Source organism: Curtobacterium sp. MMLR14_010 (genome assembly GCF_001865015.1).
In the GTDB taxonomy this organism is placed as follows: Bacteria; Actinomycetota; Actinomycetes; order Actinomycetales; family Microbacteriaceae; genus Curtobacterium.
In genome coordinates, this window is record NZ_MJGV01000046.1 from 637,160 (window position 1) to 679,056 (window position 41,897).

35 protein-coding genes and 1 pseudogene are annotated in these 41,897 nt (G+C 71.4%); 6 read left to right on the plus strand and 30 right to left on the minus strand.

The annotated features are described in order from the left end of the window. Window positions 1-175 precede the first annotated feature (175 nt). From leuA to hrcA, 13 genes are all read right to left on the minus strand, one after another. On the minus strand, window positions 176-1,951 hold the full coding sequence (gene leuA, locus BIU98_RS11600) for a 2-isopropylmalate synthase (protein ID WP_071276007.1): 1,776 nt from the start codon (window positions 1,949-1,951) through the stop codon (window positions 176-178). Between the two features lie 249 nt (window positions 1,952-2,200). Further along, complete coding sequence (locus BIU98_RS11605; RefSeq protein WP_071276009.1) at window positions 2,201-3,598, minus strand: ABC transporter permease; 1,398 nt, start codon at window positions 3,596-3,598, stop codon at window positions 2,201-2,203. Then, window positions 3,595-4,347 carry an ABC transporter ATP-binding protein gene (locus BIU98_RS11610; RefSeq protein ID WP_071276011.1) on the minus strand — a complete coding sequence of 251 codons (753 nt, stop codon included), beginning with the start codon at window positions 4,345-4,347 and terminating at the stop codon, window positions 3,595-3,597. The genes BIU98_RS11605 and BIU98_RS11610 overlap by 4 nt, the downstream gene beginning before the upstream one ends. Window positions 4,348-4,478: 131 nt before the next feature. After that, window positions 4,479-5,150 (minus strand): response regulator transcription factor, encoded by a 672-nt coding sequence (locus BIU98_RS11615; RefSeq protein ID WP_071276013.1) that lies wholly within the window; start codon window positions 5,148-5,150, stop codon window positions 4,479-4,481. Continuing rightward, a complete protein-coding gene (locus BIU98_RS11620) occupies window positions 5,147-6,376 on the minus strand; it encodes a sensor histidine kinase (protein WP_071276015.1) in 1,230 nt (409 codons plus the stop codon). Before BIU98_RS11620 ends, BIU98_RS11615 begins: the two co-directional genes overlap by 4 nt. Before the next feature lie 82 nt (window positions 6,377-6,458). Further along, entirely contained in the window at window positions 6,459-7,397 is a 939-nt protein-coding gene (gene era / locus BIU98_RS11625) for a GTPase Era (RefSeq protein WP_071276017.1), read from the minus strand. Beyond that, window positions 7,394-8,725, minus strand: coding sequence for a hemolysin family protein (locus tag BIU98_RS11630; protein ID WP_071276019.1), 1,332 nt, complete (start codon window positions 8,723-8,725; stop codon window positions 7,394-7,396). Before BIU98_RS11630 ends, era begins: the two co-directional genes overlap by 4 nt. Continuing rightward, complete coding sequence (gene ybeY, locus BIU98_RS11635; protein WP_071276021.1) at window positions 8,722-9,183, minus strand: rRNA maturation RNase YbeY; 462 nt, start codon at window positions 9,181-9,183, stop codon at window positions 8,722-8,724. Before ybeY ends, BIU98_RS11630 begins: the two co-directional genes overlap by 4 nt. Then, complete coding sequence (locus tag BIU98_RS11640) at window positions 9,180-10,157, minus strand: PhoH family protein (RefSeq protein WP_083393221.1); 978 nt, start codon at window positions 10,155-10,157, stop codon at window positions 9,180-9,182. Before BIU98_RS11640 ends, ybeY begins: the two co-directional genes overlap by 4 nt. A 58-nt stretch (window positions 10,158-10,215) precedes the next feature. Then, window positions 10,216-10,557 carry a histidine triad nucleotide-binding protein gene (locus BIU98_RS11645; RefSeq protein ID WP_071276513.1) on the minus strand — a complete coding sequence of 114 codons (342 nt, stop codon included), beginning with the start codon at window positions 10,555-10,557 and terminating at the stop codon, window positions 10,216-10,218. 65 nt (window positions 10,558-10,622) lie between these two features. Further along, window positions 10,623-11,360 (minus strand): 16S rRNA (uracil(1498)-N(3))-methyltransferase, encoded by a 738-nt coding sequence (locus BIU98_RS11650; protein WP_071276025.1) that lies wholly within the window; start codon window positions 11,358-11,360, stop codon window positions 10,623-10,625. Next, window positions 11,360-12,472: a molecular chaperone DnaJ gene (gene dnaJ / locus BIU98_RS11655; RefSeq protein ID WP_071276027.1), complete on the minus strand. Its 1,113-nt coding sequence runs from the start codon at window positions 12,470-12,472 to the stop codon at window positions 11,360-11,362. Before dnaJ ends, BIU98_RS11650 begins: the two co-directional genes overlap by 1 nt. 45 nt (window positions 12,473-12,517) lie before the next feature. Beyond that, the gene (gene hrcA, locus BIU98_RS11660) at window positions 12,518-13,540 is read right to left on the minus strand and encodes a heat-inducible transcriptional repressor HrcA (protein ID WP_071276029.1); all 1,023 of its coding nucleotides are present in this window, start codon (window positions 13,538-13,540) and stop codon (window positions 12,518-12,520) included. Between the two features lie 108 nt (window positions 13,541-13,648). Between hrcA and BIU98_RS18535 the strand changes: the two genes are divergently transcribed. Further along, window positions 13,649-14,107, plus strand: coding sequence for a DUF4870 domain-containing protein (locus tag BIU98_RS18535; RefSeq protein WP_083393185.1), 459 nt, complete (start codon window positions 13,649-13,651; stop codon window positions 14,105-14,107). Here BIU98_RS18535 and hemW read toward each other — a convergent pair. Continuing rightward, window positions 14,104-15,336: a radical SAM family heme chaperone HemW gene (gene hemW / locus BIU98_RS11670; protein ID WP_071276517.1), complete on the minus strand. Its 1,233-nt coding sequence runs from the start codon at window positions 15,334-15,336 to the stop codon at window positions 14,104-14,106. The genes BIU98_RS18535 and hemW overlap by 4 nt on opposite strands. Before the next feature lie 28 nt (window positions 15,337-15,364). Between hemW and BIU98_RS11675 the strand changes: the two genes are divergently transcribed. Then, complete coding sequence (locus BIU98_RS11675; protein ID WP_071276031.1) at window positions 15,365-16,063, plus strand: HAD family hydrolase; 699 nt, start codon at window positions 15,365-15,367, stop codon at window positions 16,061-16,063. A 40-nt stretch (window positions 16,064-16,103) separates the two neighbouring features. On the opposite strand, the gene BIU98_RS11680 is transcribed toward BIU98_RS11675, so the two are convergent. Next, window positions 16,104-16,751: a DUF1990 family protein gene (locus tag BIU98_RS11680; protein WP_071276033.1), complete on the minus strand. Its 648-nt coding sequence runs from the start codon at window positions 16,749-16,751 to the stop codon at window positions 16,104-16,106. A 132-nt stretch (window positions 16,752-16,883) separates the two neighbouring features. Between BIU98_RS11680 and BIU98_RS11685 the strand changes: the two genes are divergently transcribed. Further along, window positions 16,884-17,369: a hypothetical protein gene (locus BIU98_RS11685; RefSeq protein ID WP_071276035.1), complete on the plus strand. Its 486-nt coding sequence runs from the start codon at window positions 16,884-16,886 to the stop codon at window positions 17,367-17,369. Between the two features lie 3 nt (window positions 17,370-17,372). Here the strand turns inward: BIU98_RS11685 and lepA are convergent, their stop codons facing one another. Continuing rightward, a complete protein-coding gene (lepA, locus tag BIU98_RS11690) occupies window positions 17,373-19,220 on the minus strand; it encodes a translation elongation factor 4 (RefSeq protein WP_071276037.1) in 1,848 nt (615 codons plus the stop codon). A 298-nt stretch (window positions 19,221-19,518) separates the two neighbouring features. Then, a complete protein-coding gene (locus BIU98_RS11695; RefSeq protein WP_071276039.1) occupies window positions 19,519-20,685 on the minus strand; it encodes a pyridoxal phosphate-dependent aminotransferase in 1,167 nt (388 codons plus the stop codon). Between the two features lie 250 nt (window positions 20,686-20,935). Between BIU98_RS11695 and rpsT the strand changes: the two genes are divergently transcribed. Then, on the plus strand, window positions 20,936-21,196 hold the full coding sequence (rpsT, locus tag BIU98_RS11700) for a 30S ribosomal protein S20 (protein ID WP_071276041.1): 261 nt from the start codon (window positions 20,936-20,938) through the stop codon (window positions 21,194-21,196). Window positions 21,197-21,494: 298 nt separating this feature from the next. Here the strand turns inward: rpsT and holA are convergent, their stop codons facing one another. The 13 genes and pseudogenes from holA to BIU98_RS11765 form a co-directional block, all read right to left on the minus strand. Next, window positions 21,495-22,514, minus strand: a complete 1,020-nt coding sequence (gene holA, locus BIU98_RS11705) for a DNA polymerase III subunit delta (RefSeq protein ID WP_071276043.1) — start codon at window positions 22,512-22,514, stop codon at window positions 21,495-21,497. A gap of 640 nt (window positions 22,515-23,154) precedes the next feature. Continuing rightward, window positions 23,155-25,044, minus strand: a pseudogene (locus tag BIU98_RS20060) (ComEC/Rec2 family competence protein); the annotation flags it as partial. Beyond that, window positions 24,939-25,694: a helix-hairpin-helix domain-containing protein gene (locus tag BIU98_RS11715; RefSeq protein ID WP_071276047.1), complete on the minus strand. Its 756-nt coding sequence runs from the start codon at window positions 25,692-25,694 to the stop codon at window positions 24,939-24,941. The pseudogene BIU98_RS20060 and the gene BIU98_RS11715, both read right to left, overlap by 106 nt. A gap of 93 nt (window positions 25,695-25,787) precedes the next feature. Further along, window positions 25,788-28,343, minus strand: a complete 2,556-nt coding sequence (gene leuS / locus BIU98_RS11720; RefSeq protein WP_139200680.1) for a leucine--tRNA ligase — start codon at window positions 28,341-28,343, stop codon at window positions 25,788-25,790. A 97-nt stretch (window positions 28,344-28,440) separates the two neighbouring features. After that, complete coding sequence (cydC, locus tag BIU98_RS11725) at window positions 28,441-30,138, minus strand: thiol reductant ABC exporter subunit CydC (RefSeq protein ID WP_071276049.1); 1,698 nt, start codon at window positions 30,136-30,138, stop codon at window positions 28,441-28,443. Next, window positions 30,135-31,802, minus strand: coding sequence for a thiol reductant ABC exporter subunit CydD (gene cydD / locus BIU98_RS11730; protein WP_071276051.1), 1,668 nt, complete (start codon window positions 31,800-31,802; stop codon window positions 30,135-30,137). Before cydD ends, cydC begins: the two co-directional genes overlap by 4 nt. Window positions 31,803-31,813: 11 nt before the next feature. Further along, complete coding sequence (gene cydB, locus BIU98_RS11735) at window positions 31,814-32,818, minus strand: cytochrome d ubiquinol oxidase subunit II (protein WP_071276053.1); 1,005 nt, start codon at window positions 32,816-32,818, stop codon at window positions 31,814-31,816. A gap of 1 nt (window position 32,819) precedes the next feature. Further along, window positions 32,820-34,232 (minus strand): cytochrome ubiquinol oxidase subunit I, encoded by a 1,413-nt coding sequence (locus BIU98_RS11740; RefSeq protein ID WP_071276055.1) that lies wholly within the window; start codon window positions 34,230-34,232, stop codon window positions 32,820-32,822. Between the two features lie 267 nt (window positions 34,233-34,499). Continuing rightward, window positions 34,500-35,423 (minus strand): ABC transporter substrate-binding protein, encoded by a 924-nt coding sequence (locus BIU98_RS11745; protein WP_071276057.1) that lies wholly within the window; start codon window positions 35,421-35,423, stop codon window positions 34,500-34,502. After that, window positions 35,420-36,148 (minus strand): ABC transporter permease, encoded by a 729-nt coding sequence (locus BIU98_RS11750; protein ID WP_071276059.1) that lies wholly within the window; start codon window positions 36,146-36,148, stop codon window positions 35,420-35,422. The genes BIU98_RS11745 and BIU98_RS11750 overlap by 4 nt, the downstream gene beginning before the upstream one ends. After that, window positions 36,145-36,861: an ABC transporter permease gene (locus BIU98_RS11755; RefSeq protein WP_071276061.1), complete on the minus strand. Its 717-nt coding sequence runs from the start codon at window positions 36,859-36,861 to the stop codon at window positions 36,145-36,147. Before BIU98_RS11755 ends, BIU98_RS11750 begins: the two co-directional genes overlap by 4 nt. Continuing rightward, the gene (locus BIU98_RS11760; RefSeq protein ID WP_071276063.1) at window positions 36,858-37,784 is read right to left on the minus strand and encodes an ABC transporter ATP-binding protein; all 927 of its coding nucleotides are present in this window, start codon (window positions 37,782-37,784) and stop codon (window positions 36,858-36,860) included. Before BIU98_RS11760 ends, BIU98_RS11755 begins: the two co-directional genes overlap by 4 nt. Window positions 37,785-38,021: 237 nt before the next feature. Further along, entirely contained in the window at window positions 38,022-38,669 is a 648-nt protein-coding gene (locus tag BIU98_RS11765; protein WP_071276065.1) for a TetR/AcrR family transcriptional regulator, read from the minus strand. 144 nt (window positions 38,670-38,813) lie between these two features. Here BIU98_RS11765 and BIU98_RS11770 point away from each other — a divergent pair, with 144 nt between their 5' ends. Together BIU98_RS11770 and BIU98_RS11775 are read left to right on the plus strand one after the other, a co-directional pair. After that, window positions 38,814-39,863 carry an App1 family protein gene (locus tag BIU98_RS11770; RefSeq protein ID WP_071276067.1) on the plus strand — a complete coding sequence of 350 codons (1,050 nt, stop codon included), beginning with the start codon at window positions 38,814-38,816 and terminating at the stop codon, window positions 39,861-39,863. Window positions 39,864-39,874: 11 nt separating this feature from the next. Continuing rightward, the gene (locus BIU98_RS11775) at window positions 39,875-41,788 is read left to right on the plus strand and encodes a glycoside hydrolase family 15 protein (protein WP_302847967.1); all 1,914 of its coding nucleotides are present in this window, start codon (window positions 39,875-39,877) and stop codon (window positions 41,786-41,788) included. The last annotated feature ends 109 nt before the right edge of the window (window positions 41,789-41,897 follow it).

A 41,897-nucleotide genomic window follows, 5' to 3' on the forward strand; every position in this document is an offset into this window, starting at 1 on the left:
GCCGGGAGGCGCGGTGCGGGTCGGACCCGCACCGCGCCTCCCGGCCGTGGTCGCGTCAACTGGCGCCCCGGACCGCTGAGATCGCACTTCGTGTCGGGTCCTCGCGTCGCGAGGCGACACGAAGTGCGATCTCACCGCGGACCCAAGTTCCCTCGGACCGCGCAGCGGTGCGGTGTTAGGCGGTGACGAGCTCCGGCGACGTCGCGCCGGAGGCCGCGCCCGCGCGGACCGCGCGGTTCACCGCGGAGACGATCGCCTTGAGCGACGCGGTCGCGATGTCGGCGTCGATGCCGACGCCCCACAGCCGGACGCCGTCGACGTCGAGCTCGACGTACGAGGCCGCCTTCGCGTCGCCCGAGGCGCTCATGGTGTGCTCCGAGTAGTCGTACAGCGTGACGGCGACGCCCTGCTCCCGCATCACGGTGAGGAAGGCGTCGATCGGACCGGTGCCGACGGCCTCGGCGGTGACGTTGCCGTCGTCGACGCGCATCGCGACCGACAGGTTCGTGGTGCCGTCGAAGTCGCTCGAGGTCGCCGTCTTCGTGATCTCGTAGCGGCCCCACTTGTCCTCGTCGACGGGTGCCGGCAGGTACTCGTCGCGGAACAGGTCCCAGATCTTGTCCGAGCTGAACTCGCCGCCCTCGGTGTCGGTGCGCTGCTGCACGACGCCGGAGAACTCGATCTGCAGCTTGCGAGGCAGGTCGATCGCGTGGTCGGTCTTGAGCAGGTACGCGACGCCGCCCTTGCCCGACTGGGAGTTCACGCGGATGACGGCCTCGTACGACCGGCCGATGTCCTTCGGATCGACGGGCAGGTAGGGAACGGCCCACTCGACCTCGTCGATGGACTTGCCAGCGACAGCGGCCTTGGCCTTCATCGCGTCGAAGCCCTTGTTGATGGCGTCCTGGTGCGAGCCGCTGAAGGCCGTGTAGACGAGGTCACCGGCCCACGGCTGGCGCTCCGGCACGGGCAACTGGTTGCAATACTCGACGGTGCGCTTGACCTGGTCGATGTCCGAGAAGGAGATCTCCGGGTCGATGCCCTGCGTGAACAGGTTCATGCCGAGGGCGACCAGGTCGACGTTGCCGGTGCGCTCCCCGTTGCCGAACAGGCAGCCCTCGATGCGGTCCGCTCCGGCCAGGTAGCCGAGCTCGGCGGCGGCGACGGCGGTGCCACGGTCGTTGTGCGGGTGCAGCGAGAGGATGACGTCCTCGCGGTGCGCCAGGCGGCGGGACATCCACTCGATCGAGTCGGCGTACACGTTCGGCGTCGCCATCTCGACCGTCGCGGGCAGGTTGATGATCACCTTGCGGTCCGGGGTGGGCTCGAAGACCTCGAGCACGGCGTTGCAGATCTGCAGCGCGACCTCGAGCTCGGTGCCCGTGTAGGACTCCGGCGAGTACTCGTAGTAGACCGTCGTGTCGTGCTGCAGCGTGGCCTCGGCGGCCTTGCACAGCTTCGCGCCGGCGACGGCGATGTCCACGACGCCCTGGACGTCGGTGCGGAACACGACCTCGCGCTGCACGATCGACGTCGAGTTGTAGAGGTGCACGATGGCCTGCTTGGCGCCGTCGATCGCCTCGTACGTGCGCTGGATGAGGTGCTCGCGCGCCTGGGTCAGCACCTGGATCGTGACGTCGTCGGGGATCGCGCCCTCGTCGATCAGGCTGCGGACGAAGTCGAAGTCCGTCTGCGAGGCGCTCGGGAACCCGACCTCGATCTCCTTGTAGCCCATGCCGACCAGCAGGTCGAACATCGCGCGCTTGCGTTCGGCGTCCATCGGGTCGATGAGTGCCTGGTTGCCGTCTCGCAGGTCGACGGCACACCAGCGGGGGGCCTTCTCGATGCGCTTCGTCGGCCAGGTGCGGTCCGGGAGATCGACGGCGATCTGCTCGTGGAAGGGGACGTACTTGTGGATCGGCATCCCGGAGGGGCGCTGCGTGTTCTGCATCGTTTCGTCGCTTTCGTCGTTGCGCTGGTCATCAGCACTCGCGTGTGTGCGGCCACGACGGACTCCGCGACGAGGTGGGCCGTTGAGTCAGGCCTCGTCGCGGCAGCGAAGGAGGAGGAGCGCCGAGTACATCGCCTTCACCGTAGCACCGCACGTCCCCCGTGTGACAGCGAGGCGCCCGGGGCGGCGGGGCGGCGCTGCACGGACCCGCGGCGCAGCGGGCTGCAGCCGGCCGCGCACCGTCCTGCGTCAGTCGACCGCGAGGGCCTCCGTCGGCGGCACCCGCATCGCGCGGCGGACCGGCGCGACGGTGGCGGCCACCGCGAGGACGAGCGCTCCGACGACCACGATGCCGACCGTCAGCGGCGGCAGCACCGGGGCTCCGGGCGACCCCAGGGAGCCGAGCAGCGTCTGTCCGCCGACCCAGCCGTAGACCGTGCCGAGGACCAGGCCGGTGACGACGGCTGCGACCACCATCTGAACGGCCTCGGTGACGATCATCCTGCGGACCTGGGCGCCGGTGAGGCCGAGCACACGCAGGAGCCCGAGCTCCCGACGCCGCTGCAGCACCCCGAGCGCGAGGGCGTTGACGACCCCGACCGCGGCGATCACGGCCGAGAACCCGACGATGACGCTGACCACGCCGTTGACCTGCACGAAGACGTCCTGCAGCTGCTGGACCTGCTCCTTGCCGCCGCCACCGAACTGCGCGCGGACCTGTTCCTCGAGCAGGTGCTGCATCATGCCGAGGGCGACGGCGAACGTGACGAGCAGCGTGACCCCGATGACGAGGCCGATGGTCGCGCGGGACGCCCGCCCGGGTGCACGGAGCGCGTTCCGCCCAGCGAGGAGCACGACCGGGTCCTTCGCCCCGATCCGCCCGATGAGGGACAGGACCGGCGGCATCACGAGCGTGGCACCGACAGCGACCCCGGCGAACGAGATGAACCCACCGAGCGCCGCGGGGAACACGGCCATCGGCGTGCTGGCGCTCAGGACGAGGCCGAGCAGCATGAGGGCACCGCCGCCGGCCATGAGCAGGATCGCCCAGACCTTGCGGGCGAGACCGGACTTGACGTCGTCGTGACTCGGCTCGACGACGGAGGACAGGGCCTGCAGCGGCGTGACGGTCAGCACGCGACGTGACCCGACGGCGAACGCACCCCAGGTCGCGAGCACCACGGCGACCACCGGGAGCACGAGCTGCCACGGCACGAGGGTGTAGGAGGTGTCCGGCAGGAACCCGTTGCCGCGCAGCACCGCGACGAACAGCGCCGACAGCCCGGTGCCGACGACGGCACCGATCAGCCCCCCGATGAGGCCGACGACCAGGCCGGCGCGGGTGATGCGCGAGCGGAGGGTGGCACCGGTCGCGCCGACGAGCCGCTGCAGCGCGATGACGCGGGTCTGCCCGGCGATGAGCGTCGCGCACGTGTTGGCGGTGACGATCGCGCCGACGTACAGCGCGATGCCGAGGAAGAGCCACCCGACGACGTCGAGGATCGACTTGACCGAGGCCGCGTCGGACAGCCCGACGGCCCCGAGGGCCTCGGTCACGATGCCCGGCGCGATGACGAGTGCCGACCCGAACGTGGTGCCGAGGGCGGCGACGAGGATGGTGGGCGAGAAGTCGCGGACGGTGTTCACGCGGCGGCCTCCATCCCCAGCATCGTGGTGGAGATGTCGGCGGCGCTCATCGCGGGCCGGTCGGCCACGATGCGTCCGTCGGCCAGGAACAGGATGCGGTCCGCGTTGGCCGCGGCAACCGGGTCGTGGGTCACCATGACGACGCTCTGGCCCCACTCGGCCACGGCGCCGCGGAGGATCGCGAGGACGTCACGGCCCGTCCGCGAGTCGAGCGCGCCCGTCGGCTCGTCGGCGACGACCACGGCGGGACGGGACGCGAGTGCGCGGGCGATCGCGACACGCTGCTGCTGCCCACCGGACAGCTGATGCGGACGGTGCGAGAGCCGGTTGCCCAGCCCGAGCTGGTCGACGAGCCGGTCGATCCAGGCGTTCTCCTCGGCCGACGTCTTGTGACCACCGAGCAGGAACGGCAGCCGGATGTTCTCGCTGACGTCGAGCGTCGGCACCAGGTTGAACGACTGGAAGACGAAGCCGAGCCGGCGTCGCCGGAGTTCGGTCAGGTCCTTGTCGCCGAGACCCGTGATGTCGACGCCGTCGATCTGGATGCGGCCGGTCGACACCGCGTCGAGTCCCGCCGCGACGTGCATGAGCGTGGACTTGCCGGAGCCGGACGGGCCCATCACCGCGGTGAACTCCCCCGCACCGATGTCGACGCTGACGTCGTCGAGAGCGGTGACGCGGCGAGCCGCGTCCCCGAAGTGCTTGGAGACGTGGTCGAGTCGGATGATGGGAGCGTGGCTGGTGGTCATGCTCCAACGATGACGCCCAGGAGGCGCGCCCCGCGTCCGCCGGTCGGCTCCTGTGGATGGACCGCTCGGTGCACTTCCCGGTCGAGGACTCATCCTGTGGGATGACGTCCGCGAGCTGGTCGGCGCGAGGGTCAGTCCTTCGCGACGAGCCCGTGTTCGTGGGCGAACACGACCAGGCGAACCCGGTCGCGCAGGCCGAGCTTGCTGAGCACCCGCGAGATGTGGGTCTTCACCGTCGCTTCGCTCACGAACTCGTGCTGTGCGATCTCGCTGTTGCTGAACCCGCGCGCCGCGAGGTCGAAGATCTCCCGTTCGCGCGGCGTGAGGTCGTGGACCGCGGCAGGCACGTTCGCGGCGCGCTCGGCGGTGTCGTCGTAGCGCCGCAGGAGCTCCCGCGTCGCCGAGGCCGCGAAGACCGCCGTGCCCGCGTGCACGGTGCGGATCGCGGCGAGCAGGAACTCGGGGTCGGCGTCCTTCAGCACGAAGCCGCTCGCCCCGGCGCGGATGGCCTTCGCCGCGGCCTCGTCGAAGTCGAACGTCGTGAGCACGAGCACCTTCGCGCCGTCCGTTCCCGAGTTCTCGACGATGTGGGCGGTGGCCGTGATGCCGTCCATCACCGGCATGCGGACGTCCATGAGCACGACGTCGGGACGGCCCTGGCGGACGAGCTCGACGCCCTCCGCGCCGTTGCCGGCCTCCCCGACGAACTGCAGGTCCGCCTGGGAGTCGATGAGCATCCGGATGCCGGTGCGGAAGAGCGCCTGGTCGTCCACGAGGGCGACGCGGATCGGGGTCTCGGTCATGGCGCGGTGCGCTCCTGGTCCGTCGAGGTGAAGAGTCCGCGGGGCATCTGCCCGGTGGCGGGATGTGCTGGCATGCGGACGGCGACCGCGAAGTCCTGCCCGCGCGGGCCCGCGGTCATCGTGCCTCCGGACATGGTGGCACGCTCCCGCATCCCCACCAGCCCGTGGCCGGTGCCCGGCCCGGCGCGGCCGTCGTCGGAACGCCGGTTCACGACGTCGATCTCGACCGTGTCGGGCCGGTAGGTCAGCGAGGCGTGGACCGGGGTGCCGCGTTCGCCGTGCTTGTAGGCGTTCGTCAGGCTCTCCTGGACGATCCGGTAGACCGCGAGCTGCGTGCTCGTCGGCAGGGTGCTCGGGTCACCGCTCCGTTCCACGTCGACCTCGAGGCCGACCTCGCGCATCTCGTCGACGAGCCGCTCGATGTCGTCGACGTCCGGCGTCGGCGTGGTGCCCTGCTCGTGCCGGAGCGCACCGAGGAGCTCCCGCACGTCACCGAGCGCGCGCCTGGCCGTGCTCGAGATCGTGCCGAGCGCCTGGTCCGCGACGGCGGGGTCGGCCTTCGAGGCGTACCTGGCGCCGTCGGCCTGCGCGATCACCACCGCGAGCGAGTGCGCGACGATGTCGTGCATGTCGCGGGCGATGCGGACGCGTTCCTGCTCGACGGCGACGGCGCGGTCGGCCCGCGCGGCGTCCCGCTGCGCGAGGAGCTGGGCCTCGCGACTGAGCTGTGCGACCTGCCGCGAACGGCGCAGCACACCACCGATCCACGGCAGCAGGAGCAGCGCGACCCCGACCAGCACGTAGAGACCGATCCGGGTGGCCAGGTCCTGGGTGGAGTAGACGCCGGCGCCATTGCTGGCGTAGTCGCGGAGGCCGATGTAGAGGCCAGCGGTCACCGACCCGACGAGGGCACTGACGAGACCGGCGATCCGGACACGGCGGCTGCCGTACGCGCCGGTGGCGTAGACCACCGCGCTGATCCCGATGTCCTGGGCACCGGGGTACTGACCTCCGGTCATCTGCACGATCGCGGCGACCCAGGCGATCGTGAGCGCGAGAGCCGGGGACGCACGGCGCAACGCGACGGCGGCCGCGAACAGCACGGTCGCGACGGCGATCTGCCAGAAGTCGGCGTCGTACCGGCTCTGGAGCAGCACGAGCGCCCCGAACACGGCGGCGACGAGGAGGTCGACGACCACCTGGGACCGGAGCATCGGACGGAACATCCGCCCACGGTATTCCGGAGCGCTGGCGCTCGCGTCCGACGCCGGGATGATCCCGGGACGCTGGTGCCCCGAGGTCATGTCGTCAGAAGCCCAGGCGCCCGAGCTGCTTGGGGTCGCGCTGCCACTCCTTGGCGACCTTCACCCGGATGTTGAGGTACACGTGTCGACCGCCGAGCAGCGACTCGATCTCGGCGCGTGCGCGGATGCCGACGTCCTTCAGCCGCTCGCCCTTGTGTCCGATGACGATCGACTTCTGGCTGTCCCGCTCGACGAACAGGTTGGCGAAGATCCGCAGCGGCCCGTTGGGGTCGTCGTCCGGGTCCGGTTCGACCATGTCCTCGATGAGCACGGCGAGCGAGTGCGGGAGCTCGTCGCGGACGCCCTCGAGTGCGGCTTCGCGGATGAGCTCGGAGATGCGCTCCTCGTTCGTCTCCTCGGTGATCGCGTCCGCGCCGTAGAGCGCCGGCGACTCGGGCATCAGCTTGGTGATCTCCATGAGCAGGGCGTCGAGCTGGGTGCCCTCGGTACCGGAGGTCGGCACGATGGCGTCCCACTCGCGGAGCGCCGACACGGCCAGGAGCTGCTGCGCGATCTTCTCCTTGCCGGCTCGGTCGACCTTCGTGACGATCGCGACCTTCTTGGCGCGGGGGAAGTGGTCGAGCGTCTCGTTGATGAAGCGGTCGCCCGGCCCGATCGGTTCGTTCGCGGGCACGCAGAACCCGATGACGTCGACGTCGCCGAGCGTGGACTGCACCAGGTCGTTGAGCCGCTCGCCGAGGAGCGTGCGCGGGCGGTGCACGCCGGGGGTGTCGACGATGATGACCTGCCCGTCGGGACGGTGCACGATGCCGCGGATGGCTCGTCGTGTCGTCTGGGGCTTCGACGACGTGATCGCGACCTTCTCGCCGACGAGCGCGTTGGTCAGCGTGGACTTGCCCACGTTGGGCCGTCCGACGAACGAGACGAAGCCGGCTCGGTAGGTGATGGGGCGCTCGGTGGCGCCGTCGTCGGTGTCGCTCATGCTGAGGGGGTTCCCGTCGTGGTGGATGCGAAGCCGTCGAACGCCTGCTCGACGCGCTCGAGGGCGTCGGTGCGCTCGGCGAGCACGGAGATGAGGTGGCGGCGCTTGCCCTCGACCCGGTCGGCGGTCAGGACGACCCCGGACACGGTCACGGACTCCCCCGCGGTGGCGAGATGACCGAGCTCCTTGGTGAGCAGGCCCCCGGCGGTGTCGACGTCGTCGTCGTCGAGGTCGATGCCGAACAGGTCGCCGAGGTCGTCGATCGGCATCCGGGCGGAGACCCGCCAGACGCCGTCACCGAGGTCGACGCGGTCGACCACCGTGCGGTCGTACTCGTCGGAGATGTCGCCGACGAGCTCCTCGATGAGGTCCTCCATCGTGACGAGCCCGGCGACCCCGCCGTACTCGTCGACGACGAGGACCAGGTGGTTCTTCGCGGCCTGCATGTGGCGGAGCGTGTCGTCGGCGTGCTTCGACTCCGGCACGAACTCGGCCACGCGCAGCAGGGACGTGACGGGGCGGCCACCCGCGTTCTTGCTCTCGTACAGCGCACGAGCGAGGTCACGCAGGTAGACGACACCGAGGACGTCGTCGCTGTCGCGCCCGGTGACCGGCATCCGGGACACCCCGGCGGCGAGGAACTGCTCCATGACCGCGGACAGGGAGTCGGCGGCGTCCGCGGTGACCATGTCGGTCCGGGGCACCATGACCTCGCGCACCAGGGTGTCGCTGAACTCGAAGACCGAGTGGATGAGTTCACGGTCGTCGGCCTCGAGGACGTTGCTCTCGGTGGCCTCGTCGACGAGGGACAGCAGCTGCTCCTCGCTGGAGACGCTCGACGTGCTGCCGTTCCGCCCCGGGGTGACCCGGTCGCCGATGACGACGAGGAGACCGGCGAGCGGCCCGAGCACGATGCGCACGGCGTGGATGAGCCCGCCGGTCAGGCCGACGAGCTGCTCCGGGTGGGCTCGTCCGACGCTGCGGGGGCTCGAGCCGACCAGGACGAACGACACGGCCGTCATGATGGCGGCGGACACGATGAGCGCCAGCCACCAGGTGTCGAGCACGCTGAACAGGGCGATCGTGACCAGCACGGCCGCGGCGGTCTCGGCGAGCACCCGGAAGAAGTTCAGCGCGTTGACGTGCGCTCCGACGTCGTCGGCGATGGCCTCGATCGCCCGGCGGCGCTTGTGGCCCTTGGCGATCTCGTCGAGGTCGGCGCGGGACGACACGGCCAGCGCGGCGTCGGCGGACGCGAGCAGCCCGCCGAGGACCACGAGCACGAACGCCACCGCGAGCAGGGCGGCGACGAGGAGCACTGCCGTCACCGCCCTCGGCGCTGTGCGGCGAACCCGGTGAGGATCTCCCCCTGCAGCCCGAACATCTCGGCCTTCTCGTCGGGCTCCGCGTGGTCGAAGCCCAACAGGTGCAGGATGCCGTGGCACGTCAGCAGCAGGAGCTCGTCGGTGGTGGAGTGCCCGGCGGTCTTCGCCTGGGCCTCGGCCACCTGCGGGCAGAGCACGATGTCGCCGAGGAGCCCGGCCGGGGTGGGCTCGTCCTCGGTGCCCGGACGGAGCTCGTCCATCGGGAAGCTCAGGACGTCGGTGGGTCCCGGCTCGTCCATCCACCGGATGTGCAGCTGCTCCATCGCGCCCTCGTCGACGAGCACCACGGCGAGTTCCGCGTCGGCGTGCACGTGCATGGCGTCCAGCGCGAACGCGGCGAGACGCTGGATGGCGTCGTCGTCCACCGCGACACCGGACTCGTTGTTGAGCTCGATGCTCACCTGGCGCCTCCTCTGGCGTCGTCGTGCGGTCGGGAGCCGGACTGTCGACGCTCGGCCTGCTCGACGAGCCGCTGCTCGTCGTACACGGTGTAGGCGTCGACGATCCGACCGACCAGGGTGTGGCGGACCACGTCCTCGCTGCCGAGCCGGGCGAAGTGGATGTCCTCGACCTCGGACAGGATCTGCGTGACGAGCCGCAGGCCGGAGACGTTGCCCGGCAGGTCGACCTGGGTGATGTCGCCCGTGATGACCATCCGCGACCCGAAGCCGAGCCGGGTGAGGAACATCTTCATCTGCTCGGGTGTGGTGTTCTGGGCCTCGTCGAGCACGACGAACGAGTCGTTCAGCGTCCGACCGCGCATGTACGCGAGCGGGGCGACCTCGACGGTGCCGGCGGCCAGGAGCTTCGGGACCAGCTCGGGGTCCATCATCTCGTTGAGCGCGTCGTACAGCGGGCGGAGGTACGGGTCGATCTTGTCCGTCAGCGTGCCGGGCAGGAACCCGAGCCGCTCGCCGGCCTCCACCGCGGGACGGGTCAGGATGATGCGGGTGACCTCGCGCCGCTGCAGCGCCTGGACGGCCTTGGCCATCGCCAGGTACGTCTTGCCGGTGCCGGCGGGGCCGATGCCGAACGTGATCGTGTTCTCGTCGATGGCGTCGACGTACCGGCGCTGGCCGTCCGTCTTCGGGCGCACGGACTTGCCGCGGCTCGCCACGATCGGCGTGCCGTACACGTCCGCGGGGCTGCGGGCCTCGTCGATGATGCGGGCGGACGTGGGGATGTCCGACTGGCCGATGTCCTGGCCGCGCTTGACCATGTCCACGAGCTCGTCGACGAGCGCGCGGGCACGGGCGACGTCGCGCTCCGGGCCGGTCAGGGTGACCTGGTTGCCGCGGACGAGCACGCGGACGCCGGGGTACTGGCGTTCGACGGTCTTCAGCAGCCGGTCCTGGGGGCCGAGGAGCTGGACCATCGCGATCCCGTCGACGGCGAGTTCCGAGACGGCTTCGGTCTCGGTGGGTGCGGTGTCGTCAGCTGGCAAGGGTGCCTTCCTGCAGGTCGCCTGCGAGTACGTGTGCGTGCACGTGGAACACGGTCTGTCCGACGGTCTCGCCGGTGTTGAAGACGAGCCGGTACTGCCCGTCGGAGCGCTCGTCCGCGATGCGCTGGGCCGTCGCGACGACGTGCGCCAGGAGGTCCGGGTCACCGGCCGCGAGCTCGGTGACGTTGCGGTACTGCTCGGTCTTCGGGACCACGAGGACGTGGACCGGGGCCTTCGGGGCGATGTCCTCGAACGCGATGACGCGGTCGTCCTCGGCCACGATGGTCGCCGGGACGTCGCGCGCGATGATCTTCGAGAAGATGCTGCTCATGGCCCCATCGTAGGACGCCCGACCGACGCCGGGCCGTCCCGGTGCGACGGTGCTGCGCGAGGCGGTCACCACCGGCCGAGACGCGCCTGCAGGACCGCCAGTGCCGCGGGACCAGCGGTGGACGTCCGCAGCACGGTGTCGCCGAGCCGGACCCGCACCGCACCGGCGGCCTCGAGGCGGTCGAGCTCGGAGCCGTCGATGCCGCCCTCGGGCCCGACGACCAGGGCGATCTCGGTGGCGTCGGCCGGGGGCTCCCACGTGGCGAGCCGCTCGGTCGCGGTGGGGTCGAGCAGCACGAGCACGACGCCGTCCGACGACGCTGCCGCGAGCTGCGCGGTCGTCATCGGCAGGTCCACCGCGGGCACGCGCGACCGGATCGCCTGCTTGGCGGCCTCGTGCGCGATGGCGGCCCACCGGGCTCGGCCCTTCTCGACCTTGGCGCCGTCCCACCGGGAGACGCTGCGTGCGGCCGACCACGGGACCACGCGGTCGACGCCGATCTCGGTCGCGGCCTGCACCGCCATCTCGTCACGTCCGCCCTTCGCGAGGGCCTGGACGAGGGTCAGCGACGGGGACGGGGGTTCCTCGACCACCACGGACGCCACGCGCAGCACGAGGGCGTCCCGACCGAGCGACTCGACCGGTCCGAGCACGACGGTGCCCCGACCGTCACTGAGGCGGAGCGTCTCCCCGACCCGCACCCGCGACACCGTGACCGCGTGACGGCCCTCGGCGCCGTCGAGCGCGACGGAGCCCCCGACGGTCACGCCGTCGAGGGACTCCACCAGGTAGAGCGACGCCATCAGAAGTTGAAGAAGCGGTCGCGCAGCTTGCCGAACATGCCCTGCTGGAACCGTGCGAGCTGCGGCGCCGCGGACTTGTGCGACTTCGCGAGCTGCTCGACGAGCTGGCGCTCCTTGTGCGAGAGCTTGGTCGGGGTCACGACCTGCACACCGACCCGGAGGTCGCCGCGCCCGCTGCCACGGAGCTTCGTGATGCCGCGGTCCTTGATGACGAGGACGTCGGCGCTCTGCACGCCGGGCCGGACCTCGAGCTCGACGGGGCCGTCGAGCCCGTCGATCGTCGTCGTGGTGCCGAGGATCGCGTCGGTCATCGGGACCTCGAGGGTGGCGAGCAGGTCGTCGCCGTCGCGGCTGAAGACGTCGTGGTGGTGGACCCGGACCTCGAGGAACAGGTCGCCGGACGGGCCGCCGGCCGGGCCGACCTCGCCCTGACCGGGCATCTGGAGGCGCAGACCGGAGTCAACGCCGGCGGGGATGTCGACCGGGATGGTGCGACGGGCGCGGACGCGACCCTGGCCCTGGCACGTCGGGCAGGGGTTCGGGATGACGGTGCCGTGGCCGCGGCAGGTGCCGCACGGCGCGCTCGTCACGACGTTGCCGAGGAGCGACCGGACCTGGCGCTGGATGGAGCCGGAGCCGCCGCAGATGTCACACGTGCGCGGGCTGGTGCCCGGCGCGCAGCACGAGCCGCCGCAGGTCTCGCAGACCACCGCGGTGTCGACCTCGACGTCCTTGTGCGTGCCGAAGACGACCTCGTCGAGGTCGACGTCGATGCGCAGCAGGGCGTCCTGCCCACGCTCGGCACGGCTGCGGGGACCGCTGCCACGGCCGCCGCCGGCACCACCGCCGAAGAAGGCGTCGAAGATGTCGCTGAAGCCCGCTGCACCACCGCCGCCGAAGGGGCTGTCAGCGGGGCCGGCGTCGTAGCGGCGCCGCTGCTCGGGGTCGCTCAGCACGTCGTACGCGTGCGTGACGTCCTTGAAGCGTTCGGCGGCGTCAGGGCTCGGGTTCACGTCCGGGTGGAGTTCCCGCGCGAGTCGGCGGTACGCCTTCTTGATGTCGGTGTCGGCCGCGTCGCGCGGGACACCGAGGACGTCGTAGTGGTCTGCCACGTATCCCTCAGTTGTGTTCGTCGGTGGGTCGGATGATGGGGGTCGTCAATTCTCGCCGAGGAGCCTGGAGAGGTACCGGGCGACCGCCCGGACCGCTGCCATGTTCGAGCCGTAGTCCATGCGCGTCGGGCCGAGCACGCCCAGCCGGGCGACCTCGCCGCCGGCGGCGACGTACCCGCCGGCCACGATGCTCGTGGCGTCGAGGCCGTACTCCGCGTTCTCGACGCCGATGCGCGCCGTCACGGAGACGTCGTCCAGCTGCATCTCCCCGAACAACCGGAGCAGGGTCACCTGTTCCTCGATGGCCTCCAGCACGGGGAAGAGCCCGCCGGAGAAGTCCTGCTCGCTCTTGGCGAGGTTGGCGGCACCGGCCATCAGCAGGCGGTCCTGCCGGTTGGCGGCGACCTGCTCGATGAGCGTCGCGACGACCACGCCCGCCAGGGTCTGCGAGTCGGGGCGGATCTGCGCGGGGATCGCCCGGAGCGCCGTGGGGACGTCCTGCAGCGGCAGCCCGACGGTCGCGCCGTTGAGGACCGAGCGGAGTTCGACCAGCGCGGACTCGTCGAGGTGGACGTCGGTCTCCACCACGCGCTGCTCGACCCGGGCGGTGTCGGTGATGAGCACGACCATCAGGCGGGTGTCGCCGAGGCGGACCAGTTCGACGTGCTGCAGCCGGGCGCGCACCATCGACGGGTACTGCACCAGGGCGACCTGGTTCGTCAGCTGGCTGAGCAGCCGGACGGTGCGTCTGAGGACGTCGTCGAGGTCGTTCGACGCACCGAGGAAGGTCTCGATGGCGTGCCGCTGGGCGCTCGAGAGCGGTCTTGCGGCGGCGAGGTGGTCGACGAAGACGCGGTAGCCCTTGTCCGTCGGCACCCGGCCGGACGAGGTGTGCGGGGCGATGATGAGCTGCTCGTCCTCGAGCAGGGCCATGTCGTTGCGGATCGTCGCGGCGCTGACCCCGAAGGCGTGGCGGTCGACGATGGACTTCGACCCGACGGGCTCGCGGGACGACACGTAGTCGCGCACGATGGCCTTGAGGACCTCGAGGGAACGTTCACTGACCACCGGGACCCCTTCCACGCGTGCTGGCACTCGGACGTGTCGAGTGCTGATCCTACGCCTGCACACCGACACGCTCGGACTTCTCCGGGGGCCGGTCGCTACGCTGCCGCCATGAGCTACGGACACGAGCAGGACGGCTCCGCAGGCCCCGGACAGCCCCGCCCCGGCGACTACGCCCACCAGCCCCACCCGCAGGGCTTCGGGCAGCAGCCCGGCGGCCCGCAGTACCAGCCGCCGCAGCCGCTCACGCCCGAGGACCAGCGCCTCTGGGCGACGCTCACCCACGTCGGCGGCATCCTGTTCACCGTCGTCGTGCCCCTCGTCGCCTACCTGGTGCTGCGCGACCGCGGCGGCTTCGTCCGCGAGCACACGCGCCAGGCGTTGAACTTCCACATCACCGCCACGATCGCGAGCGCGGTCGCGACGGCGACGACGGTGCTGCTCGTCGGCTTCGTGCTGCTGCCGATCATCGGCGTGCTCGTCGTCGTCTTCGGCATCCTGGCCGCGATCGCCGCCAACCAGGGGCGCTTCTACCGCTACCCGCTGACGATCGAGTTCGTGAAGGCCTAGTCGAGCAGCTCGCGCACCACCGCGTCCGCGAGCAGCCGGCCCTGCAGCGTCAGGTCGAGGCGACCAGGCGTACCGGGACGGGCCAGGGCACTGCGGCCGTCCACGAGACCACGTGCGATGAGCCCGGCGACCCGGCCACGGGCCTCCTGGCGGAGTTCCTGGGTCGTGAGCTCCCCACGGACGCGCGCGGCGAGCAGCACGCGCTCGACGTAGCGGGTCTCGTCGTCGAGCGTCTCGCGTCCGGCGGCCGGGGACACGTCCTGCAGGACGCGGCCCGCGTACGCAGCCGGGTGCTTGACGTTCCACCAGCGGGTGCCGGCGACGCTCGAGTGCGCGCCGGGGCCGACGCCCCACCAGTCGTGGCCCTTCCAGTAGGACAGGTTGTGCCGGCTGACGTGCTCGTCGCCGCGGGCCCAGTTCGAGACCTCGTACCAGCGGTAGCCGGCGTCGCCGAGCACCTGGTCCGCGAGCTCGTACATGTCGGCGGCGAGGTCGTCGTCCGGGGCGGGCAGCTCGCCGCGGGACACCGCGCGGCCCATGGCGGTGCCGTCCTCGACGATGAGCGAGTACGCGGACACGTGGTCGGGCTCGCACGCCAGCGCGGCGTCGAGCGAGGTGCGCCAGTCGGCGAGGGACTCCCCCGGCGTCGAGTAGATGAGGTCGAGCGAGACGTCGAGGCCGAGCTGCTTCGCGAGGTCGACGACGATCGGCACGCGCTCCGGGTCGTGGGTGCGGTCGAGCGTGGCGAGCACGTGCGGCACCGCCGACTGCATGCCGAAGCTCATCCGGTTGAAGCCGCCGGCACGGAGCGTCTCGAGCGAGGACGCGTCGACGGAGTCCGGGTTGGCCTCGGTCGTGACCTCGGCCCCCGGCAGGATGCCCCAGGTGTCGTCGATCGCGCGGAGGATCATCACGAGGTCGCTCGCCGGCAGCATCGTCGGGGTGCCACCGCCGAAGAACACGGTCGACACCGGACGTCGCGGCACGCCCGAGCGGTCGAGGACCGACGCCGCCCACTCGATCTCGCGCTCCGCGTGGCCGGCGTAGTCGTCACGACGGACGCCCCGCAGCTCGGACGCCGTGTACGTGTTGAAGTCGCAGTAGCCGCAGCGCACCCGGCAGAAGGGCACGTGCACGTAGACCCCGAAGGGGACGTCACCCGCGCCGGCCGCCGGCGTGAGCAGCCCGTCGGCGGGAGCCGGGTCAGCGATCGGGAGAGCACTCGGCATGGACTCCATTCTCCGTCATGATGGAGCCATGGAGCACCACCCGGTCCCGACCACAGTGCTGTGGGACATCGACGGCACCCTCGTCCGGAACGCCACCTCGCCCGGCAACCTGTACCACCTGGCGCTCGAGCGCGCGACGGGCCGTGACCTCCCCCTGCTCGTCGGCCACCAGCACGGGCGCACCGACGCCGGCATCATCGCCGAGCACGTCCGCGCCCACGACCTCGGCGTCGACGTCATCCCGACCGTGACGGCGCACCTCCGCGACCTGTCCGAGGAACGGCACCGTGCCGGCGAACACCGCACCGCCGCACCCGGTGCCCTCGCCCTGGTCACGCGCTTCGCGGCGATCGGCTGGCGGAACGGCCTGCTCACCGGCAACTCCGCCTACCGCGCCCGCGTCAAGCTCGCCGGTGCCGGGTTCGCCGTGGACGCCTTCGACTGGGACCACTCGTACTTCGGGGACGAGGAAGTGGAACGCGCCGGGGTCACCGCCCTCGCCGCGGAGGACCTCGCCGGCACGCGCGCGGTCATCGTCGGCGACACCCCGCGGGACGGCGAAGCGGCCGACGCCGTGGGCATCCCGTTCCTCGCGGTCGCGACGGGCGTCTACGACGTCGAGGCACTCCGCCACACGAACGCGGTGGCGATCGCCCGGGACTGCGTCGTCGACGCAGCACTCATCGAGGACGCCATCGCCGCCCTGCCCCCGCTGCGCCACGAGTGACGCGCGCGTCCGACCCGACCTGGCAGCCGACGGCCGAGGGTCAGTCCCCGCGCAGCGCCGCCAGGTACTTCTCGGCCATCACCCGCTGCTGTCGGCGGAGCAGTGGTGCCACGAAGCGCCACTTCGCACTGGCCGGCTGCGAGAACTGGCGGACCTGCAGCCACACCGAGCCGTCCGCGGTGCGCTCCACGACGAAGGACTCCTCGCCCGAGAGCGGGTGGCCTTCGAGCGTGCCGTACGCGAAGCCCTTGCGGTCGGGCTCGTCGATGATCGACACGACCCGCACGGGCGCCTGCACCGACCGACCGAACGCGTGCATCGTCAGCACGGCCGTCGTGCCGGCGGTCACGAGCGGGGTGCCGTCCGGCGCGAAGTGCTCGACCCGCGGCGTCCCGATGGAGGCCGGCGCGATCGGCACGCCCTGCTCGTCGAACGTCACGGGGTTGTAGCGGACGTCGTCGTCGTCGGGCGCGTCGTCCACCCGGACTCCCATGCCGCTGCGCTCCTGGATCTGCCAGGTCAGGGCCTGGGTCACCGCGGTGTCGAACCGCTGGTCGCCGTGCCCGATGCGGGCCCGGGACTCAGCCGGGGTGAAGCCCTCCGGCGGGTAGGTCATGAGGTCCGGCGCCTGTGTCGCACCGACCGCTCCGTAGGTCAGGGCGGTCAGGTACCCTCCGCGGCTGCTCATCCAGCCATCGTACTGGGCCTGGCCGACGGACCGGACCGCGCGGGGTCACGTGGGGAGACCGGCGTGCGGTTCCGGACAGGCACCCCGAACTGGAGGCTGCAAGTCGTTGCGTATGCATCTACCGTTGGGCAGGTGCCCCGCTCCAGTGCCCTCCCCCGTCGATCCGTCGACCGACGCACCCGACTCGTCGCCACGGCGACGCTCGTGTGCTTCGGCGTGGCCGCTGCCGCCCGGGTGCTGGTCGACACGTCGACCGCGGGCTTCGACGCGCCGGCCCGGTACGCCACGGTGCCGCCGAGCGGGTGGACGGCCTTCGACACGGTGAACGTCGTCGCCGTGGCCGGTGCCAGCCTGGCCGGTGCCGCCGTGCTGCTCTTCGGCGCGACGCTCGTGTCCGCCGTGCTCCACCACCGCGGCCGACGCCTGCCGCTCGTCATCGGGGCCGTCACGCTCGCGATGGCGCTCGGGGCCGTGCTCGCGGGGGCGGTCGCGAGCGGCCGGACCGACTTCACCGCCGTGACGGAACTCGAGCTGCTGCGGACCGCACTGGCAGGACTGGCCGTGGCGAGCCTCCCGGCCATCGTCCTGGGCGCGGTCCGCGCGCGCGGCCGCGCCTGAGCCCTACTTCTTCTTCTCTTCGACGTCGCCGGAGAGCGCCGCGATGAAGGCCTCTTGCGGGACCTCGACCCGGCCGATCGTCTTCATGCGCTTCTTGCCCTCCTTCTGCTTCTCGAGGAGCTTGCGCTTGCGGGTGATGTCACCGCCGTAGCACTTCGCGAGGACGTCCTTGCGCATCGCGCGGATGCTCTCGCGGGCGATGATCCGGGCGCCGATGGCGGCCTGGATCGGGACCTCGAACTGCTGCCGTGGGATGAGCTTGCGGAGCCGCTCGGTCATCAGCGTGCCGTACGCGTACGCCTTGTCGCGGTGCACGATCGCGCTGAACGCGTCGACCTGGTCGCCCTGCAGCAGGATGTCGACCTTGACGAGGTCGGCGGCCTGGTCGCCGACGGGCTCGTAGTCGAGGCTGGCGTAGCCCTGCGTCTTGCTCTTCAGCTGGTCGAAGAAGTCGAAGACGATCTCGCCGAGGGGCATCTGGTAGCGGATCTCGACGCGGTCCTCGCCGAGGTACTCCATGCCGAGCAGGGAGCCGCGGCGCTGCTGGCACAGCTCCATGATCGCGCCGACGTAGTCCTTGGGCGCCAGGATCGCGGCGCGGACCATCGGCTCGCGGACCTCGACGATGCGGCCGGTCGGGAACTCGGAGGGGTTCGTGACCTCGGTGACGGTGTTGTCCTCGTTCGTGACCTCGTAGATCACGCTCGGGGCGGTGGTGATGAGGTCGAGGTTGAACTCGCGGGACAGGCGCTCGGTGATGATCTCGAGGTGCAGCAGGCCGAGGAAGCCGCAGCGGAACCCGAAGCCGAGCGCGACGGAGGTCTCCGGCTCGTAGACGAGCGCGGCGTCGGAGAGCTTGAGCTTGTCGAGCGCTTCGCGGAGGTCCGGGTAGTCCGAGCCGTCGATCGGGTACAGGCCCGAGAACACCATCGGCTTCGGGTCCGTGTAGCCGGGCAGGGCCTCGGTCGCCGGACGCTGGGCACTCGTGACGGTGTCGCCGACCTTCGACAGGCGGACGTCCTTGACGCCGGTGATGAGGTAGCCGACCTCGCCGACGGACAGGCCCTTCGTGGGGATCGGCTCCGGGCTCGACACCCCGATCTCGAGGATCTCGTGCGTCGACTTGGTCGACATCATCTGGACCTTCTCGCGCGGAGCGATCGAGCCGTCGATCATGCGGATGTACGTCACGACGCCGCGGTAGCTGTCGTAGACCGAGTCGAAGATCATCGCGCGGGGCGCGGCGTCGACCGTGCCCACGGGAGCGGGGACCGTCCGGACGACGAGGTCGAGGAGCTCGGGCACGCCGACGCCGGTCTTGCCCGAGACGCGGAGGACGTCCTCGGGCTTGCCGCCGATGAGCTGCGCGAGCTCGGCGGCGTACTTGTCGGGGTCGGCGGCGGGCAGGTCGATCTTGTTGAGGACCGGGATGATCTGCAGGTCGTTCTCGAGCGCCAGGTAGAGGTTCGCGAGCGTCTGGGCCTCGATGCCCTGGGCGGCGTCGACGAGCAGGATGGCGCCCTCGCACGCGGCGAGCGAACGGGAGACCTCGTACGAGAAGTCGACGTGCCCGGGCGTGTCGATCATGTTCAGCGCGTAGGTCTCACCGTCGAGCTCCCACGGCATGCGGACGGCCTGTGACTTGATCGTGATGCCGCGCTCGCGCTCGATGTCCATGCGGTCGAGGTACTGCGCGCGCATGGCCCGGTCCTCGACGATGCCGGTGATCGACAGCATGCGGTCGGCCAGCGTGGACTTGCCGTGGTCGATGTGCGCGATGATGCAGAAGTTGCGGATCGCGCCGGCCGGAGTCGCGGCGGGCTCGAGCGGAGCGGATGCTTGTGGGCTCACGGTTCCTCAGGTGGGTCGGACGGTCAGGTGATTGTCCCACGGTTGCGTGCGGGCAGCGCGCGCTGCCGCGCGCGCTGGCGGGTGGTGCTGCCGGGTGGCACTGCCGCGCGGCGCTGCCGCGCGCTGCTGCCGCGCGCTGCCGCGCGGCAGTGCCGCGTGGTGCGAGGTTGACCACGCCGTGCAGCGCTGGACGCCCGCACGGGGCGACCAACCTCGCACCAGCGGGAGGACCGCGCACGGTGCGAGGCGTGGCGGGACCGCACCGAGCCTCCCGGCCGGGTCCGACGGTCAGTCCGACTCAGACGACCGCGTGCGCCGGGGCCGGCAGTGCGCCCAGGCCGCGCCGGAGGTCCTCCGGGGTCGCCGCCAGGCAGACGCGGATCCAGCCCTCGCCGGAGCGGCCGAACGCGCTGCCCGGTGCCACGGCGACGCGCTCCCGCTGCAGGAAGGCCAACGCCCACGCGGCCACGTCCCCCTGCGTGGCGTGCGCGACGTCGATCCACAGGTAGAAGGAGCCGTCGGGGGCGTTGTACCGGATGCCCGCGGCGTCGAGGACGTCGGTCGCGACCTCGAGGTTGGCGCGGTAGTGCTCGCGGGCGTCGCGCACGGCGGAGTGGTCCCCCACGATCGCTGCGAGGGCTGCGTACTGGTCGGGCTCGGCGACGCAGCTGATCATCGACTCCTGCACCGTGCGCATCGTCGGCCCGAGGCCCTTCGGCGTCACGAGGTAGCCGACGCGGACCCCGGTCATCGCGTACGTCTTGCTCAGCGAGAAGGCGGTGAACACGCGGTCGTCCTCGTCGAGCGCGGCCAGGCTGACGTGGCGGGTGCCGTAGGTGAAGTACTCGTAGACCTCGTCGCTGACCACCCAGAGGTCGTGCTCCTTCGCGAACGCCAGGATCCGCCGGAGCGTCGCCTCGCCGAACACCGTGCCGAGCGGGTTCGACGGCGAGTTGACCACGATGGCCCGGGTCCGCTCGGTCACGCTCGCCGCGAGCGCGTCGAGGTCCGGCTCGAACCCGTGCTCCGGCCCGAGCCGGTACGGCACCGGCGTCGCGCCGATGATGTGGGCGTTCATCGTGAACGTCGTGTAACCGGGGTCCGGCACGAGGACCTCGTCGCCGGGGCTGAGCACGAGGGTCATCGCCTGGAACAGCGCCTGCGTCGCGCCGATCGTCATCCAGATCTGCTCGAGGTCGGCCTCGATGCGGTTCTCGCGCCGGAGCTTCTCCTGCACGGCCAGGCGCAGCGGCGTGATGCCGCCGTTCGGGGTGTACCCGGTGCGGTCCTCGGACCAGGCGCGTCGGGCCGCGTCGCCGATGTGCGTGGCCACCGGGACGTCGGGTTCGCCGATGACGAGCATGGTGACGTCCTCGCCGTCGGCCTGCAGCAGCGCGGCCTGCTCGAAGACGCGGCGGATGCCGGAGGCGGGGACGGTGTCGATCCGAGGTGCGAGGGACGGCATGCCCGCCACGGTAACCCCCACGTGTTTCCGGGTGGTGACGCGAGCGTGTCCCCGTGCGGTGACGCCCGCGTGGTTCCGCGCGGTTCCGCGGGTTCGGGGCGTGTCGTGCGCGTTGATCCGCACCCCTGACCCTGGTAATGTGGCTTGCTGGCTTACGCGTTCCGTCGCCCACGGGTGGAACGCGATGCGACCAAGGGCCCCTCTACCCAGCGGTCGCGACCACCCGTCCGAGACGAAGCAGGAGCAACACATGGCGAACATCAAGTCGCAGATGAAGCGCATCAAGACCAACCTCAAGGCCACCGAGCGCAACAAGGCCTACAAGTCCGAGCTGAAGACGTTCATCCGCCACACCAACGAGGCCATCGTCGCCGGCGACAAGGAGAAGGCCACCGCCGCTCTCGCCGTCGCGTCGAAGAAGCTCGACAAGGCCGTGAGCAAGGGCGTCATCCACAAGAACCAGGCCGCGAACCGCAAGTCGGCCATCGCGAAGAAGGTCAGCGCGCTCTGAGCGTCTGATCCTCTCGAAAGGCCCCGTACCGTCCCGGTGCGGGGCCTTCGTCGTTCCCGGGGGCGGGGGCGTGCGGGCGCGCTGACGCGCGGACGGCTGCACGGCTGGTTTCGGATGGCGTCGGCGGCGGCGCGGCTGGTTCCGGCTGGCGTCGCACAACGGAGATCCGCTGACGCCGCCGAAGTCCGCGGTTCGAGCCGACACCGGTTGTGCGGCGTCGGCCTGGAGGCTCGGCTCAGCTCTCCGGGCTCGCCTCGTCGGGCGATGGTGCGCCGCCGGCCGGGAGGCTCGGCTCAGCTCACCGGGGCTCGCCGCGTCGGGCGATGGTGCGGACCATGACCTCGAGCGCGTAGTGGGCGTCGCGCGAGCCGCCCTTCACCGCGGTGTCGGCCTCGGCGATGCTGATGATCGCGTTCGCCAGGCCGGACTCGCTCCACCCGGCGACGTCGCGCTGCGCACGCTGCACCTGCCACGGCGCCATGCCGAGCGCCGACGCGGCCTGCCCGCTCGAGCCCCGGAAGGCACTGACCTTCGCCATGGTCCGGATCTTGCTCGCGAACGCGGCGACGATCGGCACGGGGGCCTCTCCCGTCGCCAGGGCGTGCCGCAGCTCGACGATCGCCGGTGCGGACCGGCCCGCGAGCGCGATGTCCGCGACCTTGAACGCATTGGTCTCGACGCGGCCGCCGTAGTACTTGTCGACGACGCGGTCGGTGATCTCCTGGGCCTCGTCCGCCAGGAGCTGTCGACACGCTGCGGCCAGTTCGGCCAGGTCGTCGGCGAACGCAGCGACCAGCGTGCGCACGGCCGAGGGCGCGATCTTGCGTCGGGCGGCGCGGAACTCGGCGTTCACGAAGTCGATGCGGTCGGTCTCCCGCTTGAGCTCGTCGCACTGGACCTCGATCCCCCCGCCCACGCCGCTGCGGATCGTGTCGAGGAGCTTCTTCCCGCGCACCCCTCCCCCGTGCCGCAGCACGAGGGTGACGTCGTCGGCCGGGTTGCCCAGGTACGAGATCGTCTCCGTGATGAAGGCATCGGTGCACTTCTCGACGTTGGTGACCCGCACGAGCCGCGGCTCGCCGAAGAGCGACGGGCTGGCGAGCGTCGCCAGCAGCCCGGGCGCGTACTGGTCGGCTTCGAGGTCGTGGACCTCGAGCGCGGGGTCCTCGCCGACGAGCAGGTCGCGGAGCATGCCGGTGGCGCGCTCGGCGAGGAAGGTCTCCGGGCCGGTCACGAGGACGACGGGTGCGGGCCGGATGCTCGACCACGGGACCTGGTCGATCTTCGCGGCGGCGCGCGCGGGCTTCTTGGCGGGCATGCGGTCCTTCCGACGGTACGGGGTCGAGTCTACGGGCCGCCCCCGACGCGGACGGGCCGCGTGGTGGTGCAGATGATGGTTCCACCGGAGGTCCCGACGGGCTCCGCGGCAGCTGCCGTTCCGTCCAGACCTCGGGGCCGGAGGCTCCCCCGCTGACCACGATCGTCCCCTGCAGGTCCGTGCGGAACGGCGTCGTGCCCGCTGCGGCGAGCAAGTCGAGGGCGCGCTCGGTCGGGTGTCCGTAGGTGTTGTCCGCGCCCACGCCGATGAGGCCGACCGGCGCCGCGAGCTCCCGGTAGAGCGTGGGGTCCTGGTCCGCTGAACCGTGGTGTGCCACCTTCACGAGGTCGACCGGCCCGAGCGCCGCCGACGTCGGGCCCGGCCCGCGCAGCCGCCGTTGCGCCGTGGTGTCGAGATCGCCGAGGAACACCCCGGTCAGGCACGTCGGGCACTCCGGGGGTCGGTCCGTCCGCAGCACGATGCTCGCGTCGTTGCCGCTCGTCCGGTCCCCCGCCCGTGGCCAGAGCACCCGCCACGGCATGCGCCCGAGGACCCCGTGCACGCCGTCGTCAGCGCGCCGGACATCGACCCCCGCGGCCGTGAGCCGTCGGAGCACCCCGGTGTCGGCCGGCCGCGCTGGCGGTCCGACCAGCGCGAGGTCCACGTCAGCCACGACCTCGTCCACCGCTCCGACGTGGTCCTCGTCGTAGTGCGTCAGCACGAGCAAGTCGATCCGGTCGACGCCGAGCAGGTCGAGGCACCGCCGGAGCCGAGCGGGGTCGTCGCCGACGTCGATGAGCGCCGTGCTCGCGTCGTCTCGCAGGAGGACCGCGTCCCCCTGCCCGACGTCGCACATCGCCACGGACCAGTTCCGCGGCAGCCCGGCGCGGGTCAGGACCGCCGGCACGAGCGTCGTCGCCAGGCCGATGACGGTCACCACCGTGGCGACGAGCACGAGCGGCACCCGGGCGGCCGCGGGCGCGAGCACCGCGGCGATGACGGCCCCGCTGACGACCGCGGCCGCCACCACACCGACGACTCCGGCTGGCCACGGGAGCGATGCCACAGGCAGCCCGGCAGCCAGGTGGGCGATGACCCCGATCACGGCAGCGGGAGCCCAGGCGACCGCCGCCACGACGCTCGCGGCGGCCGGCCACAGCGGCGACAGGACGCACGCCAGCAGCCCGATGACCGTGACCACGGGGGCGAACGGCTCGGCCAGCAGGTTGGCCGGTACCGCGTACGTCGGCAGGGCGGGCGCGAGCGGGATCGTCAGCGGCCAGCACGCCACCTGCGCGGCGACCGGCACAGCCACGGCGGCGGCCACCGGCGTCCAGCAACGCCGAGCGAGCAGCGCCGTCAGCGGCGGCCCGAGCACGACGATGCCAGCGGTCGCGAGCACCGAGAGGCCGAAGGCGAAGGACCGGGCGAACCACGGGTCGACGACGAGCATCCCGACCGCGGCGACGGCGATGAGCGGCACGCCCCGGACCGGACGACCGGCCAGGTGCACGACGAGCACGACGACGGCCATGACGTTCGCGCGGAGGATCGACGGATCCGGGCGGACCAGCACGACGAACCCGACGAGGAGCACCACCGCCAGCGACGCACGAGCACCACGGCCGAGCCCCGCCGCACGCCCGAGCAGCACCACGAGGGCCACGATGACCGCGCAGTTCGACCCCGAGACCGCGGTCAGGTGGGTCAGCGCGCTGGCCTCCATCGCTGCCTCGGTCGCCGGGTCCAGACCGCTGCGGTCACCGATCGCCAGCCCGCGGAGCAACGAGCCACCGGGCTGTGGCAGGTCCGCGGTCACGGCGGCGAAGGCCTGGCGCGCGTGGTCCGTCAGCGCGAGCAGCCCGGTCGGCGGCTCGGTGACGGGCGTCCCGCGGAGGAACACCACGAACGCCGTGGTGGCTCCGGGCTCGTCGGGTTCGAGCGTTGCGCCCGCGAGCAGCGTCGTGCCGGCGCCGAGCGTGCCCGGACGGGGAGCGTCGTCGTCCGCCGCGGGGACGACCCGGACGGGCACGTCCAGCCCGGTCGTGGTGCCGGCCGCGCGCAGGGTCGCCAGGACGGAGCGGTCCGCCGCGGTGAGGTCGCGGTCGAGTACCACCGTCACGTGCGCCGACCGCCCGGCCAGGGCCTCCACCGCCACCGGGGTCCGGCGAGCGTCCCCGACCGCGGCGGCGACGGCGACCAGGCACACGAACGCGGCCGTCGTCACCACGAGCCCCACCACGGCCTGGACCCGGTCGCCGGGCGATCGGACCCACAGCAGGGTGGTCCCCACGAGGAGCACCACGCCGGCGACCGCTGCCACCGTCCATGCCACCGACGCCGACCCGACGAGCACGGCGGCGACCACCCAGGCGAGGGCGACGGGCAGAGCGATGCGCAGGTCAGCTCGGTCGGGTGCGATGCTCACACGCGCACCCGGTCCTGCAGCTCGGCGAAGCGGCCGTCCCCGATCCCGCTGACGTCGAGCAGGTCCTCGACCGCCGAGAACCGCCCGTGCTCGTCCCGCCACGCGAGGATCCGCTGCGCCAGCCCCGGACCGATCCCGGGCAGGGTCTCGAGCGTGGCCTGGTCGGCCGTGTTGAGGTCGACGACGTCCGACGCCGCGGCGCCGGACATCCCAGGACCGGACCCAGCCCCAGCACCAGGTCCAGCCCCAGCCCCAGCGGACCCAGCAGCACCAGCAGCGCCCCCACCGTCCGCCTCCAGCGCCTGCGGCACGTCGCCCTCACCGACCCGCGGCACGTACAGCCGCTCCCCGTCCACGAGCGGCCGTGCCAGGTTGAGCCGAGCCAGGTCCGCGTCCCCGGACGCCCCACCCGCCGCCTCGAGCGCATCGGTGACCCGGCCGCCCCCGGGCACCGTGACCACCCCGGCGTGCGCCACGGCCCCGAGCACGTGCACGACGACCGACGGCGGCACGGACGCCGACGCCGACGCCGACGGACCAAGAGGACGACCCGAAGCCGACGCAGCACCAGCACCAGCACCAGCACCACCCCCTGCCGGTACAGACGCAACCGCCGACGCCGCCCCCGTCACCGACGTCACCCCACCAGCACCGCTCCCCCGCGCACCGAGCACGATGACGACCAGCGCGATGACCACCACCACAGCGGCGACGACGAGCGCCGCGCGGGGCGAGAGCGTGAACCGGGACATGGCCGGAACGCTACGGAGCCCGGCCACCCGGCCGGGCTCCGACGAGCGACACCGTGGACGACCGACGTCGCCAGTCGGTTGTGGAGGAGTCGACTACCCCTTGATCGCGATGTTCACGAGCTTCGGCGCCCGCACGATGACCTTCACGACCTCGCGGTCGCCGATGTACCGCTGCACGGACTTCGACGCCCGCGCGAGCCGCTCGAGCTCGTCGGCCTCGATCGACTTCGACACCTCGAACGAGTCACGCACCTTGCCGTTGACCTGGACCACCGCGGTCAGGGTCTCCTGCACGAGCAGCGTCGGGTCGGCCTTGCGCCACCCGTACGTGGCGACCGAGGCGTCGTAGCCCAGCGTCTGCCACATCTCCTCGCCGGTGTACGGCGCGAAGACGCTGAGCCCGAGGGCCACGGTCTCCACGGCCTCGCGCACGGCGGGGTCGCCCGCACCGGGACCGCTGTCGATCGCCTTGCGCGTGACGTTCACCAGGTCCATGAGCCGCGCGATCACGACGTTGAACTTGAACGACTCCATCAGCCCGGGGGCGTCGGAGAGGAACCGGTGGGTGACCTGGCGGACCGCGCGGTCGCCGTCGGCCCACACGGCGTCCGGCGTCGAGGTGACGTCGGTCGCCAGGCGGTAGGCCCGCGCCAGGAACCGGGCAGAGGCTGCCGGGGAGACGTCCTCCCAGTTGATGTCGTCCTCCGGCGGACCGGCGAAGCCCATCACCAGGCGGATGGCGTCGACACCGTGCGCGTCGAGTTCGTCACCGAGGGAGACGCCGCCCTTCGACTTCGACATCTTCGAGCCGCCCGAGAGCACCATGCCCTGGTTCAGCAGCGCCGAGAACGGCTCGGTGAAGTCGAGGTAGCCGAGGTCGAACAGCACCTTGGTGACGAACCGCGCGTACAGCAGGTGCAGGATCGCGTGCTCGACACCGCCGATGTACTGGTCGACGGGTGCCCACTTGTTCACGAGCGCCGGGTCGAAGGCCTGGGTGTCGTCGTTCGCGGACAGGAAGCGCAGGAAGTACCACGACGAGTCGACGAACGTGTCCATCGTGTCGGCGTCGCGCTTGGCGGGGGTGCCGTCGACCGGGTTCGGCACGTTCACCCAGTCGGTGGCTCCGCCTAGCGGTGACGTGCCCTTCGGCTTCAGGTCGAGGCCCTCGGTGGAGGGCAGCACGACGGGCAACTGGTCCTCCGGCACCGGGTACTCGGTGCCGTCCTCGCCGTGGATGATCGGGATCGGGGTGCCCCAGAAGCGCTGACGCGAGATCAGCCAGTCGCGCAGACGGTACGTCTTCGCTGCACGACCGGTCCCGCGCTCGTCGAGGAGCTTGATGGCCGCGGTGATCGCGTGCTGCTTGCTCATGCCGTCGAGCGGTCCGGAGTTGATCATCCGACCGGTGCCGGTCAGCGCCTGGCCGGTGCTGACCGGGTCGAGCGAGGGGATGTCGAAGTCGTCGAGCGTCGCGCCCTCGGGGATCACCGGGATCGCGCCGGTCACGGCCGCGTTCGTGTCGACGACGACCTTCACGGGCAGGTCGAACGTCCGCGCGAAGTCGAGGTCGCGCTGGTCGTGCGCCGGCACCGCCATGACCGCACCGTGGCCGTAGTCGGCGAGGACGTAGTCGGCGGCCCAGATCGGCAGGCGCTCCCCCGTCAGCGGGTGGATCGCGAACCGGTCGAGCGGCACACCGGTCTTCGGGCGGTCCGCGTTCTGCCGGTCGATCTCGGAGGTCTTCTGCGTGGCAACGAGGTAGTCCTCGAACGCGGCGCGGGTGTCGTCACCGGCAGTTGCGACCAGTGACGCCGCCAGGTCCGAGTCCGGCGCCACGACGAGGAACGTCACGCCGTGGATGGTGTCCGGCCGGGTGGTGAAGACGGTCACGGGCTCGTCGCGGCCCTCGATCACGAAGTCGACGTCGGCACCGACCGAGCGGCCGATCCAGTTGCGCTGCATCGCGATGACCTTGGCGGGCCAGCGGCCCTCGAGCTGGTTCAGGTCGTCGAGCAGCCGGTCCGCGTACTCGGTGATCCCGAAGTACCACTGCGTCAGCTTCTTCTTGACGACGACGGCGCCGGAGCGGTCCGAGGTGCCGTCCGGCAGGACCTGCTCGTTCGCCAGCACGGTCTGGTCCACCGGGTCCCAGTTGACCCAGCTGTCCTTGCGGTAGGCCAGGCCCTTCTCGTACATCTTCAGGAACAGCCACTGGTTCCACTTGTAGTACTCGGGGTCAGAGGTGTGGATCTCCGTGGACCAGTCGAAGGACGGCGCGTAGCGCTTGAACGAGGCCTTCTGCTGCGCGATGTTCGCGTAGGTCCAGTCCTTCGGGTCGACGCCCCGCTTGATCGCCGCGTTCTCCGCGGGCAGGCCGAAGGAGTCCCAGCCGATCGGGTGCAGGACGTTGAAGCCCTGCTGCCGCCAGTAGCGCGCCACGAAGTCGCCGAGCGCCCAGTTCTCCGCGTGCCCCATGTGCAGGTCGCCCGACGGGTACGGGAACATCTCGAGGATGTACTTCCGCGGACGACGGTCGTCGGGGTCGGCGGTGAAGAGGCCGAGCGCTTCCCAGCGTCCCTGCCACTTGTCCTGGATGCGACGGAAGTCGTAGGCGTTCGGGTCCTCGACGTGCTGCTCGTTGGTCACGGAACTCTCAATCGGTCTGGAGGCGCGGTGCAGGTCGCGCGGACGTGCGCCGGTCCCCAAGATTACAAGGCCGGTGCGACGGTGCGGGACACCGCGCTCAGGCCGCGATGCGGCCGTCCCGCATCCGCATGGTCCTGGTGACCAGCTCGGCCGGCACCGGCACGTGCGACACGACGAGGACGGTGCGTCCGACGGCCTGCGCCGTGGCGACGAGGTCACGGAGCAGCGCGTCGCCGAGGTCGGGGTCGATGTCGGCCGTCGGTTCGTCGAGGACGAGCACCGGGAAGGCGTGCAGCAGCGCCCGGGCCAGTGCCAACCGGTGCGCCTGCCCACCGGACAGCAGCCCGCCGCGCTCCCCCACGCCGGCGTCGAGCCCGCCACGCCGCTCGACCCAGTCACCGAGTCCGACCCGCGCCAGGACGGCGAGCAGCTCCTGGTCGGTGGCGGACTCCTTCGCGAAGAGCAGGTTCTGCCGGACCGACTGGTCGAACACGAACGGGTCCTGCTCGATCAGGCCGACGCGGGCGCGGACGGCGTCGGGGTGCATCGTGTGGGCCTCGACGCCGTCGAGCGTGTACGACCCGTCGTGGTCGACGAACCGGACGAGGGCGTCCACGAGGGTCGACTTCCCCGCGCCGCTCGGCCCTTCGAGGACGACGACCTCGCCCGGCGCGAGGGCGAACGAGACGCCGTCGACCGCGGCGGTCTCGGACCCGGGCCAGCGCACGGTCAGGTCCCGCACCGCGAGCGTGACCGGACCGTCGACGAGCAGGTCCTGCGGCGCGGCCTCGGCGTCGGGCTCCGGCACGATGCCGACGGGCGTGGTCCCCGGGACGACGCGCTCGACCCGGTCCGCGGCTGCCCGGACCCGGCGCAGCGTGAGGACCGCGAGGGGGACGGTCCCGACGACCTCGAACAGGGCGAGCGGCACGAAGACCGCGAGCGCCCAGAGCGGACCGTCGAGCGCCCCGGACACCACCGCCGGCGCCCCGACGGCCAGGATCCCCACGACGGCACCGCCGCCGATGAGCCCGACGAGTGCCCCGACGAGGGCCTCGACGCTGGCACGACGTCGGACGGCGCGCGTCACCCGGGCGTCGAGTGCGTCGATGTGCGCGAGCCGCTCGTCGAGCGTGCCGTAGGCGGCGAAGACGTCGAGCGTCCGGACGGTGTCGAGCACCAGGTCGGCGACCCGGCCCCGGTCCGCAGCGGTCTCGGCGTCGCTCCGACGCGCGATCGACGCCGTCACGACGGACCCGAGCGCCGCCGCGACGACGAGCGCGACGACCAGGACGAGCGCTGCCGGCACCGACACCAGGCCGACTGCCACGACCGACAGCACCGCGGCCACGCCCGCGGACACGAGCGGCCCGACGACCCGGATCGGCAGGTCCTGCAGCCGGTCGGTGTCGGTCACGAGCCGCGTCAGCAGGTCACCGCGACCGCTGGAGCCGAGCCCCGCCGGGGCGACCGACGCCAGCCGCCGGTAGGTCTCGGTCCGGACGACGGCCAGCTGCCGGAACGAGGCGTCGTGCCCCGCGAGCCGGTCGACGTACCGCAGGGCAGCGCGGCCGAGGGCGAACGCGCGCACCCCGACCATCACGAGCGTCAGGTACAGGATCGGCGGGTGTTCCGCTGCACGGGTGATGAGGTAGCCGCTCGCGGCCAGCAGCGCCACCGCGCAGAGCGCACTCAGTGCGCCGGCGGCGACGGCACGGCCCCACACCGGACCACGGGGCATGGCGAGCCGGAGGACGGAGCCGACCCGGGCCTCCCGGCTGGTGACGCGGCTCATGCGCGCGCCCCCTGCACCGGTGCGGGACTGCCGACGTCGATGCGGACGTCGGCGGCCGCGATGACGGCCGGACGGTGGCTGGCGACCACGACGACGGCGCCGTTGTCGGCGAGCAGCCGGATGGTCTGCAGGACGCGGGCCTCGGCCTCGGCGTCCAGGGCGGACGTCGGTTCGTCCAGCAGCACGAGCCGGGTGCCGGAGCGGTCGTGCCGGTACAGCGCCCGCGCCAGGGCGACCCGCTGGGCCTGCCCGCCGGAGAGACCGGCTCCGCCGGACCCGACCTGGAGGCCCGGGTCGGCTCCCAGCCCCGCCGCACCGAGTGCGCGTGCCACGGCCTCGGGCACGGGGGTCGCGCTGAGCGCGACGTTCTCGGCGACCGTCCCGCGGACGAGCCGGGGCCGCTGGTCCGCCCAGGTGATGCGGTCGTCGCGCGTCGTGCCGGCGGCACCCGGCACGACGACCTCGCCGTCGTGGGGCAGGACCCCGCGGATCGCGGCGATGAGGCTCGACTTGCCGGAGCCGCTCGGCCCGGCGAGGACGACGACCGTGCCCGGGGTCGCGTGCAGGTCGACGGGGCCGATGACGACGTCGGGGCGGCGGACGGTGACGCGGTCGAGCACCAGGGCGTCGGCGGCCGGCAGCACGGGGCCGGTGCCCGCCGGTGCGCTGTGATCGTCGTGTCCGCCGCGCACGTCGTGGTCGTCGTCGAGGACGTCGAGGACGGCGGTGGAGGCCTCGACGCCGTCCTGCGCGGCGTGGAAGTCCGCACCCACCTGACGGATCGGCGCGAAGGCCTCCGGAGCCAGCACCAGCACGAACATCGCGGCGCCGAGGCCGAGCGAGCCGTCCACCAGCCGGATGCCGATCGTCACGGCGACGAGGGCGACGGACAGGCTGGCGGCGAGCTCGAGCGCGAACCCGCTGACGAACGAGAGCCGGAGGACACCGAGGGTACCGCGGCGGTGCTCGTCCGTGACCGTGGCGATGCGGCCGACCTGCCGTCGGGCACGACCGAAGACCTTCAGGGTCGCGAGGCCCTCGACGGCCTCGGTGAACGCACCACCGAGACGGGCGAGCGCGTCGGACTGTCGGCGCTGCAGGCTCTGGGTGGCCAGGCCGATGAGGACCATGAACACCGGGATGACGGGCAGGGCGCACAGGACGATCAGCCCGCTCGTCAGGTCACCGAGGCCGATCGCCACGACCAGCACCGGCGTGGCGACCGCGGTCAGGGCGAGCTGGGGCAGGTACCGCCCGAAGTAGGCGTCGAGTGCGTCGAGGCCGGGCCCGAGGGTCGTCGCGAACCCGGCGCTCGAGCGCTCCGCGAGCCAACCGGGACCCCGCTCGGCCGCGCGTTCCAGGACGGTCCGACGGAGTTCGCGCTTCACCGTCGCGGCCGCCCGACCAGCCAGGTCGTCGGTGGCCCAGGCCGCCACGGCCCGCAGCAGGGCGGCGCCACCGAGCAGGCAGAGGGTGGGGACGAACGCCCCCGGGACGACGCCGCCGCGGTGCACGGCGTCGACCACCTCGGTGACCGCCGCCGCGATCCCCCACGCGAACGCGATGGTCGCCACCGTGCGGAGCAGACCGGTGGCGGCGGCAGCCGCGATGAAGCCGCGCGCAGAGCGCGACAGGCGGAGCAGACGCGGGTCGAGCGGCTTCATCGCGGGCCCGCCTAGTGCGCCGCGGCGGTGACGTGCGCCCGGGAGACGCGCTTGCGGAAGACCCAGTAGGTCCAGGCCTGGTAGGCGAACACGAGCGGCACGAAGATCAACGCCACCCAGCTCATCACCGTCAGCGTGTAGGTGCCGGACGAGGCGTTCGTCACCGTCAGGCTGTTCGCCGGGTCGACCGAGTCGGGCATCACGTTCGGGAAGATCGCGGTGAACATGGCGAGCACCACCGCGGCGATCGTGACGGCCATCAGCGTGAAGGCCCTGCCCTCGCGGCCCCAGGCGTTGCAGAGGACCGCCAGCACGAGGGCCAGCGCAGCCACGACCGAGCACACGAGCGATGCCGGGGTGGCCCGGACGAACGCCATCGCCACGAGGAACACGGCGGCGACGACGATCGTCACGATGCCAGCACGGGTCGCCAGGCGCTTGGCCCGCTCACGGATGTCGCCCTCGGTCTTCAGTGCGATGAACACGACGCCGTGCGTGAAGAACACGAGCAGCGTCGCCGCGCCGGTCAGCAGCGCGAAGGGGTTCAGCAGGTCGAACAGGGTGCCGGTGAAGTTGTGCCCGGCGTCCATCGGGATGCCGCGGACGACGTTGCCGAACGCGACGCCCCAGAGGAACGACGGGACGGCGCTGCCGACGATGATCATCAGGTCGAAACGGCGCTTCCACGAGCGCTGCTTGTCCTGGTGGCGGTACTCGAACGAGACGCCGCGGAGGATGAGCGCCGCCAGGATGAGCAGCAGCGCCAGGTAGAAGCCGGAGAACATCGTGGCGTACCACTCCGGGAACGCCGCGAACAGGCAGGCACCGGCGACGATGACCCAGGTCTCGTTGAGGTCCCAGACCGGGCCGATCGTGTTGATCATGACGCGGCGGTCGGTGTCGTCCTTGCCGAGGAACGGCAGGGCCATGCCGACACCGAAGTCGAAGCCGTCGAGCACGAAGTAGCCGACGAAGAAGAGTCCGACGATCGCGAACCAGAGCACGGGCAGGTCCATCTCAGTACACCGTCACTTCGTGCTTGACCTCGCCGGTCGTCTCGTCGACCTCCGCCGGGGCGGCGGGGCCCTCCTGCGCGACCTTCTTGATGAGCCGGAACTCGACCACCGCCAGGGACCCGTAGATGATCGTGAACACGACCAGCGAGATGAGGACCTCGAGCCCGGTCACGTTCGGCGAGACGCCGTCGCTCGTCCGGAGCAGCCCGAACACGAGCCACGGCTGGCGGCCCATCTCGGTGAAGACCCAGCCCATGATCATCGCGGCCATCGGCAGCGGCACCGCCCAGGTGGCGACCCGCCAGACCCACCGCTGCTGCGGGAAGCGGCCCCCGCGGGTCAGCCAGAGTCCGGCCAGCGAGACCATGACCGCGCCGACGCCGAGGGCGATCATCCAACGGAACGACCAGTAGGTGACCCAGATGACCGGCTTGTAGTTGCCCGGGCCGTAGACCTGCGTGTACTGGGCCTGCAGGTCGTTGATGCCCTCGACGGTGCCGTTGAAGGTGTGCGTGGAGAGGAACGAGAGCAGGTAGGGCACCCGGATCGAGAACAGCTCGTGGACCCCGTCGGGCGTGCCGAGCGTGAAGACCGAGAAGGAGGCGTCCTTGCCGGTCGCCGTGTTGTACAGCGCCTCGGCCGCGGCCATCTTCATCGGCTGGGTGTCGACCATCGTCAGGCCGAGCTGGTCGCCGGTGAGCACTGTGAGCGCCCCGGCCGCGACCATCGTCCACAGGCCGAACTTCAGCGCCGGCATCATCGTCTCGAGGTTCTGGTTGCGGGCCAGGTGCCAGCTCGCCACCGCGATGACGACCCCGGCTGCGACCATGAAGCAGGCGAACAGCGTGTGCGGGAACGCGGCGAGTGCCACCTTGTTGGTCAGCACGGCCCAGATGTCGGTGAGTTCCGCGCGGCCCTTCGCCTCGTTGATGACGTAGCCGACGGGGTGCTGCATGAACGCGTTCGCGGCGATGATGAAGTACGCCGACATGATCGTCCCGGCGCTGACGCACCACATGCTCGCGAGGTGCAGGCCCCTGGGCAGTCGGTCCCAGCCGAAGATCCACACCCCGATGAAGGCCGCCTCGAAGAAGAAGGCCAGGATGCCCTCGAGCGCGAGCGGAGCGCCGAACACGTCGCCGACGAAGCGGGAGTAGTTCGACCAGTTCATGCCGAACTGGAACTCCTGCACGATGCCGGTGACGACGCCCATCGCGAAGTTGATGAGGAAGACCCGACCGAAGAACCGGGTGAGCTGCAGGTAGTGCGCCCGGCCGGTCCGGTACCACGCGGTCTGGAACGTCGCGACGACGACGGCCATGCCGATCGTCAGCGGGACGAACAGGAAGTGGTAGATCGTCGTGAGGCCGAACTGCCACCGCGACAGGATCAGGGGATCGAGGATGTCGTTCATGCGGCGGTACCGGTCGGGAACGCCGCGCGCTGTTGAGGCACGTCAGTTGCTTCCTGTGGAGGGGGTCCTGCTGGTTCTGTCACGCCCTCGGGACACTCCAACGGTAGCGCTCCCGACACCGCTTCGACAAGTTGTAGAACCCTCGCGTGCACGAACGTGCACGGCCCCTGATCGGCACAACCGTGCCGAACCGATGTGCTCCGGGAACGACGACAGGCGCCGGGCTGCTGCCCGACGCCTGTCGTGTGACTCGATGGGACGTGCTCGCTACAGCAGGCCCTTGTCCGTCAAGAACTCCTTGGCGATGGTCGACGCCTTCTCCTTGTCGGCCGTGCTCTTGGCGTTCAGCGAGATGAGCTCGTCCGTCGTCAGGACCTTGCTCACCGCGTCGATGTCGTCAGCGGCCTTCTCGCTCACCTTGCTCGACACGACCGGCGTGACGTTCTGCGGCAGGATCAGGTTCTTCGGGTCCTTCAGCGAGACGAAGTCGTTCGCCTTGATGCTCGGGTCCGCGCTGTAGATGTCGGCGAGCTGGACGGTGTCGTCCTTGAGCGCCTTCACCGTCAGGGCTCCGCCGGAGTCCTCGATCGCCTTGAAGTCGACGTCGACGCCGTACTCGGACTTCAGGCCCTCGGGCCCGTACGGCCGGGTCTGGAACTCCGAGTTCGCGCCGACGGTGAGCGAGTCCTTGACCTTCGACAGGTCGGACAGGCTCGTGACGTCGTACTTCTCCGAGAAGGCCTTGGTGACCGTGTAGCTGTCCTGGTCGGTGGCCTCGGCGGCGTCGAGGGCGCGGAGGCCCTTCGGCAGCGCTTCCTTGAGCCCGGACGCGATCTCCGTCGCGGTCTTGGCGGTCGACTTCTTGTCGTAGTACTGCAGCAGGTTGCCGCCGTACTCGGGCATGACGTCGATGGCGCCCTTCTGCAGCTGCGGGAGGTACACCTCGCGCTGACCGATGTTGTAGTTGCGCTTGACGTCGAAGCCGTCCTTCTCGAGGACCTGGGCGTAGAGCTCGGCGATGATCTCGTTCGAGTAGTACTGCTGCGAGCCGATGACGATGGTCTTCGAGTCGGACGAGGCGCTCGAACCGCTGTCGAGCGGGTCGCTGGACGCGCAGCCGGCGAGGGCGGCGACGACGCCGACCGCCAGCGCGGCAGCGACGCCGGCGCGGATCTTGGGTGCTGTGATCACGAGGGGTTTCCTTCCGGGATGGGATTGCGGGCTCGCTCGCGCGATCCCTTGCGTCGCCCGGCTTCCCGGCCGGAGACGCCCGCGGGCACCACCACCCGTTGCAGCAGGGAGAAGACGATCTCGAACGCGATCGCGAGGGCGATCACGAGGATGGAGGCGCCGAGCATCATGGCGTAGTCCTGGGTCTTGAGCCCGAGGAACACGTACCCGCCGAGCCCGCCGGAACCGACGTAGGCGGCGAGCGTCGCGGTGGCCACGACCTGGAGCACGGCGGCACGGATGCCACCGATGAGCAGCGGCAGCCCGAGCGGGATCTCGACCTTCGTCAGGATCTGCCACCCGGTCATGCCCTGCGCGCGGGCGGCGTCGACCGTGACGGGGTCGACGGACTCGATGCCGGCGTAGGCCCCGGCGAGCACCGAGGGGATCGCCAGGACGACGAGCGCCAGGAGCGGGGCCTGCAGGTTCACGCCGAGCAACAGCCCGAACAGGGTCAGCACGCCGAGGGTCGGCAGGGCACGGATGCCGCCGGACAGCGCGATCGCGAGACCACGGGCACGACCGGTGTGGCCGATGAGGTACCCGAGCGGCACCGCGATGACCGAGGCGATGAGCACCGCGAGCAGCGAGATCCAGACGTGCTCCCAGAGCCGCGCGGGGATGGGGTTGAAGCCGGTGTAGTTGGCGGGGTCGAACACCCAGCCGAAGGCCTGTCCGATGATCACGAGGTCACCTCCGCTGCCTGCAGCACCCGACGGGCCTGGCGCCGGGACACAGAGGTCTTCCGGGTCCACGGCATGACCAGCCGTCCGAGCAGCACGAGCAGGCCGTCGACCGCGAAGGCCAGCACGAGCACCATCACGATGCCGGCGACGATCTCCTCGGTGATGCCACGGCCGATGCCGTCGGTGAAGAGGGAGCCGAGGCTGGTGATCCCGAGGACCGCACCCACGGTGGTGAGCGAGATCGTCGAGACGGACACGACCCGGAGGCCGGCGAGGAGCACCGGACCGGCCAGGGGCAGGTCGACGCGGAAGAACCGCTGGACGCCCGAGTACCCCATCGCGGTGGCGGCGCCGGTCGTGGCGGTGTCGACGGACTCGAGCCCGTCGACGGTCGACCGGACCATGAGCGCCAGGCCGTACAGCGTCAGGCCGATGACCACGTTGGCCGGGTCCTGCAAGCCCGTGCCGATGAGGCTGGGCAGCGCGATGAAGAGCGGCAGCGACGGGATCGCGTAGAGCAGCCCGGCGAAGGTCACGATGCCGCCGCCGATGCTCCTGGTGGAACGCTTGCCACCCGGACGCCGGAGGCGGACGACGAGCCAGCCGATCGGGATCGACAGCACGAAGCTGATGACGATGGGCGGCAGGGCGATCGCCAGGTGCGCCACGGTGTCGTCCCCGATCGTGTCGAGGTTCGACAGCACCCAGTTCACCGCAGACCTCCACCCTGCGCCGGAGCACCCGGGGCGTCGTGGGACGCTCCGGCCTCGTCGGTCGCGGGCAGGGTGGACGGCACGGCAGCGGCGGCGTCGACCACCGCCACGGGACCGGTCAGGACTCCGGCGGCACGGCCGTCACCGTCGACGACGATCGGGCCGGTCGGCGTCTGCTCGATGCGGAGTGCGCGTCGGCCACGGCCGGCCCCGATGAAGTTGGCGACGAAGTCGTCGGCCGGCTCGGAGAGGATCTCGGCGGGGGTCCCCATCTGGGCGATCTCCCCGCCCTTCTTGAGGATGACGACCTGGTCGCCGAGCTTGAAGGCCTCGTCGATGTCGTGCGTGACGAAGACCACGGTCTTGCCGAGCTCACGCTGCAGCCGGATGAGCTCGTCCTGCAGGTCACTGCGGACCAGCGGGTCGACGGCACCGAACGGCTCGTCCATCAGCAGGATGTTCGGGTCGACGGCGAGGCCGCGCGCGACCCCGACACGCTGCTGCTGTCCGCCCGAGAGCTGCGAGGGGTACCGGTCGGCGAACGCCCGGTCCAGCCCGACGGTGTCCATCAGCTCGAGCGCGCGCTGGCGGGCGTCCTGCTTGGACACGCCGGTCAGGAGCGGCACCGTGGCGATGTTGTCGGCGACCTTGCGGTGCGGCAGCAGTCCGGCGTTCTGCATCACGTAGCCGATGCTGCGACGGAGCTTGACCGGGTCGACGCCGGCGACGTCGTCGCCGTCGATCGACACGGAGCCCGCCGAGGGGTCGACCATGCGGTTGATCATGCGGAGCAACGTCGTCTTGCCACAGCCGCTGGACCCGACGAAGACCGTCGTGGTGCGGGAGGGGATGACGAGGTCGAACCGCTCGACGGCATTGGTGCCGTCCGGGTACGTCTTGCGCACCGAGCGGAATTCGATCATGGGTGGGTGCCCTTCTGGTGGGAGGTAGCCCGACTCCGAGTGAGAGTACCCGTCAGCACCGACAGCGGTTGCGTCCGGTGACGAACCGTGACCGAAAGCGCACGCAGCGACCCGTTCTGGGGTGGCCACACGGCCACGGGCAGCCGCAGGAACGACGCCACCCGCGCCTCCAGGCAGGAGACGCGGGTGGTGGGTGGTCCGGTTGACGCACGGCGCGTCGGACGGGCGGGTCGACGGTCAGGAGGCCGCGATCACCGACTCCATGTAGCCGCGGGTCATCGTGCGGTAGGCCTCGATGAGGGCCTGGTCCGGGTGCTCCCGGTCCCGGTGGGCGCGTGCCAGGACGGCGTGGCCGGACTCGGCCAGGACGACCCAGGCGCGGGCGACCGTCTCGTTCTCCGGCACGCCGAAGCGCTCGCGCATGATGCCGCCGACCGCGCCGCCGAGGGCGGCCATGCGGTCCTCGTCGTCGCCGACACCGGACTCGGTGGCGTCACCGAAGCGGATCGCGCGGAAGCCGGGCTCGGTGCGGTACATCTCCGACGTCATCGCGATGAAGGCGTCGCAGGCGGCCTGCCAGGTGGTGGCGCCGGAGGTCTCGAGGGCTTCGAGGAACTTCTCCGCGAGCCGCTGGGTGCAGCGGATCGCGAGGGCCTCGACGACCGCGATGCGGTCCGGGAAGTAGCGGTAGACGGTGCCGATCGACGCCCCTGCTCGTTCGGCGACCATGGCGGTCGTGAGCCGTTCGAACCCGATCTCGTCGATGACCGCCGCTGCGGCGTCGAGGAGTCCGGCGAGGCGTGCCGAACTGCGGGCTTGGACCGGCTCGTTCCTGAGCAGTGATGATCCCCCCGGCAGTGCGTTCGTGACCTCGGTGACGAGCACGTGTTCTCCTTCTCGCGGTGACCGCGGGCTGATTGTCTGACGGGGGCAACTCTCGCAGAGACCGGCTGGAACATCGCTGCGATTCCCGGGGTGTCGAACTCCGTCCGACGACAACCGGACAGTGGCGCATGGGATGATGGCCCGATGCCCGACCCGAGGTCCCATGAGCTGTCGCTCGCCGAGCCGATCCTCCACCGGGCCGCTCGCATCGAGGACGCCGTCCAGGAGTTCCGTGAACAGCGTGCCAGACGCCACGGTCTCGTCCCCACCGTCATCCCGTACACCGGGTACGGCGCCCCCGGGTGGATCCGCGTCCTCTGCCGCGTGCTGCTGACCCGCCGCGGACTGGCCTCGGACGCGTCCTTCACCGGGGTCCGCGGCTGGAAGACCTTCACGAGCGTCGCGGTCGACCACGCCGAGGTCACCGTGACCGCCGGCGGCTCGACGCACACGGTGCAGTCCGACCGCGGCGGCGTCGTCGACACGATCGTGCCGATCGACCTCGAGCCCGGCTGGCACACGATCCGCCTGTCGGCAGGTGGGCAGCGAGAGGCCGAGGCGGACGTCTTCGTCGTGCACCCGGACACACGCTTCGGCCTGCTCTCCGACATCGACGACACCGTGATGGTCACCTCGCTCCCCCGCCCGATGCTCGCGGCGTGGAACTCCTTCGTCGTCACCGAGCACGCACGACGGCCGGTCCCCGGGATGAGCGTGCTCTACGAACGCGTCCTCGCGCAGCACGCCGGGTCGCCCTCGGTCTACCTGTCCACCGGCGCGTGGAACGTCGCGCCGACGCTGCAGCGCTTCCTGACCAGGAACATGTACCCGTCGGGCACGCTGCTGCTCACCGACTGGGGCCCCACGCACGACCGCTTCTTCCGGAGCGGGCAGCTGCACAAGCACGACAACCTGCGGCGCCTGGCGCGGGACTTCCCGGACGTCCGGTGGCTGCTCGTCGGGGACGACGGCCAGCACGACGAGGCGCTGTACGGCGACTTCGCCCGCGAGCACCCGGACCACGTGGCCGGCGTCGCGATCCGCCAGCTCTCCACGAGCGAGGCGGTCCTGGCCGGCGGACGCTCCCGCGCGCAGGAACGCTCGCGTGACTCGGCGGCCCCGTGGGTGTACGCCCCGGACGGCGCAGGGCTGTGGGCGGAGCTCGGGCGGGTCGGACTCGTCGAGCTCGACTGAGCCGATCTTCAGTGCCCGGGCACCCAGACGGGTGGACGCCCGGTGCCGAGTGGTTCGATCGGGGCATGACACAGCGCATCGAGGACCACGCGATGATCGGGGACTGCTACTCCGCCGCCCTGGTCGACCGCTCCGGGACCATCGACTGGATGTGTCTGCCGCGCTTCGACAGCTCGTCCACGTTCGCGGCCCTGCTCGGCGACGAACACGACGGGCACTGGACGCTCCACCCGACCGACCCCGACGCCACCGCTGAACGGCGCTACGAGGAGGACACCCTCGTCCTCACCACGATCTGGACGACCGCTTCCGGCGTCGTCGAGGTCACGGACTTCATGCCGATCGACGCGCACCGCGCCGCCGTCATCCGTCGGGTCCGGGGCCTGCAGGGGTCCGTCGAGATGCGACAGACGCTGCGCATCCGGTTCGACTACGCCTCGGCGCTCCCCTGGGTCCGGCAGATCGGGGACGACGACGACCCCGCCCTCGTCGCGACCGCCGGACCGGGGTCGGTCGTCGTGCGCGGGGTCCGCTTCCACGCCGACGACCACCGCCACGTCGCGACCACCACCATCCGCGACGGCGACGTGCTCGACACCCAGCTCATCTGGTACCCGTCCCACCGCGAACCGCCGGAGGCGACCGACGTGACGCCCGCGCTGGCCACGACGACGGCCTGGTGGCGGGCCTGGGCCGGCAAGACGGAGGTCGAGGGGCCGTACGCGGACGCCACCCGCCGGTCCCTGCTGCTCCTCCGCGCGATGACCCACGCCGAGACCGGTGGGGTCGTCGCCGCCGTGACCACGAGCCTGCCGGAGGACCCGGGCGGCGAACGCAACTGGGACTACCGCTACGTGTGGCTCCGCGACGCCTCGCTGACCCTGGCGTCCCTCATCGCCCACGGCTACCGCGACGAGGCCACCCACTGGCGCGGCTGGCTGCTCCGGGCGATCGCGGGCGACCCGGCCGACGTGCAGATCATGTACGGCATCGCCGGTGAACGCGAGCTCGCCGAACGGGAGCTCCCCGGGCTCGCCGGGTATGCCGGGTCGAAGCCGGTCCGGATCGGCAACGGCGCGTCGACGCAGTACCAGGGCGACGTCTTCGGCGAGGTCCTCGCGGCCCTGCACGACGCCCGCGAGCTCGGCGTCGAGGAGAACGCCGACTCGTGGGCCCTGCAGCGCGCCCTGCTCGGGTTCGTCGAACAGCACTGGCAGGAGCCCGACAACGGCATCTGGGAGATGCGCGGGCCCCGGCGCTCGTTCACGCACTCCCGCGCGATGATCTGGGCGGCGTTCGACCGCGGGGTCGCCGCGGTCGAGGAGTTCGGGCTCGAGGGACCCGTCGAACGCTGGCGGGAGCTCCGCAGTGCTGTCCGCGCCGAGATCGACGAGCACGGCTGGAACGCCGAACGTGGCGCCTTCCGCCAGCACTACGACACCGACGAGGTCGATGCGAGCCTGCTCGCCCTGCCGCAGATCGGGTTCTGCAAGGCGACGGACCCGCGGATGCTCGGCACGGTCGCGGCCATCGAGGAGGACCTGCGCGTCGGCTCCGACGGCCTCGTGCTGCGCTACCGCACCTCGGCCGGGTTCGACGGCCTCAGCGGCAGCGAGCACCCGTTCCTCGCCTGCTCGTTCTGGCTCGTGGAGCAGTACGCCGCGTCGGGCCGGGTCGAGGACGCCGAACGCCTCATGGACGTGCTGGTCGGGTACGCCAACGACGTCGGCATGCTGTCGGAAGAGATCGACGTCGCGACGGGCCACCACATCGGCAACACGCCGCAGGCCCTGAGCCACCTGACGCTCGTGTCGGCCGCCGACGCCATCCAGCGGGCACGGGGCGCCGACTCCGGGCACCGCACACGGATCCCGCAGCACGACGGTGGGACGCGTTCAGCCGGTCGCGGGTCCTTCCGCGCGTAGCGGGTCGTTCCTTGCGACCTCCCACGCGGGCTTCCACCTCCCACTCCGCGTGCGATGGGAAAGAACGCCCCTGTCGACGACGTGACCGCAGACAGACGGGAGGCCCGGT

Coding starts and splice junctions, on each gene's coding strand:
- leuA (WP_071276007.1), bottom strand. CDS start 1,951: ATGCAGAACACGCAGCGCCCCTCCGGGATGCCGATCCACAAGTACGTC.
- BIU98_RS11610 (WP_071276011.1), bottom strand. CDS start 4,347: ATGACCACCAGCCACGCTCCCATCATCCGACTCGACCACGTCTCCAAG.
- BIU98_RS11615 (WP_071276013.1), bottom strand. CDS start 5,150: ATGACCGAGACCCCGATCCGCGTCGCCCTCGTGGACGACCAGGCGCTC.
- BIU98_RS11620 (WP_071276015.1), bottom strand. CDS start 6,376: ATGTTCCGTCCGATGCTCCGGTCCCAGGTGGTCGTCGACCTCCTCGTC.
- era (WP_071276017.1), bottom strand. CDS start 7,397: ATGAGCGACACCGACGACGGCGCCACCGAGCGCCCCATCACCTACCGA.
- BIU98_RS11640 (WP_083393221.1), bottom strand. CDS start 10,157: ATGGTCCAGCTCCTCGGCCCCCAGGACCGGCTGCTGAAGACCGTCGAA.
- BIU98_RS11645 (WP_071276513.1), bottom strand. CDS start 10,557: ATGAGCAGCATCTTCTCGAAGATCATCGCGCGCGACGTCCCGGCGACC.
- BIU98_RS11650 (WP_071276025.1), bottom strand. CDS start 11,360: ATGGCGTCGCTCTACCTGGTGGAGTCCCTCGACGGCGTGACCGTCGGG.
- BIU98_RS18535 (WP_083393185.1), top strand. CDS start 13,649: ATGAGCTACGGACACGAGCAGGACGGCTCCGCAGGCCCCGGACAGCCC.
- hemW (WP_071276517.1), bottom strand. CDS start 15,336: ATGCCGAGTGCTCTCCCGATCGCTGACCCGGCTCCCGCCGACGGGCTG.
- BIU98_RS11675 (WP_071276031.1), top strand. CDS start 15,365: ATGGAGCACCACCCGGTCCCGACCACAGTGCTGTGGGACATCGACGGC.
- BIU98_RS11680 (WP_071276033.1), bottom strand. CDS start 16,751: ATGAGCAGCCGCGGAGGGTACCTGACCGCCCTGACCTACGGAGCGGTC.
- BIU98_RS11695 (WP_071276039.1), bottom strand. CDS start 20,685: ATGCCGTCCCTCGCACCTCGGATCGACACCGTCCCCGCCTCCGGCATC.
- rpsT (WP_071276041.1), top strand. CDS start 20,936: ATGGCGAACATCAAGTCGCAGATGAAGCGCATCAAGACCAACCTCAAG.
- holA (WP_071276043.1), bottom strand. CDS start 22,514: ATGCCCGCCAAGAAGCCCGCGCGCGCCGCCGCGAAGATCGACCAGGTC.
- BIU98_RS11715 (WP_071276047.1), bottom strand. CDS start 25,694: ATGTCCCGGTTCACGCTCTCGCCCCGCGCGGCGCTCGTCGTCGCCGCT.
- cydC (WP_071276049.1), bottom strand. CDS start 30,138: ATGAGCCGCGTCACCAGCCGGGAGGCCCGGGTCGGCTCCGTCCTCCGG.
- cydD (WP_071276051.1), bottom strand. CDS start 31,802: ATGAAGCCGCTCGACCCGCGTCTGCTCCGCCTGTCGCGCTCTGCGCGC.
- cydB (WP_071276053.1), bottom strand. CDS start 32,818: ATGGACCTGCCCGTGCTCTGGTTCGCGATCGTCGGACTCTTCTTCGTC.
- BIU98_RS11740 (WP_071276055.1), bottom strand. CDS start 34,232: ATGAACGACATCCTCGATCCCCTGATCCTGTCGCGGTGGCAGTTCGGC.
- BIU98_RS11760 (WP_071276063.1), bottom strand. CDS start 37,784: ATGATCGAATTCCGCTCGGTGCGCAAGACGTACCCGGACGGCACCAAT.
- BIU98_RS11770 (WP_071276067.1), top strand. CDS start 38,814: ATGCCCGACCCGAGGTCCCATGAGCTGTCGCTCGCCGAGCCGATCCTC.